Here is a 55,461-nt window from a genome sequence, read left to right on the forward strand (position 1 = left end):
TCGCCGTCGTTACGAGCAGCGAGTGGGAATGCTCGTTGTCGACGAGGTCGGAACTGACGCCATAGGCGAGGCCGCGTTTCTCACGCACCTCCGAGAAGAGCCGGGAGGTGAAGGTCGAGCCGCCAAGGATCTCGTTCATCAACACCGTGGCAAAGAAATCCGGATCGCTGCGTTTCACGCCCGGCCAGGCGAGCTGCAGCGAGGTCTGCGGCAAATCGTAGTTCACTTCGAGCTGTTGCCCGAGCTTGGGCGTGACATCCGCGACCGGGGCCAATGCCTGCTTTTCAGGCAAGCCTCCGAATACCTCGTCCAGCTTGTTGCTCAGCGTCGCGGCATCGATGTCGCCGACCACCGCCACACGCAGGCCGTTGCGGGCGAAATTGGCCTTGTGGAAGGCCTTGATGTCATCGGCGGTAATGGTAGTCAGGCTATCCTTCGTTCCCTGGTCGGAGCGCGAATAAGGATGCTCGCCATAGATGGCGCGCAGCCAGCGCTGCTGCGCCACCGTGTTCGGATCGCGCTCGTTGGCGAGGATGCCGGACAGCACCTGGGCCCGGATACGGTCGATCGGCGCCTGGTCGAAGCGCGGCTGGTCGACTGCAAGTTTCAGCAGGTCGAAAGCCTCGTTCTTCTCCTGTGACAGCATGCGCATCGTGCCATAGGTGCCGTCGCGCGCTGCCTGGAAACTCATCTCGGCGCCGGCATCGTCGAGCTTCTGCTGGAAGGCGTCGCTGTCGAGATTGCCGGCGCCTTCGTCGAACAGGCCGGTCATCAGGTTGACAAGCCCCTCCTTGCCGGCCGGATCCTGCGCGCTGCCGCCATCGAAGACGAAGCGGATGGCAATCAGCGGGATAGAATGGTCCTCCACCAGCCAGGCGGTGACGCCCTCCTTCGACTTCACCTCCTGGATGTTCATCTCGGCGCGGGCGGCGAGCGCCGGCAGCAGCAGGAAGAACAGGGCAAAACACAAGGTGGCGAAGGCGCGGTAGAGGCGCCCACCTTCCCCCACAAGGGGAGAAGGCAAGAACGAGCGGCGTAGGCGCACAAGTACCAAGCTCATCGATCAATTCCCCGCCTGTTGTTGCGGCAAGAGATAGCCGGTGGTCGAACGATCGAGCACCAGGTAGCGGGCAGCAACCGCCTTGACCTCATCGGCGGTGACCTTGCGGATCCGGTCCGGCCATTCCTCGACATCCTTGACATTGCCGCCGGTGGCAAGCGTGGAGCCAAACATATTGGCCATGTCGTCCTGCTTGTCGCGGGCAAAGATCATGGAGCGCACATAGCGGGTCTTGGCCCGCTCCAGCTCATCATCGCTCACGCCGTCCTTGACGATGCGGGCGATCTCGGCGTCGACCGCCGCCTCGACATCGGCGAGCTTGGCGTCGCCGCGCGGCGCGCCATAGACGGTGAAGTTGGTGTCGTCGAGCATGGTGCCCTGGAAGTAGGCTGCCGCGTCGGAGGCGATCCCCTGCTTCACGACGAGCTCCTGGTACAGCCGGCTGCGGTTGCCGCCGCCAAGGATCTCGGCCAGTAGGTCGAGCGCCTCCGCCTCGCCGGGCTTGGCCGTGTGATAGGACGGCACGACCCATTGCGTCGAAAAACTCGGCACCGAAACGCGCCCGTCGGTGAGCGTCACTGTCCGCTTGGTGTTCTGCTCCGGTTCGACCGGGCGGATGCGCGGCCGCAGGTCAGGGCCGCGCGCGACCTTGCCGTAGGTACGCTCGGCCATCGCCTTGACGGTATCCGGGTCGACATCGCCCGCGACCACCAGCACCGCGTTGTTCGGCCGGTAGTAATTGTCGTAGAAGGCTTTCGCATCCGGACGGTTCAGTTGCTCCATTTCCTGCATCCAGCCGATCACCGGAATGCGGTAGGGCTGGTTCTGCCAGAGCGTCGCATCGACCTCCTCATCCAGCACCGCCTGCGGATCGCTGTCGATGCGCGAGCGGCGCTCCTCCAGGATCACGTCGCGCTCGGTCTGGATGACATCGTCGGTCAGGATCAGGTTGCGCATGCGATCGGCCTCGAAACCCATCATCTGCTCGAGCGCCGAAGGCGGCACCGTCTCGTGGAAGGCGGTGTAGTCGTAGGAGGTGAAGGCGTTGTTCGAGCCGCCGATCTCGGACACGGCGCGGTCGAACTCACCGGCGGCATGGTTGGCCGTGGCCTTGAACATCAGATGCTCGAAGAAATGCGCAATACCGGATTTGCCGGGCGGCTCGTCGGCGCTGCCGATCTTGTACCAGACCATGTGGGTGACGATCGGCGCGCGGTGGTCCGGGATGACGACCACCTCCATGCCGTTGTCGAGCAGGAAATCCTTGACCTCGCCATCGTCGGCCGCACGGACCGGAGCCGCCGCGAGCGCCAGCGCGCCGACAAGAAGCGCCGTGCGCAGCCCAATCCTCGTTGGTGTCATCGAATTCTCCGGTCCCGGGTGCACGACGATAGGAAAGCTTTGCTGGCGAGGCAAAGCGAATTGTTCGTCATTTTCGAGGCGTGGCTAGAGCAATCTAGTCGGCCTCGATGAAACGGATGACCGTTTCGCCGTAATTGCGTTCGTCCCTTACGGAAAAGCCGGCGCCCGGTTCGAATGGCGCCGAGGCCGCCTCCTCGACGACGCAGAGCGCGCCAGGCACAAGCCAGCCGCCGGTTTTGGCCGAGCGCAGCGCGCGCTCGCCGAGCCCTTTGCCATAGGGCGGATCGGCAAAGATCAGATCAAACGGCGAGATCGTGCCGGCTTCACCGAGATGCGTGGCATCGCGGCGGAAGATCTTGGTGCGGCCGGTGAGCCCGTAGGCTTCGACATTCTCGCGGATCAGGCCGCGCCCTTCCGTCGATTCCTCGATGAAGACGCAGTAGGAGGCGCCGCGCGACAGCGCCTCCAGCCCGAGCGCGCCTGTGCCGGCGAAGAGGTCGAGCACGCGGCCGCCCTCGAGCTTTTCGGCATAGCGATGCGCCAGGACGTTGAACACCGCCTCACGGGTGCGGTCTGTGGTCGGGCGGATGGCATTGCTTTTCGGCGTCGCCAGCGGACGCCCGCGGAACTCACCGCCGACGATCCGCATCGCCGCCCCTCTTCGGACCGCGCGGCCTGTTGCCGCCATCGCCTTCGGGGCGCTCGCCGCGGGGCTTGCCGAAAGGCTTTGCGCCCGGCTTGCCCTTGCCGCCCGGCTTGTAGGATGCCTTGCGCGCCTTCGCCTCGGCGGCCTTGGCGGCGTCGGCTTCCGCCCTGCCCTTGCCGATCGGCCGCGCGCCCGGCGCCATCCAGACATTGGCCTTGCGCTGGCCCGGCGGCTCAATCGGCCGCTGCTCGCGCTCGGATTTCTTGCCGCCGAACCGGGGCTTGTCGCCAAACCCACCGCGCGGCTTGTCGCCGAAACCGCCGCGATCGGATTTCGGGCCGCGCTCGCCAAACGCCCTGTCCGGCCCAGACGCCCTGTCCGGCCCAAATGCCCTGTCCGGCCCAAATGCCCTGTCCGGCTTTGTCGAAAGCTTGCTCAGCGCCTCGTCGCGACTGCCTTCGCGGCGCTTGCGCGCCTTGATCAGCCCACCCTCGCCGATCGGCCGGCGGTCGCCGTCGCGCGTGAATTTCGGCCTGTCGGCCTCTTCTTCGCGGCGCGGACCGCTGCCGCGCACCGGCTTGTTGGAAAACGGCTTTTGAATCTCGGCATCGAAGTTGGCACCGGATTCCTCGATCAGCCGTTCGCCGAGCTGTTCGCGCAACACGCGGCCCTTGATCTCCAGCACATGGCCCTCGGGGAGATCCTCGAGCTGGAACGGCCCATAAGAGATGCGGATCAGCCGGGTCACATCGAGGCCAAGCGCGCCCAGGATGTTCTTGACCTCGCGGTTCTTGCCTTCGCGCAGCCCGATGGTCAGCCACGCATTGGTGCCCTGCTCGCGGTCCAGCGAGGCTTCGACCGAACCGTAGAAGACGCCGTCGACGGCAATGCCGTCCCGCAGGCCGGCAAGCGCGCTCTCCTCGACCTTGCCGTGGACGCGCACGCGGTAGCGCCGCAGCCAGCCGGTGGCCGGCAGCTCGAGCACGCGCGACAGCCCGCCGTCATTGGTCAGCAGAAGCAGGCCTTCCGTGTTGATGTCGAGCCGGCCGATCGTCATCAAACGCGGCAGATCGGACGGCAGCACGTCGAAGACGGTCTTGCGGCCTTCCGGATCGCGGTTGGTGGTGACGACGCCCGCCGGCTTGTGGAACAGGAAGAGACGCGTGCGCTCGATCGGCGGGATCTCGGTGCCGTCGAGATGGATGACGTCGGAGGCGCTGACGTTGAAGGCCGGCGAGTCCAGCACCTTGCCGTTGACCTTGACGCGGCCGGCCGCGATCAGTTCCTCGGCATCGCGGCGTGAGGCGATGCCGGCGCGCGCCAGCCGCTTGGCTATGCGCTCGCCGCTCTCTGGTTCTGCTTCGCCGGGACGCGGACGGGGCTTGAAGCCGCCCTCCGGCTTTCTTGGGGCGCTGTCGCGCGGCGGTCGATCGCTGAAATCACGCTTCGGCCGGTCGGCGAAGTCGCGTGCCGGGCGGTCGCCGAACTCGCGCTTGGGGCGGTCGAACCGTCGTTCGCCCCGCTCTTCGGCGGCCGCCGGCCGGTCGCCACGCGGTGTGTAAGGCTTGCGGCCCTCACGCTTTTCGAAGGGCTTGCCGTCGCGCGGCGGACCTTTGCGGAACGGCCTGTCACCACGCTCCCCGCCTTCACCCATTTCACGCGGCTTGTAGCCACGCTTGAAGTCGCCGCCCTTGCCGTCGACATCGCGGGCCGGGCGCTCGCCTTCGGCGGCCACCGGCCGGTCTCCGCGCGGTGCGTAAGGCTTGCGACCTTCACGCTTCTCGGAGGGCTTGCCGGCTGGGCGCGGACCTTTACGGAACGGCTTTTCGGCGCGCGCCGCACCCTCGCCCGCCTCGCGTGGCTTGTAGCTGCGCTTGAAGTCGCGGCGTCCGCCGTCGACATCGCGGCGTCCGCCGTCGACATCGCGGCGCTCGCCTTCGGCCGCCTTCGGTCGCTCACGCTTGGCGAACGGCTTCTTGGCGCCGTAGGCTGGCTTGCGGTCACGCTGGCCCGCCGGTTTCGAGCCGCCCTTGCGCGGTCCGCGTGAAGATTTCTTGTCGTCGTCCATTACTTTGCTCGTCTTCACCTGCTACAGCGCCGCGCGCCCTTTCGGACGCCTAGCGCAGGCAGTGTCATCTTGATTTTGCGCATCCAGCGGCGCGGCAAAAACCGATTCCGGTTTTCAGGGTCTCGCGCTAGATAACAGGATCACTCTCGGGTGGCGAGGAGTAATCGGAATGGAAACCGCTTGAAACGACCGGATTTCATGGCCTTGGCGCTGCAAGAGGCCGAGGCGGCCGCCAGCCGCGGCGAAGTGCCGGTCGGCGCGGTGATCGCCAATGGCAACACGGTGATCGCGAAAGCCGGCAATCGCACCCGCGAGCTTGCCGATCCGACGGCGCATGCCGAGATGCTGGCAATCCGCGAGGCCTGCCGGGAACTCGCCAGCGAGCGGCTGACCGGCCACGACCTCTATGTCACGTTGGAGCCCTGCGCGATGTGTGCCGGCGCGATCTCCTTCGCCAGGCTGCGCCGGCTCTATTTCGGCGCAGCCGACGAGAAAGGCGGCGCGGTGGTCAACGGCGCGCGCTTCTTCGCTTCGCCCACCTGTCACCACGCGCCCGACATCTATCCGGGGATCGGCGAGAGCGACGCCGCCCTCATCCTCAAGGATTTCTTTCGCGAGAGACGGGAACCGTAGGCCTGCGCGGCCAGTTCCGGCCTACAGGCCGAGCCAGTCGAACCAGCCGCCCTTCTTGCCTTCCGCCTGCGCCTTGAGGCGGCGCTCCTTCTTGAACTCGTCCTCGCCGAGTTCGTTCTGCGGCGCGGCGGCGGAGGCCTGGCGGTAGGCAAGCGGCGGCTCGCTCAGATATTTGCGAACTGTCGGATCGCCCTGCTTCTGTTCGGCAAGCCGGCGCTGAATCTCGGCTTTGCGGGTAGTGTTGGAATCATCCGGCGACCAGCGCGGCGGGTGGCTGGAACCCGAATCGGCCATCGCTTTCTTCACGGACGCGGGGTCGGTCTGCACGTCCTCGACCGCCTCCGGCTGATAATTCGGATCGTTCTGGTGCGTAGTGGCGTCGGCGCGGATGCGGGCGCGGCGCGCCTCGGGCGATTCGGGCCAATCGGTGCTCGCCGTCTGGATGCTCTGCTGTGGCGGCGGCAGGTTTTCCTTCTGGCCCGGCGCAGGCTTCACCAGATCGGGGCGCGGCTTATAGTCGATTGGATCGCGGCGCTTCGGCGTGATGGCGGCGGCGCCGGAAACGTCGTCGAACAGCTGCGCGGCGGCGGTCTTGTCGGTTCCGTAGGTGGGCGAACTCATGCAGCCGGACAAAGCCATGGCCGATACCACAAGCGGTGCCAGCAGCGCGGCACGCGCAAACATTCTGTCGGTCATGCCAATAAGTCCCACTCTAACAGCCTTTCGGTCGCCACCGGCCAAGGGCACGGTCCCCTTCTTCCCCGCATTTGCGATGGAAATCCGGCGACAATTTGTCTGCCGGAGTGTCGCGTGTTTACCTCAACCACTTATTAAGGGCAACGCACGGGCGGATATGGGCCGCCCGGCGTGGCATTTCTGCACTTATTTGATGGGTGCATGTCTTTATCCCGAAACCGGTTCCCACTTTCGGGAGACATGCACTTATTTGACCGGTGCATGTCGTTAGCCCAAAACCGCTGCGCACTTTTGGGCGACATGCAGTTATTTGAGCGGTGCATGTCGTTAGCCCAAACCGCTGCGCACTTTTGGGCAACATGCGCCTAGAAACGCCCAAGTGCTTTCAGCTCATGCAGCACCGCCGCATCGCGGGCCGAGACATCCGGGAACTCCGGATCCTGGCCGACATCGGCGGTGTAGCGCCAGGAGCGCGCGCATTTGACCAGACCGCGATCCTCGGCCTTTTCCACAACCACCGCCACGCCCTTGACGTCGTCGAGCGTGAAGGCGCCTTCCGGCGCTTTGCCATGCGCGATGACGAGGTCGCTGGTGATCGCCATCTCGGCCATGTCGATATCGGCGATCGCCGCCTCCAGCGCCGCGTCGTCGATGGTGACCACCGGAACGGCTTCCAGCGAAGAGCCGATCAGCTTCTCGGCGCGCGCGATCTCCAGCGCGCCGGTGACGACGCGGCGCACCTGCCTCACCTTGCGCCATTTCTCGGCCAGCGCCTCGTTGCGCCAGTTTTGCGGGATTGCCGGGAACTGATCGAGATGCACCGACACGGCTTCCGGATGGCGGTCGAGCCAGGCTTCCTCGGTGGTGAAGGGCAGCATCGGCGCCAGCCATTTCACCAGGCATTCGAAGAGATGGCGCACCACCTGCACGGCCGCCCTGCGGCGCAGGCTCGACGGACCGTCGCAGTAAAGCGCGTCCTTGCGGATGTCGAAATAGAAGGCCGAGAGCTCGACCACCATGAAATCCAGCAGCGCGCGGGTGATGCGCTTGAACTCGAACGCGTCGTAGCCCTGGCGCACGACTTCGTCGAGCTCGGACAGCCGGTGCAGCATCAGCCGCTCCAGCTCCGGCATCGTCTCCACCGGCACATCCTTGCCATCGTCATGCGCGAGCGTGCCCAGCATCCAGCGGATGGTGTTCCTGAGCTTGCGATAGGCGTCGATATTGGTCTGCAGCACGTTCTTGCCGAGCCGCTGGTCTTCCCAATAATCAGTCGTCACCACCCAGAGCCGCAGGATATCGGCGCCGGACTGCTTGATGACGTCCTGCGGCACGACGGTGTTGCCGAGCGACTTCGACATCTTGCGGCCTTCTTCGTCCATGGTGAAGCCATGGGTGATGACCGCCTCGTAAGGCGCCCTGCCCCTGGTGCCGCAACTTTCGAGCAGCGAGGAATGGAACCAGCCGCGATGCTGGTCCGAGCCCTCGAGATAGACGTCGGCTGGCCATTTGAGGTCCGGACGGTCTTCAAGCGTGAAGACATGCGTGGAGCCGGAATCGAACCAGACGTCCAGGATATCCATCACCTGGTGCCATTTCGAAGCATCGTGATTGCCGAGGAAGCGCTCCTTGGCGCCGGGGGCGAACCAGGCATCGGCGCCCTCCTTCTCGAAGGCATCCATGATGCGCTGGTTGACCGCCTCGTCCTGCAGCACATTGCCGTCCTCGTCGGCGAAGACGGCGATCGGCACGCCCCAGGCGCGCTGGCGCGACAACACCCAGTCGGGGCGCTCCTCGATCATGGCGCGGATGCGGTTCTGGCCGGCAGCAGGCACGAAGCGGGTGTCGTCGATCGCCTTCAGCGCGCGGCTGCGCAAGGTCGTGCCGTCGCCGAGGTCCTTGTCCATATAGACGAACCACTGCGGCGTGTTGCGGAAGATGATCGGCTTCTTCGAGCGCCAGGAGTGCGGATAGCTGTGCTTCAGCCGGCCGCGCGCGAAGAGCGCGTTGCGCTTGATCAATTCCTCGATCACCGCCTGGTTGGCATTGCCCTTCTTGCCGTTGTCGTCGATGACGCGCGCCGGCCCACCCTCGCGGTCCGGACCAAAACCCGGCGCGTCCTTGGTGAAGAAGCCGGCATCGTCGACCGGGAAAGGGATTGCGGTGTCGACGCCACGCTTGAGCAGCTCGGCAACCGCGTCCGTCCAGGCGTCGAAGTCCTCGCGGCCGTGGCTGGGCGCTGTGTGGACGAAGCCGGTGCCGGCATCGTCGGTGACATGCTCGCCGGCGACCATCGGCACCGGGAACTCATAGCCGCCCGCGAGACCCTTGAAAGGATGCGAAAGCGTAAGGCTTGCAAGCTGTTCGGCCGAGACGCTGTGAAGCCTGTTCAACGTGACCTTGGCCTTGGCCGCGGACTCTTCCGCCAGCGCATCGGCAAAGATCAGCTTCTCGCCGGGCTGCGGGCCGAAAGCATTCTCGGCCGCCGTCACCTCATAGAGGCCATAGACGACGCGCGGCGAATAGCTGACGGCGCGGTTGCCGGGGATGGTCCAGGGCGTGGTGGTCCAGATGACGACATGCGCCTCGACCAGGTCGAGCGCTGTCCCATCCAGCGCCGGCGCGGCGTCGGCGACCGGCTGGGCGAGGCTCGCGACCGGAAACTTCACCCAGATCGTATCGCTCTCATAGTCCTGGTATTCGACCTCGGCCTCGGCGAGCGCGGTGCGCTCGACCACGCTCCACATCACCGGCTTCGAGCCGCGATAGAGCTGGCCTGACATGGCGAATTTCAACAGCTCGCCGGCGATGCGCGACTCGGCGTGGTATGCCATGGTCGTGTAGGGATTGTCGAAATCGCCGATGACGCCGAGGCGCTGGAACTCGTCGCCCTGAACCTTGATCCAGTGGGCCGCGAAGTCGCGGCATTCCTTGCGGAACTCGTTGACCGGCACCTCGTCCTTGTTCTTGCCCTTGGCGCGGTACTGCTCCTCGATCTTCCATTCGATCGGCAGGCCGTGGCAGTCCCAGCCCGGCACGTAATTGGCGTCGTAGCCGCGCATCTGAAAGGAGCGGTTGATGACGTCCTTGAGGATCTTGTTCAGCGCATGGCCGATATGGATGTTGCCGTTGGCATAGGGCGGGCCGTCATGCAGCACGAATTTCTCGCGGCCGGCGGCCTCCTCGCGCAGCTTCCTGTAGAGGTCCATGTCCTGCCAGCGCTTGACCAGGCCCGGCTCCTTCTCGGGCAGGCCGGCGCGCATCGGGAAATCCGTCTGGGGCAAATAAAGCGTTTTGGAATAGTCGATCGTCTCGGACGTAGCTGTATCGGTCATTGATCTGCCATCTCAGGGTGCCCGACGGCGAAAAGCCCGGGCGTTGAAGTCTTTGCTTTCACGCATATCGTTTTCCCGAAACCGGTGCCACTTTGGGCAATATGCGTTGATGTTCTGGAACAGGCGCGAGGGGCGCGCGCGAAAACTCCCGGCGGCTCCGGCGGCGCTCAGGCCGCCCGGAACACCGGGCCCGTAATTCGTATCGCGATCGAAAAAAGGCGCGAAAAGCTCGTCATGGCGTGGCTTTTAGCGGATGGCGCGGCAGGAATAAAGCACGGATTTCAAGGCGTGGGGCCGCTTTCGCGGCCTACATCGTGAAATTGAAGCGGTATGTGGTCGACACACCGAACATCCACTGGTCGCGATCGCCGCGTTCCTTGACCAGGCTGGAATCGGCAGCCGGCCCCATCAGGCGCGAATATTCGGTGAAGACGCTTGCCGTCATCGGCTCGGTCACCTTCCAGGTGATCGCGCCGCCGAGGCCCGTCGACTTCACACCGCCGCCCGGATGGTACTCGCTCAAGCCCGAAGCCGCCGCTTCCTTGGCATTGACGCCGTAATAGGCGTCGAAATAGTCGGACGAGGCGAAGGACACGCGCGGGCCACCGGAAATGCGCACCGTGGGCGTGATGTCATAGAAGGCGTCCGCGGCGATGTCGGCGACGAAACCGTTATGGGAGCGGATGCCGTGCCTGAGCTCGGCGCGCGCCCTGAGCCAATCCAGCGGATAGAATTCGAAGAAGCCGCCCGCCTCGCCGCCGAAGCGCACCGGGTCGAGGCCCTTCAGCTCATCCTTGCTTTCACGATGGAACAGGAACTTGCCGGTGAGGCCGGCGCGCACGGAACCGTCATCGATCAGCGCCAGCGAGATGTTGTCGTTGCGCGAGGTGAAGCGCGCCTCGGGGCCGACCTTGCCGAGCGAGATGATCGGCTGGGCGCTGAACATGTATTTCTTGCCGCCCTCGAAATTCGGCGCGACGAGGCCGGTGGCGCCGAGCGTCAGGTACCAGTCGCCGGATATCCAGCTGCCTTCGCCCGCCTGGGCGACAGGCGCGGTGCACAGACCTACGGCGACGGCCAGCGGAATCTTCCCGACAATACGCATCGTCACCCCTTACGCGAAACACGCCGGCAACTCCATCTGCCGCCACCCAAGCCATGCCGCGCGTTCGGTAAAATTTGACTTAAAGTCGTAACATCGGAACCGACAGGCGAACTAACCGACGCGCCGATTGCGGCGCGACCTCTCGATCAGATCGCAGGCAGTTTCCAGTCCACCGGTCAGCGGCGTTGACGAGCCATAGGCCAGGGCCGCCTGATGCCATTCGGCGCGGATCGCCGGGTTGCCGGCTTTCAGGACTGCCTGCCGCCAGATTTCGGGATCGTCGCGACTGGCCACAACCAGTCCCGCCCCGCTGGCTTCGACATATTTTGCATATCCGCAAGCGGCCGACGCAATGACCGGCAGGCCATTTGCGAGGGCCTCCAGGATCACCGTGCCCGTATTTTCCAGGCGAGCCGGATGCAGCATGAAATCGCTCGCAACCACAATCGCCGGGATGTCCTCCTGGATACCCAGGAGGATGACCCGTTCCGACATGCCGGACTTGGCAATCAGGGCGCGAAGTCGGGTTTCCTCCTCGCTGTTCTTTCGAAGACCGGCCACCAGCCAATGGATGTTCGAGAATGGCTGAAGAGCCTTTACCGCCCGGTCGAGACCCTTCACCTTCATTCTGTTGGCGATGGTCAAGGCAATGACGGCTTCGCGGGGAAGCCCGAAACGATCGCGGATTTCATTGCGATCGCCGGCCAGCAGCTCCGGTCTGCGGCGTTTCGGATCGAGCGTCGGTCCGACAACATGGATGCGCGATTCTTCCGTTCGCCAGAAATCGCGGTAAAGCGCCGCCTGGTGTTCGCTGAGCGCGATGATCTGCACGGCGTGGCCAGGAGCAAAGATCATCGATTCCAGCTTTTGCTGGCGAATGAAGCGGGGCGAAAACGGCCGCCACCATCCAAGCTTCGAGGCAAAATAAGGCGGGTCGCCGGCATAATAGATATCCAGGCCCGCCATCTTGTTGAAACCTACCACGCAGTCGAAGTCTCGCCTGGCCGTCAGCAGGGTCTTTCCCAGCGCATATTCGGTGCCCGGATTGGAGATAACGCGCGCCGGTTGGACTTTTATTGTCGCCGAGCTCTCGACATGACCGACCTGGCGTGTCGTCAGGATTGTGACGGAATGGCCGCGCCTGACCAGTCGGTCGCTGATATTGAGACAATCCCTTTGCAGACCTCCGTTCATAAAGAGGGCAGAGATCGCGCAGCAGATTCTCATCGCATTTTCCGGAGCGCCGCCTTACCCCCCAAGTCAGGTCGGACGGAGAGAGTTCCGGGTGCGCCCCAGACTTCCCAATCCAAACAAACACAGCCGGGCGCTCAAATGTTGGTCGTGTTGAAAAAAACGAATATGCTGTATATAGCCGGTTATCAAGAGACTTGAATGCTGTTGCATTCGAGTTCTTCGAAAAAGGCCAGCCGGAGCGCTCTGATGAAAATTCCACGGGTCGATGGCGGCTGCCGAGCCGGGCTGGACTGAAAGCCGCCCTACCCGTGCCAAAGGCCCTGCGCGAATACGACTGGCGGCAATGGCTGAGGCTGCAGCCGCCGATTCATGCCATCAAGACTGCCCGTTACCGCAAGATCGACCGGAGGTTCCTGGGCCAGCCGGTCAGGGATGGCGACATCCCGGATATCCGCGATGCCGCCCGGGGTCGCGATGTCCTGCTTACCGTTGCGTTCGGCGATGCCCAGTGCCTGGATCTGCAGTTGCGGCTGACCGGAGGCCTTGTTCGCCACGATCTCCACATCGTGGCCGACAACAGCGTCGGCGAAGCTTCCGCACGCGAGAACAGGCAGGCATGCGCGGCCCGAGGCGCCGCCTATGTCAGGCTGCCGGCCAATCCCTGGACCGTAAAAAACCCGAGCCGGTCCCACGGCGCGGCGCTCAACTGGATGTGGCACAATGTTCTGAAGCCCGCCGCGCCGGCCGCGTTCGGATTTCTGGACCAGGATCTCTTTCCGACGCAGCCATGCGATCCCTTCGAACCTCTTGAAGACGTGGCGTTTTACGGCGACCTCCGCCGGGCGGGTGCGCGCTGGTATTTGTGGGCGGGCTATTGTTTCTTTCGATTCGACGCCGTCGGCCGCAAGCCTCTCGATTTCGGGCTCGACTGGTTCGCCGGCCTCGATACCGGGGGAGCCAACTGGGAGGTGCTGTATCGGGATATGGACCCGAACGCGGTGCCGCAACGGCCGATTACCGCATTCGCGGCCTTGCCCGGAATTGGACTCAGGCAGGCCTATTGCGAATGGCGGGGAAGCTGGCTTCATGAGGTCGGCCTCGATGGCGACCTCTCGTTGAAGGCGAAAAAGCGCGAGGCGGTTCTACGCTTGCTCGAGCCCGCCCTTCAGGCCTCCCTCAAGTCGGTGCGACAATGAGATTGACAGTCGACACAATGATCGAACTCTGGGATGGAACTTTGGATCCAGGCCGCAACCGCCCCGTGCCCAAATCGGATTCAACGGTCGTTCGGTCACGCCCGATTATCGCAAGGAAGTTCTATTGCCGACAGTAAGTGTGATCATTCCGGTGAGAGACGGCGCGCAGTATATCGGCGAAGCCCTGCAAAGCATCCTGGACCAGGATCTGGCCGATATCGAAGTCATCGTCGTCGACGATGGCTCTTCGGACGATAGCGCCGCGATCGCGACGTCGCTCGGCGACCGCGATGGCCGCGTCAAAATTGTCGCCAATCGCGGCAAGGGGATCGTCGACGCGCTCAACTTGGGGATTTCCCTCGCGCGGGCCCCCCTCGTGGCGCGCATGGATTGCGACGATGTCTCGCTGCCCGACAGATTGCGCCTGCAGGTGGCGTGTTTCGACGCGGATGCCGACTTGCAGTTGCTCGGTACGGCGGGATTGCAGATCGACCGGGCCGGAAAGCCGTTGAGGCCGATGGACGTTCCCATCGGCAACGAACAGTTGCGAGATGCGCTTGCCAGATACAATCCCATGCTTCATCCGACAGTGATGTTCCGGACCGAGGCCGTCCGGCGCGTGGGAGGCTACCGTCGCGCATTCACCTATGCCGAGGACTATGATCTGTGGCTGCGGCTTTCCGAGACAGGAAAACTGGCCAACATGGATGCGCGACTGGTCAAATTGCGCTCGCACCCTGGGCAGGTATCGCGCATGAAGGAGGATCAGCAAAAGGCGGCCGCGGCACTGGCCAGACAGTCGGCGCTGTTGCGTCGCTCCTGCGCCGAGCCGTTCGACGCAAACGGCCAACCCGCGCAGGCCATCGGAGCCTTTCTGGCATGGCGCGCCGCCACCGGGGTCGCTGTCTCCGGCCTGGAAAGACGCGACATCGAATTGCTGTTGCGGACCGCGGGCATACCCTTGGCCATCACCTGCAAGCTGCTGTTGCTCGCGGCTGTCGGCGGCCCCTCCTTCAAGGCGCTGGCGCTCGGACCCCGACTGGCCTGGCGCAGGATGATCGCGCGCCCTGCAAAAATGCGGCCGAACTGATGCGGCGGCTTGTCGTCGATCTCACGAGCATGGCGCGCTGGCTCGGCCCTCCGGTCGGCCTGGTCCGCGTCCAGCGGCATTACGGCGCGGCGGCGGCCGCACTCAAGGCCTCCGAGGTGGCGTTCACGGTGTTCGACCCGACCGAGCGGATCCTCCGGCAGGTTTCACCGCAAATGGCGGCGGAATTCATCGCCGGCGACATTTCGTGCGACATGAGTTTTTATCCGGACCCGGCACGCATCAAGATGCGGTTTTACGATCGCGGGCCGAACTGGACGCGGCAGTCGCTGATGGCGGTCATAAAAGCGCGCCGGATCCTGATAACGGAAATCGGCGCGTTCGCCCGGCGCAATCCCGGCAGCAGTATTGTTCCCTTGCTTGAGCGGATCGAAAACCGGCTGATGAAGCCAAACGAGCGACGGCTGGTCGCTCGCGACGACGGTTCACGCGTTCGGATCGTGCCGCTGCGGACGGTGGCCGGCAACAAATACGACCTGGCGCCCGGCGACCATCTGCTTTTGATGAACAATGACTGGGCGCACACCGATATCGAGGTCATTTCGCGCGAGTGCCGCTCGGCCGGCGCAAAACTGATCGTGCTGCTGAACGACATCATCCCGATCCAGTTTCCCGATTGGTACAAGCCGCATGACGTCAGGAGATTCACGGACTATGTGAATTTGGCGATCAGACTGGCGGACCGCTTCATCCTGACGTCGAAGCGTGTCACCGCTGATGTCGAGGAGTATGCCGCCAGGCTCGGCATCCACCTGCCGGAGTTGAAACATGTCCCGCTCGGCTGCGACAGTGCCCGCAAATCGAAGGCGGACGGCCGTCTGCCGGACGGACTTGAGACGGGTCGCTATATCCTGTTCGTTTCCACCATCGAACCGCGCAAGAACCATTCGCTGCTTATGGACGTCTGGCGGCGCCTCGTCCTGGACGGAACGGTCGCGTATGGCGGCATGAAGCTGGTTTTCGTCGGACGCAGCGGCTGGATGGTCGACAACGTGCTGGCGAAGCTTCACAGCCATCCCGACTACGGCAAGAGCCTTATCCATCTCGACAATGTCGACGATGGGACGTTGTCCCTCCTCTACCGGAACAGCGCGTTCTGCGCGTACCCGTCGCTCTATGAGGGATATGGGCTGCCGCCCGTCGAGGCGCTGGCATATGGAAAGGCCCTGATCGCCTCGACCGGCGGAGCCATCGCCGAAGTGGTCGGTCCGTTCGGACTCTGCCTTGATCCACTCGACGTCGAAGGATGGGTAGACGCCATGCGACGGTGGATCGCCTCGCCCGAGGCCCGCGCGTCATATGAGGCGAAGGCCGGCGAATTCGTGGCGCGAAGCTGGGAGCAGGCTGGCCGGGAGACGCTGGAGGCGGCGCTTGCGCCATTCGCCGGCGAAGTCCAGCCGTCGGGAGAATGACCGCCTTCACAGTTGCCGGGACAAGCGGCTTGCCTACCCGGTATTCCGGATCCGGCTCAAGGTTTCGTTGACGACATAGCGCCCGATCTCACTCCGACGCTTGAAGGAAAGCGCTTGCTCTCGCGCCGCCCGCCCGATGGCTATCAAGTCGTCGCGATTCTCGAGCGCGGCCAGGACCGTCCGAGCCAGCGCGCCTTTTTCAGGTACGTAGTAGAGGCACTCGCTGCCATGCCGCATCGGCCTGTAGGGCCGGATGGAAGGCGCGTTGATGACCGGCACGGAGGCCATTGCCGCGGCTTCGTGGTGACGGAAACAGTCCCATCCGTAGCCCTCCGGCGACCAGACCAGATAGGCCGCGGCGCAACGCCGGAAAAACTCCTGACGGTCAATGCGTTGCTCGGGAATATCGACCTTGACGCCGGCAACCGCGAGTTCGCGCAGTTCGGCAAGTCCCCTTTCGCGTTCGGGCATGCCGTGGACGTTGCCTGCGAAGAACACATCGCTCGTCTTCTCGGGCCTCGCCATGCTTTGCGCGAATGCCTCCCCGTCTGGCGACATGCCGAGCGAGATCGGCAGGATCTTCTCCATCATCGCGCGCAGGGGCTTGTTCGAGCGTAGGCTTCGACCGGCAAAGCCGTCGCCGCCATTCAGAAGCTTCCACTCGTCCGACGGCAGCTCGCGCTTGAAGTACAGAGTGCACCTTGCAAGCAGATAGCGATCGGCCGCGGCGATGCGCGAATGATCCTCCATATCGACAACGGCGATAGGCACATCGAGGCGACGGCGAAACAATTGCTGGGCGAAGATCGAGGAGATGGACGGTCTCTCGGAGAAGATCCGTCGCGAAAAGAGAAGGCGTGAGAGCGCATCGAAGCGCCGCCGGACGTTAGGCTCGCAAACGATCAGATCGTATTTTTCATTTCCGATAGCCCTGAGCAACGCCAGCAATCCGGCGAATTCAGGCGCCGTGCTGTTTTGATATGGACCGGTATCGAACCTGTCCACTCCGACGCCGGAGAAATAGCCGCTCAGATATGGGGTACGCCCGACTTCGAGGATTCTCATGGTCTTCGCGACGATTGCTCGCCCGGCAGGCACCGGGTCATGGACCGCTACCACAGTGACGATCGCGGTGGAAGGTCGTGGACGCCAGCCCCCAGGGTTCGACCCTGTTGCTGGACGGACAATGCCATTCAGTTTAGCTTCCTTTCGCCGCGCAACCGGTGGTGAATTTCGAGGGAGATGAAACCATGACTTTGCCAAGCGACGCTCTCAAGGACGCGATTGGCCAGACGCGGGACAAATGGGGTTGGTTCGTGGCGCTCGGCGTGTTGCTGCTGATCTTCGGCGGCATCGCTTTCGGCAATCTGTTCATCGCCACCGTCGCTTCGGTCTATGTCGTCGGCTGGCTGATGCTGATGGCAGGCATCATCGAGATCATCCATGCCTTCGGGGTCAAGACCTGGGGACGGTTCTTCTACTGGCTGCTGAGCGGCCTGCTCTACGCCGTCGCCGGCTTTTTCGCCTTCGACAACCCGTTGCTGGCCTCGGCGGTGCTGACGCTGCTATTGGCCGTCGCGCTCGTCGCTTCAGGGCTTCTGCGGTCCTGGGTGGCCTTCCATCACCGGCCGCATCAAGGCTGGGGATGGCTGCTCGCGGCCGGCATCATCACCATTTTGCTCGGCCTGATGATCGCGATGGGCTGGCCGGTGAACAGCCTTTGGGTGCTGGGCATGTTTCTGGCGATCGACCTGGTGTTCCAAGGCTGGAGCTTCATCGCCATCGGGCTGGCGTTGAAGCGGTAGAAGCAACAGGACGATCTAAAGCGCGTCGCGCTGAACCGGACTCAGGCGACGCGCTTTAAGTCTTTGTTTTGATGCATGTCGTTGTCCCAGAACCGCTGCACACTTCTGGGCGACATGCATTAGAACGCGATTTCGGCGTCCAGCTGCGAGAGCGGGCGCACGCGCTTGAGCAGCGCCCTCGCCTCGGTCTCGTCCTTTTTCATCTGCGCCACCAGGGCGTCGAGGCCGTCGAATTTGAGCTCCGGGCGCAGGAAGCCGAAGAACGACACCTCGCAGGTCTCGCCATAGAGATCGCCGGAAAAATCGAAAACGTAAGTCTCGAGCAGCGGCGCGCCATTGGCGTCGACGGTCGGGCGGCGGCCGAAGCTGGCGACGCCATCGTGAAACGTGCCGTCGGCGCGGCGGAAGCGGACGGCATAGATCCCTTCCTTCAAGGCTGCTTCCGGCGAAAGCCGCATATTGGCGGTGGGGAAACCGAGCGTGCGCCCAAGCTGCTGGCCGCCGATCACTTCGGCCTCGATGGTGAAGCGGTAGCCGAGCAGGCCGGCGGCCTCCTGCACCTTGCCCTCGGCCAGCAGTCCCCGGATGCGGCTCGACGAGACCACCTCGGCGCCTTCATCTCGGAAGGCGTCGACCAGCGTCACGCCGAAGCCGTGCCGTTCACCCGCCGCCATCAGAAAAGCCGGACCGCCTTGACGGTCCTTGCCGAAATGAAAGTCGAAACCGGTGACGGTGTGGTGGATACCGAGATTCTTCTCCAGCACATCGGTCACGAAAGCCTCGGCGGAGAGCGAGGCGAAATCGCGCGTGAACGGTTGTTCGACCAGAGCGGCAAAGCCAAGCCCGGCGAGCAGCCGCGCCTTCATCGGCGGCGGCGTCAGCACGAAGAGCGGCACCTCCGGGCGGAACACCTTGCGCGGGTGCGGTTCGAAAGTGAGCACCAAGGCGGGCACGCCGTCGCGCCGGGCTTCAGCCAGCGCGCGCTCCAGCACGGACTGGTGGCCGCGATGGACGCCGTCAAAATTGCCGATCGCCACGACGCCGCCGCGCAGATGCGCGGGCAGCGGCGCGACCGCGGAAAGACGTTCGAAGGCTTGCGTCATGTCGAGGCGCCCGTCATGGTCAGACTACCAACCTATTGCAGACGCGGGATGACGGCGACCGGCCGGTAGCCGTGCTTTTCGAGAAAGCCCGCCAGCCGCGCGGGATCGTCGCCATGCTCACGCGCGTGGATGCCGCCCGAGACATAGAGCACGTCAAAGCCGTTGTCGGCCGCGCCCTTGACATCGGTCATCATGCCGTCGCCGATGGCGAGAACCTCTGAGCGCTCGACGGCGCGACCGAGCAATCCGGCGACCTCCTTCATGGCGACATCATAGATCGGCGCGAAAGGCTTGCCGGCAATCAGCGTGCGGCCGCCCAGTTGTGCGTAATCTCGCGCGAGCGCGCCGGCGCACCAGATGATGCGCTCGCCGCGCTCGACCAGGATATCCGGATTGGCACAGATGAACGGCAGGTTGCGCGCACGCAGCCGCCGCAGCAGCTCGGCATAGTAGGCGGGCTTCTCCACCTCGTCGTCATAGAGCCCCGTGCAGACGATGCCAGCGGCCTCGAATTCCTCGACGAGATCGACGTCGAGCCCGTCATAGAGTGTGAAATCGCGGTCGGGGCCGATATGGAAGATCTTCCTCGGGCCATCGGCGATCAGGTCGCGTGTCACGTCGCCGGAGGTAACGACCCGGTCACAGGCATCGGCGGGAACGCCGATGACCTTCATCTGGGCAACGACGTCGGCGCTGCGACGCGGCGAATTGGTGATCAGCACGACAGGCACATCGGACGCGCGCGCCCGGGCGAGAGCGGCGGCGGCGGCCGGAAAATGCCATTCGCCATTGTGCACGACGCCCCATACGTCGCACAGGATGGCGGCGTAGCGCCCCGCAAGATCGTCGAGCGAAGCGATGATGTCAGGCGAATCCGCCATGCCGTGTCCCTGATTTTGATCTCTGGCAAGGCCGCGGCAGCGGGTCCGCAACGGCCGGTCCCGCATAACCGAAGCCTTTCATCCTGTCACGAGCTTTCCCGATCCCCGCACCGAGCCGTGATATCGCCCACCCGGAAGCACAGGGTTAATGCGCCGTCAAAAACGCGGTGCGTTCTTGATTGTTTCGCGCAAGCTGAAATTTAACGATTTACGACCATCGTAGCAGGTGACTACGACCATCGTCGTATATCAACATGGGTCCTTGGCGGGGGTAAGTGCAATGATCCGCGATTTTTTTCACGATAGGCGGGGAAACTACGCCTTGATGACGGTCATCACGATGATACCGTTGATGGGCGCCGTGGCGCTGGCGGTCGACTATACCGAGCTGGTGCGGGAGCGGCAGCAGACGCTGAACGCACTGGATGCCGCCGGCATCGCGACGGCGCAGCAAATCGTCGCCGGCGCCAACGATACCGATGCCAAAGCCTATGCCAAGACATTCTTCGAGGCCAATCTCAGGCACGTTCTGCCTGCGAACACGACGCTGACCGTCACCTTGCCGAACAACAATGCGGGTGGCGGCGCGCTGGTTCTCGAGGCCGCTGTGACGTACCGGCCCTATTTCCTGCCGGCCGCGGTCGCGCTGCTTGGCGGAACCCCGGGCCAGACGAACATCGGCTTCTCGGCCAGATCTGAAGTCCGCCTCAAGAACACGTTGGAAGTGTCGCTGGTGCTCGATAATTCGGGCTCGATGACACAGCTCGGCAAAAACACAAGCAAGGTGAGATTCGACCTTCTGAAGAGCGCCGCCAAGCAGCTTGTCGACCAGTTGTCCGGCCAGGCGCAGCTGATGAAACAGATTTCCGAGCCGGTCCAGTTCAGCCTCGTGCCCTTCGCCGCCTCGGTCAATGTCGGCCCGTCCAACGCCGGTGCAAGCTGGATGGACACGACAGGCGTCTCGCCCCTCGACCAGGAGAACCTCGACTGGTCGACGCTCAACTCGGTCAACTCCCCTAACCAATATGCCGTGAAATCCGGCAACAACTATTACGCGAGAGGCTCGGCGTGGGATCCGGCTCAGTTGAATAACGGGCTTACGCGCTTCTCGATCTATAAGTGGATGAAGCGCATTGCGTCGTGCACCAAGGATTCGAATGACGTTTGTACGTCCAACATAGTCTACGGCCCGATCGCGCGTTGGGGAGGCTGCGTCGAATCGCGCCCCTATCCGTACAACATACAGGATACGGCGGCCTCGACGTCGACGCCGGCGACGCTGTTCGTGCCGATGTTCGCGCCTGACGAAACCGACAATATCGACAGCTATTCCCACTCGTCAAACAACAACTGGCACGCCGACATGACGCCAAACGGCGCCAGCAACCCGGAGCGTCAGAAATATATGCCGAAGTATTTCAATGCCGGCGTCGGCACTAAGGTGACGCCGGCCTACGGCATGAATGAGGGGCCAAACACAAGCTGCAGCACGACCGCGATCACGCCGCTGACCGATGTTTCGACCACGGCCGGCGCGACGGCGGTGAAAACGGCGATCGACGCGATGGTCGCCGTCGGCGCCACCAATGTACCGGAAGCCATGGCCTGGGGCTGGCGCACGCTTTCCAGCACCGCGCCCTTCACCGAGGGACGCCCGGAAACGCAAAAAGGCAACGACAAGGTGCTGATCGTGCTGACCGACGGCGCCAATACTTACTATACACCCGAGCGGGTCTGGGCCCAGCCTTATTCCAGCACCAATTATAAGGCCGGGGCCAATGACTTTGCCGGCAACAAGGCGACCTATTCTTCTCTGGGCTATCTGGCCTATGACACTCAGAAGATGCCGTTCAACAGCCCATACAGCTATGGCCGCCCGTTCCTCGGCACCAGCAGCAATGTCAGCAAGACGGACTATTCGAACGCCAACTACACCAAGGCGATGAACGAGCACTTCGCCACGCTGTGCAACAATGCCAAGGCCGCCAACGTCATCGTCATGACCATCGCGCTCGACCTCGATTCCAGCAACACCGCCGAGGCAGCGCAGATGGCAGCCTTGAAGACCTGCTCGTCGGACTCGCGTTTCCGCAAGGATCCGACCGACCCCAGCAAGCCCAAGAAACTGTTCTGGAACTCGACCGGCGACTCGCTATCTAAAGACTTCCAAGAGATCGGCAACGAACTGTCGAATCTGCGCATCGTCAGTTGATCCGAAAGAGGAGCCGCTTACCTGAGATGCGCAGATTCCGGCATCAATTCTGCCGTGACCGCCGCGGCAACTATGCCCTCGTGACGGCATCAGATAGCGATGCGCACTAGCCAATCCAGATCGAGTTGTGCTCGCAGGTGCGGCTGAAGAACACGCTGGAAGTGACGCTTTCGGACAATTTCAAGGAAAATCGCCAACGAGCTGTCGAACCTGCGGGTGGTGGGGTAGGCACATAGACGGATGCTGGCGCAACAAGAAGTGAAAAGGCAGGACTAGGGGGTGGTTTTCAGATAGTATCCTCTCTTCCCTATCGTGTGAGGATGCTGAGATGTTGGCCGACCTCGCGAAACTGATCGAGCAGGATCATTTAGCCGTTGATGCCTTCGTCAAGGGCGATCCCGAGCCTTTGAAAAGTCTCTATTCACAACGCGATGACGTCGTCATCGCCAATCCATTCGGCCCACCGGCCAAAGGATGGCGGAAAGCTGCCGAAACGATGGACCGTGCCGCTACCAATTACCGGGACGGCGAGGTTATCGGCTTTGAGCGCATTTCCGAGTACGCAACCATGGATTTGGGTTACATCATTGAGATCGAGCGGGTCCGATCCAAGGTCGGCGGCAGCGACAAACTGGTGCCGATAGCACTTCGAACCACGACTATATTTCGGCGGGAAGACGGCGCCTGGAAGATCGTCCTTCGTCATGCCGATCCTATCGTCTCGCCTCGTCCGGCGGCCTCGGTTGTCGGTGAATAGAAGGCTACGCCTGGAGACGACATCCTCCGTTTGCAGTTGCGCAGCGCAGCGACGTCCCTATGGACGTGGCCAAGGAAGCAGGCCGAGACCGCCCCACCACCTGCGGACATCCGCCCGCTCTGGCGCAAAGGCCGGCGCCGGCAAGCCCTTGCGCGCGTTCGCGGCACAAGGCACAAGTCGGATGCTCGCCGGCATCGGACCGTCCGTGCCGCAGGCGCTGGAGATCAAGCCGTGCCCGACGCCGCCAACCATCTGACCTTCGCGCTGATCTGCCTTGGCATGGTGCTTACACCCGGGCCGAACATGATCTACCTGATCTCGCGCTCGCTGTCGCAAGGGCCGAGGGCCGGGCTGATCTCGTTGGGCGGCGTGGCGCTGGGCTTCCTGTTCTATGTGGTGTCGGCAGCCTTCGGCATCACGGCGCTCATCTTCGCCGTGCCTTATGCCTACGATGCACTGCGCTTCGCCGGCGCGATCTATCTCTTGTGGCTGGCCTGGCAGGCGCTCAAGCCCGGCGGACGCTCGCCGTTCCAGGTGCGCGCGTTGCCACGGGACAGGCCGCGCAAGCTTTTCGTGATGGGGCTGATGACCAACCTGCTCAATCCGAAGGTAGCCGTGCTCTATCTCTCGCTGCTGCCGCAGTTCATCAATCCGGCCAAGGGCCATGTTCTGTCGCAGCTTCTGGTGCTCGGCGTGACGCAGATCTCGATCAGCCTCACCGTCAACGCCATCATCGCGGTGACCGCCGGCTCGATCGCCACCTTCCTCGCCGGACGGCCGTTCTGGCTGGTTGTCCAGCGCTGGATGATGGGCACTGTGCTGACGGCGCTGGCGCTGAAGATGGCGACCGAAGCGCAGCGCTAGGATGAATTGATGTTCAGGTCAGGCCGGCCTGACCTGAATCTCAACGCACCCTGGAGGCGAGCCCTTCACAGTTTTACTTACATCGGACGGCGTACGGGCCGGACCTGCTCAGGTTCGACCACCTTGCGATAAAGATGCCAGGTCGCGTGGCCGAGGATCGGCATGACGACGGCAAGCCCGGCAAACAGCGGGATCGAGCCGACCACCAGCAATACCGCGACGGTCAGGCCCCAGAGCGCCATCGTCAAAGGGTTGGCCATTACCGCGCGGGCCGAGGTTTCGATCGCCGAGACGGCGCCGACATCGCGGTCGAGCAGAAGCGGGAAGGCGACGACCGTGGTGGCCAAAACGACAACGGCGAAAACGAAGCCGACGGCGTTGCCGACGAGGATCAGCGTCCAGCCTTTGCCGGTCGTCAGCACGTCGCGCACAAAGGCGCCGACCGAAGCGGGCGGCTCGACGCCGAACAGGCTGGTGTAGAGCGACTGCGCGGTGAACAGCCAGAGCAGGAACAACGCGAAGAGCAGGATGCCGATGACCGCGATCGACGGCAGCGCCGGCGAATGGCGAACATCCAGCGCATGCCGCCAGTCGGTGTTCATGCCGAGCTCGCGCCGGCGGCTGATCTCATAGAGGCCGATGGCAGCGAACGGACCGATGAGCGCGAAACCGGACATCAGCGGATAGACGAGCTGTATGGCGTTCGAACCCGAGGTCCACCGCGTCAGGATCAGGCCGACGATCGGGTAGACCAGGCACAGGAACACATAATGCGAGGGCTTGGCCCAGAAATCCTCGGCGCCGAGCTTCAGCGCATCCCAAAGATCCGAGGTGGAGATACGGCGCACCGTGGGCTGTGTATGCATCCCGTGCGCGTCCGTCATGACATGAAAACCGGCCATAACCGTCCTCCGTTTGCCAGTGCATGAGCCCGAAAACCGAACGGTTCTCGCAAAGCAATCATGCGCCAGATCAAAACTGGTCGGTCACCGCCTGTGGATGGCCGCCCGTGGCTTCCACTTCAAGAACGAGCGCATCATAACCGATCTTCCGGGAAAAGTCGCCGCATCACGCGATTTTCATCGGCTGCCCGGCAAAAGCCATGATCGCCGGTATCAGGGGGCCGGATGAGTATCCACATCACAGCCCTCCCCGACCTGAACCGTCGCACGCTGCTCAAGGCCGCCGGCCTTGCAGCGCTTGCCGGCATCGCCGCTTGCAGCACCGTTACGGTGCCGGCCGGAGAAGGCGCCGGCGCTTCTTCATCCGCGACGGCGACGCTTGGCGGCATTCGCGCCTCGGCCGGGCTGCAGGCGCTGGCTCCCGACACGCAGCTCGAACAGGCGGCGCTGCAGCAGGCCGGCTATATGGCGTCGCGCGAGCGCATGAGCCACACTACCGGCTGGGGCAAGGATTTCGCCTCGCGCATGAAGGACAATGGCGTGCGCGGCGCTGCCGCCGAAAACATCGCCGAGGGCCGCTTCGACCTCGAGAAACTGTTCGACATCTGGATGCATTCGGCCGGCCACCGCCGCAACATGCTCGATCCGGATTTCAGCCGCTTCGGGCTGGCCTATATGCGCGACGGCCGCGATCCTGCCTTGCGCTACTGGGCGCTGGTGCTCGGCAGGTAATCACGACTTTCATCATGACCGACCGGCCGCTTCATCAATCCATATGAGCCGCCGGCGCGCCGCCCGCCGGCGCGGCCTTCGGTTTGCGCAGCAGGATCACGAACGGGATCGCGACCAGCGTCATCACCATCAGGATTTTGAAGTCGTTGATGTAGGAGATCATCATCGACTGGACGTTCACTGCGCGGTCGACCTGCGACAGCGCCGCGGGGTTTCCGCCAGCGGCCGCCCGAGACGCGGCCCACAGATTCGGGTTGTACGGGTTGATGAAGGCCGACAGCTCGGTGTGATTGATCTGGGTGTTGCGCACCATCAGCGCCGCAACCACCGACACGCCGATCGATGAGCCGAGATTGCGCACCAGGCTGAACAGCGAGGTGGCGTCGGTGCGGTAGCGCGCGTCGAGCGTGGCGAAGGCGACCGTCGACAGCGGCACGAACACCATGCCCATGCCGAGGCCCTGGACGACACCCGAGGAGATGATCAGCCAATTGTCCATCTGCGGCGTGAAGCTCGCCATTGTGTAGAGCGACTGCGCGGTGAGCAGGAAGCCGATGGCGACGAGGATCCGCGCATCGATCTTGTGCATGATGCGACCGACCACCAGCATCGAGATCATCGTGCCGATGCCGCGCGGCCCCAGCACGACGCCGATGGTGACGGTCGGATAGCCGAAGATGTTGGCCAGCATCGGCGGCAAGAGCGACATCGAGGCCAGGATCAGCACGCCCATGACGAAGATGAAACCCAGGCCTGTCACGAAATTGCGGTCGAGGAATATCTTTGGATCGATGAAGGGATGCTCGGCCGTCACCGTGTGGATGATGAACACCCAAAAGCCGGTGATCGACAAAGCGAGCTCGATCCAGATCTCGGCCGAGTTGAACCAGTCCACCTCGCCGCCGCGGTCGAGCAGAAGCTGCAGCGCGCCGACGCCGAGTGAGAGCATGGCGAAGCCGAAGAAGTCGAAGCCGCGCACGCGCTTGGCGATGACCGGCAGATAGGCGGCCATGCCGAGGAAGGCGAGGATGCCGACCGGCAGGTTGATGAAGAACACCCAGCGCCAGTTGAAGTTTTCCGTCAGCCAGCCGCCGAGCGTCGGCCCCAGGATCGGCCCGAGCATGATGCCGGCGCCCCAGATCGCCATTGCCTGGCCGTGGCGCTCCCTCGGGTTGATGTCGAGCAGGAAGGTCTGCGACAGCGGCACGATGGCCGCGCCGAACACCCCCTGCAGCAGGCGGAACAGCACTATCGTCTCGAGGCTCCAGGCGAGGCCGCAGAGCATGGAGAAGATGGTGAAACCCACGACCGAGGCGAGGAACAGTTCCTTGCGGCCGAGCCGGTCGGCGAGCCAGCCGGTGACCGGCGTCATGATCGCCGCGGCAACGATATACGACGTCAGCACCCAGTTGATGTTGTCGGGCGAAGCGCCCAGGTCGCCGGTCATGGTCGGCAGCGCGACATTGGCGATCGTGGTGTCGAGCGCCTGCATGATCGTCGCCAGCATTAGCGCGACCGTGATCAGTCCGCGATGCGGCACTTCCTTGAAGGGTTCGGGCGTGCTCATGATGCTGAACTTCCAGCAGGTAACAAAAACGTGCAGACTAGAGCATGATGCCGAAGAGTGTGACGCGGTTTTCGGACGACATCATGCTCTATCTCTTTGATCTAGAGGCGGATTCAGATTTCCGGTCGACCAGACCTGACATCATCCGGCTCTAGGTTTCCGGGCGGCAAGCCCTTCCGTTGAGAGACCTTCATCGCGGTGGGACGCGACTGTCGATGTGGGGGTTACATCGGCCGAAAGTCTCTGTTGGAGCGGATGCCTGCCGCCCGGAAATCTGAGGACCGAAGGGTCCGCGCCAAGGTTTCAGCTTTCGAACAAGCCGCCATGCGACCTGTCTTTGCTGATCCTCGCACTCCTCCCATCAGACCAATCGTTACTGCGTGTGCTCCCCCGCCGTGGCGTGGCCGAAGATCGACGGCAGGCCGCGGGCTACGCCGGTGTCGACGGTGACAGTGGCGCTCATGCCGGCGCGCAGCGCCATCTTGGCGTCGGGATCGGTCAGCTCGAGGCGCACGGGAATGCGCTGCGTGACCTTGACCCAGTTGCCGGTGGCGTTTTGCGCGGGCAGCAGCGAGAACTCCGCGCCCGTGCCGGCGCCGATAGCCTTGACGGTCGCCTCGAATGTGCGGCCCGGATAGGTGTCGACGACGATCTCGGCCTTCTGGCCCGGCTTCATGTTGGTGAGCTGGGTCTCCTTGAAATTGGCGTCGATCCAGGTGTCGCCGCTCTCGACCAGCGCGAACAGCGGCGTGCCGACGGAGACGTACTGGCCGACCTTGAAGGAGGCGGCCTGGTAGATGACGCCGTCAGCCGGCGCCTTGACCGTTGCCTGCGCCAGATCGTAGGCAGCCTTGTCGCGCGCGGCGAGCGCCGACATCACGGTCGGATGCCTATCGGTCTCGATGTCCGGGTTGCCGCCGAGCGCTGCCTTGGCGCTGACGATGCCCTGCTCGGCGACCGCAAGCTGCTGCTTGGCCTTGTCGAGGTCGTTGCGGGCTTGATCGAGCGATGACTTGGCGTTGATGCCTTTCTGCGCGAGATCGGCGGCGCGGCCATATTGCGACTGCGCATAATCGACTTCGCTGCCGGCGGACTTTTCCTGCGCCGTCGCCTGGCTGTAGGCGGCGCGCAGCTGCTCGACATTGAGGCGCGCCGCGGCGACCGCCGCATCGGCCTGGGCGAGCGCGATCTTGTAAGGCTCGGGATCTATGACGAAGAGAAGGTCGCCCTGCTTGACCAGCTGGTTGTCGGCGATGCCGACCTGGACGATACGGCCGGCACTATCGGAGGCGACCGAAATCCTGGCCTGCTGCAGGTTGGCATTCTCGGTTTCCTGATAGCGGCCACCGGTCACCCAGACATAGGAGCCGCCGGCAAGCAGGGCCAGCGGCAGCGCGACCATCAACAGGAAGCGGCCGAGGCGGCGCTTCTTCTTCGGCGCGGCCGGAGCGGGCCGCGGCTCGGGCGCCACCGCAACCGGAGCGGCCGCCGGCTGGGCCGGAGCTTCGGCGACCGGCTGCGCCGACGCATTCAGCTTGGTGACGTTGTCGTCTTCTCGCTTGGCTGCCGCGCTCATGCTGCTGCCCCTTCTGTATTCTTGATCTTTTCCATCGACGACGTCTCGCCGTCCGTCAGATTCTGCACGATGGTGTCGAGCACCCGGATCAGGACGCGGCGTTCTTCCGCCGACACGCCGGCCAGCGATTCCTCATAGACCTCGCCAGCCAGGCTCTTGACCTCGGCATAGGCCGCGTTTGCCTTCTCGGTCGGGAAGATCATGCGCACCCGCCGGTCGGTCGCGTCCGGACGGCGTTCGATCCAGCCGCCCTCCTCCATGCGGTCGACAAGGCGCGAAACGCTGATCGGCTCGATTTCGAGGAGTTCGGCAAGCCGCGCCTGCGCGACGCCGGCTTCCTTGGCGACGCGGACGAGCAGCCGCCATTGCGCCGAGGAAAGACCCAATCCACTAGCGCGCGCCTCGAAGCGCTTGCGCATCAGGCGCTGCACGTCGTGGATCAAAAATCCCAATCTGTCGGTGCCATCCGAAACCATGAGCGATACATATAATAAGCGTGCTTATTATTCAAGTGGATGCTTGGCGCCAGAAGCCGGCAAATCGACATATCAGGCAATCCGATGCATTCATGGTTAGCAGCCGGTGAAGACGCGGCCGTGTCGAACGGGGATTTGTACCCGATGCGCAATTTCGATCAAACTGGCTGTCGGTGCGGTGGCTAGTGTCGCCCCGCCAAATGCGAGGAGCCATGAACCCGACCGAGAAAGCGCTGTGGTTTGTCGAAAGCCATCTGCCGGACGCCATCAGCCTCGACGATGTCGCGGCAAGCAGCGGCGTCTCACGCTTCCATGTGACGCGTGCCTTCGGTGCGGCCACGGGGCGTTCGGTCATGGGCTATATGCGGGCGCGCCGCTTGAGCGAGGCAGCGCGCAAGCTGGCCGGCGGCGCACGCGACATTCTCGCGGTCGCGCTCGATGCCGGCTATGGCTCGCATGAGGCTTTCACGCGGGCTTTTCGCGATGAGTTCGGCACCACGCCGGAGCTGGTGCGCGCGCAGGGCTCGACCCAGACCCTCGATCTCGTGGAGCCTATTCTGATGGACAGTTCACTTCTCACCACGCTCGAGCCGCCGCGCTTCGAGACCAGCCGGGCCTTCCTCATCGCCGGTTTTGGCGAGCGCTATAGCTGCGAGTCCAGCGCCGGCATCCCGATGCAGTGGCAGCGCTTCGCCCCCTATATCGGCAACATTCCCGGCGAGGTGCCCGGCGTGTTTTACGGCGTCTGCCTCAATGGCGACGATGCCGGCAATTTCGACTATGTCGTCGGCGTCGAGGTGACGGATTTCTCCGACCTGCCCAGGGATTTCTACCGGGTGCGGGTGCCGGCGCAGAAATATGCGGTGTTCTCGCACCGCGATCATATCTCGACCATCCGCCGCACCATCAACACGATCTGGAACAGCTGGCTGCCTACTTCCGGCCACGAGATCGCCGACGCGCCGGAATTCGAGCGCTACGGACCCGAATTCGATGCGCGTACCGGCTATGGCGGGCTGGAGATCTGGCTGCCGGTGAAGGGGTGAGACGGCTCTTCCTTCTGTCCCCGTGTGGGAGAAGGAAGAGCCGAAGGCGACGGATGAGGGGGGTTCCAGGGAACGCCGGCGTCTCACTCCGCTGGAACACCCCTCATCCGTCTCGGCGCTGCGCGCCGATCCACCTTCTCCCACAGGGGGAGAAGGAAAAAAGTTAAAGCTCCAGGTTCCAGGTCTGGCCGACCAAGTCCTTGCCGAAGGAATGATGGCGTTCCTCGTCGACCAGCCTGAAGCCCGCGGCCTGGTAGATGCGGCGGGCCGAGCCCAGTATGTCGTTGGTCCAAAGCGTCAGCGTTCGGTAACCCTTGGCACGCGCGAAGGTGATGCATTCGTCGACCAGCCGCCGGCCGATGCCCAGGCCACGCGCCGAGGGCTCGACATAGAGGAGCCTGAGCTTGGCCACCTTGGGCGACTTGCGCACGACGAAGACCGAGCCGACCACCTCGCCTTCGCGTTCGGCGATCCAGCTGCGCTCCCATTGCGGGACGAAATTCTTGACGAACTCGCCGAGGATCTCGGCGACCAGCGCCTCGTAGGTTTCGTCCCAACCATAGTCCTGGGCATAGAGCATGCCCTGGCGGCGCGTGACCCAACCGATGTCGCCAACCTGCAGCGGCCGCAGGATGTAGGGCATCTTGGGCTCGGGCCTGTCGCCGAGCAGGTCCTGCACGGTGCGCATGGCCTTGACCAACCGCTCCTGATCGACGGGCGCCAGACGATCGAGCAGCGCGCGCACCTGGTCGTGCGAATCCTGGTTGAGCGGTGCGAAGGCTTCCCTGCCCGCCGACGTGAGCGCGATCGAGGCGCGGCGCGCGTCCGCCTCGGTGGCTTCGCGCTCGACAAGGCCGCGCTCCTCGAATTTCTTCAAGAGACGGCTGACATAGCCGGGGTCGAGACCGAGGTCGCGCACCAGATCGCTGGCGACGAGCCCGTCGCGATGGGCAAGCTCGTACAGCACCCGCGCCTCGGTCAGCGAAAAGGTGCTTTTCAGCCAGCCTTCGTCGAGCACGCCGATCTGGCGGGTGTAGAAGCGGTTGAAGGCACGCACCGTGTCGATGCGCTCCTTGCCGGGATGGTCGTGGATGGTCATGGGAAGTCCTCCTGTCTTAGACAGGATCAATTATTTAGTTGACTGAGTCAATAAACTGTTCGGGGCATGCCCTCACGATCTCGCGAGCCGGCCTCTCGACAGTTGCGCCGGGCATGGCAAGATAGCCGTGGAGACGTGCGATGGAAAACATTCGACCCATTAATAGCGACGCCGAGTACGACTGGGCGATTGCTGAGATTGCCCGCTATTTCGATCATGAACCAGTTGCTGGCAGCTCTGAGGCCAACCGCTTTGACGTTCTAGCCACCCTGATCGAGGCCTACGAAACCAAGCATTATCCGATTGGGGCTGAGTAGCCTCACCCCATCGGCAGAGCCGGCCAGAATTCTGCGATGCGACCGGCCGAAAAAACCGCAATCGAGCCGAAATGCTGCAACACGGCCTCACTCTGGGTCGGCCGCAGGAAAGCGTAGTCTCCCGGCGCCACTTCCGCCCCGGCCGGCAGTCCCATGAATTGCTGGTTGGACGACAGGCCGATCAGGCCGTTCGGCTTCATGCCTTCGGGAAACACCGGCTCGGCCATCCACTTGCCGCCATAGAGGTAGCAGCCCTTGCGCGGGAAGAGGCCGAGCGCCTGTAGCATGCGGGAAACCGCCGATGGACCGGGCAGCGCGGGATCGAGCGCCTTGAGGATCGGCGTGGCGATGAAGGCCGCCGGCTGGAAGCCGTTTAGGCCGGGTGTTTCGAAATCCTTGGGCAGCATGAAGGCCGAGCCGATCGACACTTCGTTGGCCACCCCGCCACCATGCAGCAGCGCCGTCTTCGAGCCGCCGATGTTCAAGGTGCGGCGCTGGTCCGGGTCGAGGGCAGCGACAAACTCCGTGGCCTTGGCCGAGGCGTGCTTCAGTGCTTTTTCCGCGCCGCCGAACAGGCCCGGTATCTCCGGCGCATGCGCCTCATAGGCCATGATGCCTTCGCAGTGCAGGCGCTCCGGTATCGTCAGCGCCTTGATCTCCCCAGGACTGGAAAAACCGCCGCGATGCAAGCCGACATCGACCTCGAAAGCGAAGCGCAATTCGGTGTCGAGCGCGGCAGCGAGCCCGCCATATTCGGCCAGCCGTTCCGGCGTGTCGATCAGCCAGCAGACGCGCGACCACCAGCCTGCGCCGCCCCTGGTCAGCGCGGCCTTGGCTGCGCCAACAGGCATCGGTTTGCCGTAGAGAAGGTTGCCTTCGGGAAAAGCGTCAAGCACGGCCTGCGTCACCGGCGGGTGGAAGGTCATGAAGCGGCTGGTGCCAAGCCCCTTGGCGATGTGCGAAAGCAGCGGCACGCAAGGCAGCGACTTGTCGACCAGCCGCACGGCGAGGCCCGGCGCGAGCCTGTCCTTGACCAGCGTAATGTTGCCGTCCAGCCGGTCGCGGTCGAGCACAAGGCAGGGCCGGAAAATGTCGGCGGCTTTCAGCGCCTGCGACAGCGCGGCGAAATAGGCGCTCATTGTTCGATGCCGAACAGGCCGGCCATGTAGGGCGACACGAAACGGTTTTGCGGATCGATGTCGCGGCGCACCGCCATCGCGTCGTCCCAGCGCGGATAGAGCTTTTTGAAATCCGCCGCTTTCAGGCTGTGCATCTTGCCCCAATGCGGCCGGCCGCCGTATTTGCGGAAGATCGGCTCGGCGGCGCGCATGAAGGGCAGCGGATCATTCGCCGCATCGTGGTGGATGGCGATCGAGCAGGTCAGCCTTTTGTGGAAGGGCGAAAGCCAGAATTCGTCAGGCGCCACCGAGCGCACCTCCATCGGGAAATAAACTTCCGGAAAGTGCTTTTCCGTCAGCGCGATGATCTCGGCCAAGGCGTTGGGACCTTCCTCGTAAGGCAGGTGGTATTCCATCTCGTTGAATTTGGTGCGACGGTCGCTGGCGTAGACATTGAGCCAGTCCTGAACATAATCCTCGGACGGCACCTTCTTCACCGCGCCCCTGATCAGCGCGCGGCGCAACGACGGCAGCCAGCGCAAGACAGTGCGCAGCTTGCGCAGCGTCGCCAGCCCCTCCTCGTCGTCATCCGTAGGCCGCGGCGTGGGTGCCGCGTCGCTGAAGTCGCTGGCGATGAACTGGGCGTAGCCGGAGAACGGGATGTAATAGAACTCGGCCGAGCGGTGCGCGGCCATCATCGTCTCGAAGTTTTGCAGCATGTCGGCGATTGGCAGCACCCATTTGCGACGGCGCAGCCGGTAGGTCGCGATGTTGTTCATCGTCACTTCGGTGAGCATGCCGAAGCTGCCCAGCGCGACACCGGTGGCATGGATCATGTCCAGGTCGCCCGCCCGGCTGAACTCGCGCAGCTTTCCCCTCCCGTCGACGATCTGCAGCGCCTCGAGCTGCGTGTGATAGGCGCCGAGAGTCGGGCCGGAGCCGTGCGTTGCGGTGCCCAGCGCACCGCCGATCGCCTGACGGTCGATGTCGCCCATATTGGGCAGGCCCTGGCCGATGTCCTGCAGGATGTGCATGAGGGCGCCCAGCCGCGTGCCTGCCCTCACCCGCGCCCGGTTAGTCGCTGCGTCATGCGAGACCAGCCCCTCGATCTTTTCCAGCGAGACGATGGTGCCGTCGGACTGCACCAGCGGCGTGAAGGAATGGCCGGCACCTGCGACGCGAAGCGGACCGGGCGCCGAGCGCACCAATTCGGCCAGTTCGCCGGCGTCGGCGGGTGTCGCGATCAATTTCGGGGAAGCCGTGACGAAGCCCGACCAGTTGCTCCAGGCGTTTGCCATCCTAATCCTCCCGCTCAGGCCTTGCCGCGGCGGCGGGCGACCAGCACGAAGACGCCGAGCAAAAGCACGCTGGCCAAGGCGGTCGCGGCGGCAAATTCGGGCACGGGCCGGAAGTTCGCCCCGTCGATCAAAAGCGATGCGGCAATCGGGCCGATTGCGAGGCCGAAGAGTTGGGCGGCCGGCACCAGCAATACGGCCGTGCGCGTCTCGTCGGCGGTGATGGCGAGGCGGATCTGGTAAGGCACGATGAAGAGCAGGATGAAGCCCATCACCAGCGCGACTGCCCAGAACACCGAAAGACCCGGGCCGGAGGCAAGCAGGACCGAGCTGATCGCCGCGATGATGCCGATGATTGTGATGGCAAAACGATAGTCGATGCGCGCCTCGAAGACGGTCGCGGTCATGGCGCCGATCACCTGCGCGGCAAGGCTTGCCGAAACCATCAGGCCGACCGTGCGGCCGTCAATGCCGAACTGCGCCCCGATGGGCTCGAGAAAAGCCCAGACGGCGCCGAAGAACATGAAATAGCAGAAGATCGACAGCAGCGCGGTGATCGCCGGCACGGTCGCCACATTGGCAAACTGCTCTTCCTTGGGCAGGTCGGCATAGTCGTCCGGCACGGTCCAGGCGACGACCAGCGAAAGCAGGCAGACGATACCGAGCGCGATGAAGCCGCCGGCCGAGCCGGCCGCAGGCACCGCATAGAGCGCGAGGATCAGCGCCAGCGCGCATTGCGCCAAGGTCTGCAGCGTGACGAAATAGCCGCCAATGCGCTCGGCCCGGCGCGAGCGGGCGATCAATTCGGTGGCGACGGCGACCAGCCCGCCCTCAGCAAGGCCGGCCAGTGTGCGGGCGCCGATCAGCGTGTTGGCGGTGCCGGCATAAGCGGTCCAGAAATTGGCGAGCGCGAGCAGGACGAGCAGCGCCGTGCTTTTCCAGCGCATCTTCCTGGCAGGGAGCAGCATCGCCACTACGCCCGAGCCGATCGCAATGGCGATCATCTCGGCGGTGGCGACCAGCGCGAGTTCGTCGCCGGTGACATGGCCCTCCGTGTAGAGCGCGCCGAGCAGCACAGGCTGCAAGCCGAGGATGAGCAGTCCGACCGAGCCGATCCACAGTGCCGAGGCCAGTTGCAGGCCGGTCGGATTGCCGACAAGCCAATCGCCATTGTCCGCTTGCGCGGCATGCGTTGCAGTCACGAGGTGCTCTCCCTTGCAGCTCGATCGAAAAACTGACAGGTTGTCAGCATTTCACGAAACTGATACTTGATCATGTTTCTTGTCAACCGCGAATTCGTAAGCTCCACGAGATTTGGCGCATGACGCAGACTAGGCGAAGGGCGACGGAACCGCGGCGCAGGCCGAAGCAGGAGCGCAGCCGCGAGCGCATCGACGCGATCCTCGCCACGACCATGCGCCTGATCGGCGAAAAGGGCATCGACGCGGTGACGATGAAGGAAGTGGGCGCGCTGGCCGGCGGGCCGATCGCCACCGTCTATCATTACTTCCCGAGCAAGTCGGCGATTTTGGCGATGCTCTACGAGCGGTTTTCCGAGGAAAGCCGGACGCGCTTCGGCGCGATCATCGCCGAGATTCACGGGCTGGGCGACGTGACCGCGGCCGCCGATCGCCTGCTCGACGACTATTATGCCCGCGTCGCGGCGGACCCGGCCATCCAGGACCTGCAAAATGCCATCCAGGCCGACAAGGCGCTGCAGCATCTCGACATCGCCGAGACGAGGCATCAGGCCAAGATGTTATGCGACCACGTCGCGCCGATGCTAAAGCTTGAGCAGCGCGAGGCGTTCGGGCGCGTCGTGTTCCTGATCTTCCAGCTTGCCGGCGGCGTAGTGCGGCTGGCGCTGACGCAGGACAAGGAAGAAGGCCGGCGCACAATCGAGGACTATCGCTCGATCATCCACACGCAGTTGCGGTTGTTTTTGTAGGTTTCGGTGACGCCGCCTAGACCGCGAAAGTCGCGTTCCTTCACACCCCCCTCTGCCCTGCCGGGCATCTCCCCCGCAACGGGGGAGATCAGATGTCGCGCCGGCTTTCGCTAATCCCTACGCCGCAGAATTGGCTAGCAGTCGTAGCTGCCAATCTCCCCCCTTGCGGGGGAGATGCCCGGCAGGACAGAGAGGGGTGCTGTCCCGCCAGCGAAGATAACTTAGGACAGATCCAGCTTCGGCCCCAGAATCTTCACCAGCCAGTCGACGAACACCCTCACCCTTGGCGACAATTGTCGGCTGGGCGGATAGAGCACCGAGATCGGCGTCGGTGTCGGCGGATTGTCGGGAAGCACCTCGACCAGCCGGCCCGCTTCAATATCGACGGCGAAGCGGCGGCGCGGTGCCTGGTAGAGGCCGAAACCCTGGCGCACCAGCGTGGCGGCGGTGTCGGAATTGGAAACCGTGACACGCGACGAAAGCACGATCTCGCGGATCTTGCCGTCGACGGTGAATTCCAGCGGCATCACCTGCCCGGTGCGCGACGAGACGAAGCCGATCATCATGTGCCCGGCAAGTTCGTCCAGCGAGCGCGGCAGGCCATGGCGCTCGATATAATCCGAACTTGCCAGCGTCGCCTCGCGCGCCATGCCGATACGGCGCGCGATCATATCGCTGTCGGGGAGCGTTCCGGCGCGCACCACGCAATCGACGCCCTCGCGCACCAGATCGACGAAGCGGTCGCCCTCGCCGATATGCAAGCTGAGCGCGGGATAGCGGGCGAGCAGCGCCGGCAGTTCCGGGATGACGAAGGTGCGGGCCATGTTGCCATTGATGTCGATGCTCAGCCGACCGCGCACCTCATGCGCCCCGAACCCGCCCTCGGCGTCCTCGATGTCGGCAAGAATGGCAATGCAGCGCTGGTAATAGGCTTCGCCGTCAAGCGTCGTGGTGACGTGGCGCGTGGTGCGGCGAAGCAGTTGCACGCCGAGCCGCTCCTCCAGTTGCTTGATCGCGGCGGTGGCGCTGGAGCGCGGCAGACCGAGATCGGCGGCGGCCGCGGTGAAGCTGCGTCGTTCCACGACGCGGGTGAAGAGCCGCATGCTGTCAAATCGGTCCATCATTTATTGTTCGCACAGGCTGAATAGTCTTGGCAATCCGTGGCCGATTATATCGCGCACACAGGCGAGTATATGCATCTCCATCTACACAGAAGGAGATTTCGCCATGACCACCCGTCCCATCGCCCTCATCACCGGCGGCAGCCGCGGCCTCGGTCGCAACACCGCGCTCCACCTCGCCCGCCGGGGTGTCGACGTCATCGTCACCTATCGTTCGCGCGCCGATGAAGCGAAGTCGGCGATTGCCGAGATCGAGGCCGCCGGCGGCCGCGCCGCAGCACTTGAACTCGACACCGGCGCCGTCGCCACCTTCCCGGCCTTCGTCGCGGCGCTGAAGAAGACGCTCAACGAGACCTGGCAGCGCGACCGCTTCGACTATCTCGTCAACAATGCCGGCACCGGCCTGCGCAAGATGATCGGCGAGACGACGGAAGAGGAATTCGACACGCTGATGAACACCCATCTCAAGGGCGTGTTCTTCCTCACCCAGGCGCTGCTGCCGCTGATCAACGACGGCGGCCGCATCGTCAACATCTCGAGCGGCCTCGCCCGCTTTGCCGCGCCCGGATCGTCGGCCTATGCGATGATGAAGGGCGGCATCGAAGTGTTCACGCGCTACCTCGCCAAGGAGCTCGGGGCGCGCGGCATCACCGCCAACACCGTGGCGCCGGGCGCCATCGCCACCGACTTCAACGGCGGCCATGTGCGCGACGATGCCGAGATAAACCGCATGGTGGCCGGCGTCACCGCGCTCGGCCGCGCCGGCGTCGCCGACGATATCGGCCCGATGATCGCCTCGCTGCTCTCCGACGACAATCGCTGGGTCAACGCCCAGCGCATCGAAGTGTCGGGCGGCATGAACATCTGAGCGGGTGTGATCCCGCTTAGGTCACCTGGCGGATCAGCCCTTCGAAGCCGTCGGCAAGATTGGCGTTGCCGGCGGCGAGGAAGGCAGACAGGTTGCGGACGCGGCCGGGCGTCTTGTTGGCGTCAAGCAACACGGCCCTGCCTTCATGCATGACGAAATCAAATTTGCCGTAGTCGAAGCCAAGCTCGCGCCGCAGCGCTCGGAGCTCGTCGGGAACCGGAACCGGCTCTCGGCGGATCGTATCTTCGCCTTTGACCAGGTTTTGCGGCGAGACATGCCGGGTACAACGCTCGCGTTCTCCACAGAACAGCCAGAAGCGGGCGCCAAAGCCATCCGGCTCGGGCTCGGGAACGAACTTTTCCACCACGAGATCCTTGCGGTCGAACACCGCCGCGGGAACATCCGCAAGCGAGCTATGGATGCGGTAACGATCGAGCAGCTTGGCATCGGGAAATGGCTCCGGCCTGCCGGCGCGCCGCGATCGCCGGTTGAGCGTCTGCTCTCGCGTTCCCAGATTGTTGAGGCTGCTCTTGACGATGACAGGGCCTTGCCAGCCGTGGTCCCTGTCGATCACCGCGCCGCTCACGCGTCGCTTCGAGATGTCGGCGGCGCCGATGTTGAGGCAGAAGGGATAGGTGCGCGCGTATTCGACATATTCAGGGGGCGTCACGGTCGCGTCGACATGCAGTACCGCGACATCCGCCTCCGGCTTGGCCGAAGTGCCCGCAAGAATGCGCACGGAATGTCCCCGGCGTTTCAACTCCTCCAGGAGATCGAAGAGCATGTAGGGGCTGTCGAGGCGCAGCAACGGCCCGCGACGGCGTTCAAACCCGTCAAACTCATGCGTGATAACCGCGATACGTGCCATCCGCCCCCCGCTTGGTTTCTTAAGCGTCCTCGATTATGCGTTCGAATACAATTTCGTACGGGCGGAGCTGTGGATGACGGAACACTGGAATGCAATTCGCAAGCACTGGCAGTTGCTCGGCTCGCCGCTGCGGCCGCCGGCGGAGGTGGTCGAGACCTACGAAAATGAGCTCGACCTATCGCAATCGCGCGTCGTTCTGCTCGGCGTGACACCGGAACTCGCCGGGCTTGGCGCCACGATGACGGCGGTAGACGAGTCCGCCGACATGATTGCCGGCATCTGGCCGGGCGACACCGATACGCGCAAGGCGGTTCGGGGCGACTGGTTCGACCTGCCGTTTCCTGGCGCGAGTGTCGATGCGCTGATAGGCGATGGATGTCTCTCGGTCATCGGCGGAGCCGATGCAAGACGAGCGCTTTTTTCGGCGATCGCGCGCGTCCTCACTGCCGACGGCCGCGCCGGCATCAGGCTTTACGCCTCTCCCGAAACACGCGACGACCCGAAGGATGTCCGCGCCCTGGCATTGAGCGGCGGCGTCTCGACCTTCCACGAGCTCAAATGGCGCGTCGCCATGACCGCAACCGGCGGCGCGCCCGACTACATCATACCGGTAACGGGAATCCTCGAGCAATTCGATGCGCTGTTCCCCGACCGCGATGAGCTTTCGGCACGTACCGGATGGGAAACGCCGGTCATCGGCACCATCGATGTCTACCGCAACTCGTCGGCCATCTACAGCTTCGCGCCGGCGGCGGCTATCGTCGAAGAGGCCGAAGCGTATTTCGGCGATGTCGGCATTGTCTCGACCGGTATGTACGGGCTCGCCGAGCGCTGCCCTCTGCTGACGCTGCGGTCGCCGAGGCGCCGGGACTAACGGGCAAGATTGCTCGACCGTGCCTGGCGCCAGCCAGCGTATTTCCGCCTGCCGTCCCGCACGAGTAAAATTTCGCGCGATTGCCCCTTCCCGCGCGCCTTGACTCTCGCAAGTCACCGGCCTATCTCAGCGCCACGTTAGCACTCGCCATTGGTGAGTGCTAACCATGTCCGGCATCGCCGGATGGAGGAACAGTTCTCACCGTTCTCATTCGAGGAAGAAAAAATGGCAAAGTCGAAGTTCCGCCCGCTTCATGACCGCGTGGTCGTTCGCCGGGTTGAATCCGAATCCAAGACCGCCGGCGGGATCATCATCCCCGATACGGCGAAGGAGAAGCCGCAGGAAGGCGAGATCATCGCCGTCGGCTCCGGCGCTCGCGACGAAAACGGCAAGCTCGTCCCGCTGGACGTCAAGGCCGGCGACCGCATCCTGTTCGGCAAGTGGTCGGGCACTGAAGTCAAGCTCAATGGCGAAGACCTTCTGATCATGAAGGAATCCGACATCATGGGCATCATCGGCTGAATTTCGGCCTCTCCATCAACTGAATTTTCGGGCTCTTCCCGAGCCCCTGTCAGGAGCTAACAATGGCTGCAAAAGACGTAAAATTCTCCCGCGATGCCCGTGAGCGCATGCTGCGCGGCGTCAACATCCTCGCCGACGCGGTGAAGGTCACCCTCGGCCCCAAGGGCCGCAACGTCGTCATCGACAAGTCGTTCGGCGCCCCGCGCATCACCAAGGACGGCGTCACCGTCGCCAAGGAGATCGAGCTTGAAGACAAGTTCGAGAACATGGGCGCGCAGATGGTCCGCGAAGTCGCTTCGAAGACCAACGACATCGCCGGCGACGGCACCACGACTGCTACAGTTCTCGCGCAGGCGATCGTGCAGGAAGGCAACAAGGCTGTTGCCGCCGGCATGAACCCGATGGACCTCAAGCGCGGCATCGACCTCGCCGTCAGCGAAGTCGTCGCCGCTCTCGGCAAGGCCGCCAAGAAGATCAAGACCTCCGAGGAAGTCGCCCAGGTCGGCACCATCTCGGCCAATGGCGACGAGTCGGTCGGCAAGATGATCGCGGAAGCGATGCAGAAGGTCGGCAACGAAGGCGTCATCACCGTCGAGGAAGCCAAGACCGCCGAGACCGAGCTGGAAGTCGTCGAAGGCATGCAGTTCGACCGCGGCTACCTCTCGCCCTACTTCGTCACCAACGCCGACAAGATGGTCGCCGATCTGGAAGACGCCTACATCCTGCTGCACGAGAAGAAGCTCTCCAACCTGCAGGCCATGCTGCCGGTCCTGGAAGCCGTCGTTCAGACCTCGAAGCCGCTGCTCATCATCTCGGAAGACGTCGAAGGCGAGGCTCTGGCCACGCTGGTCGTCAACAAGCTGCGCGGTGGCCTGAAGATCGCCGCTGTCAAGGCTCCGGGCTTCGGTGACCGCCGCAAGGCCATGCTGGAAGACATCGCCATCCTGACCGGTGGCCAGGTCATCTCGGAAGACCTCGGCATCAAGCTCGAGAATGTCGGCCTCAACATGCTCGGCCGCGCCAAGAAGGTGTCGATCTCGAAGGAGAACACCACCATCGTCGACGGCGCCGGCAAGAAGGCCGAGATCCAGGGCCGCGTCGCCCAGATCAAGCAGCAGATCGAGGAGACCACCTCGGACTACGACAAGGAGAAGCTGCAGGAACGTCTGGCGAAGCTCGCCGGCGGCGTTGCGGTGATCCGCGTCGGCGGTGCGACCGAAGTGGAAGTGAAGGAAAAGAAGGACCGCGTTGACGACGCTCTGAACGCGACCCGCGCGGCCGTGGAAGAAGGCATCGTCGCCGGCGGTGGCGTTGCGCTCCTGCGCGCTTCGGCCAACGTCAAGGCCACCGGCGTCAACTCCGACCAGGCTGCCGGCATCAACATCGTGCGTCGCGCGCTGCAGTCTCCGGCTCGCCAGATCGCGGCCAACGCCGGTGCCGAAGCCTCGATCGTCGCAGGCAAGATCCTTGAGAACAAGGGCGCTACCTTCGGCTTCAACGCCCAGACCGGCGAGTATGGCGACATGATCGCCATGGGCATCGTCGATCCGGTCAAGGTCGTGCGCACGGCTCTCCAGGACGCGGCCTCGGTCGCCGGCCTGCTGGTCACCACCGAAGCCATGATCGCTGAGGCTCCCAAGAAGGAGTCGGCTGGCGGCATGCCGGGCGGTATGCCCGGTGGCGGCATGGGTGGCATGGGCGGCATGGATTTCTGATCCAAGCTATCCAGCTAACGCATACGGAAAGGGCGGCAGAGATGCCGCCCTTTTTCATTGGCATTGGCTGATCTTGAGGGTTCTCTCGAGGGGGACGTGCCCGGCAGGGCAGAGGGGGTCGTCTCACGTAGATTGCCAACGCCGTCTTTCGTCGCGGAAGGCGCCGGCGCTTCACGCGCGGCGCCCCCTCTGTCGCATTCTGCGGCAACAGCAACATCGCGACTATCGCGGCGGACATCGGCTACGAGTCCGAGGCGGCGTTCAGCCGTGCCTTCAAAAAGATGATCGGCGTCCCGCCTTCGGCCTAGCGTCTTGGCGTTAGAGGCGCGCCCGGCTCCGGAAGCGATGAGGCTTCCGAAAAAGAAGGCAGCCCGGGCATCGCACCGAACCAGTGATGAAAACCTAACGCTTGGTACCCACAGGGAATGGCCGGAAACGACCCATTTCGGCCATCTGGGCTTACCCATCCGCTTAACTCTGATGCAATCAATGCTTGCTAGCTGTGGCACGTGCAAGTGCCCCATACGCGGATCTCGATATGACCGATCATCAGCGGCCATGGCGCTATAAAGCGCTCATTGCTGCCAACTTCGCTATTGGCATGACGGGCATTCTGTTGCGGCCCATTTATCCGAAGAGCATCTATATCGCGATGTTTGTTATGGCCGCAGCTATTGCGGTCTTGTCAGCTTGGATGGTGTGGCTGGCGTGGAAGGAGCCATCGTCGTCGAGGCGCGAAAAACACATCGGCCTTGTCGTTGCCCTCATGGGTCTCGGCGCAAGCACGTATGGAATTTATCTAACGCTGCATTCGATATTGAGATGAGGGAGCAGCGGAAGGCCGCTTTCGGCCATCGGGGTCGACGTCGTCGGGTATCAAGCGTTAGATTTTCACCACTAGCGATCCGCCAGCGCCAATTTCGCGCCGAGCATGACGAAGGCGCCGGCGAAGGCGCGGCGCATCCAGGTCAGCACCTTCGGCCGCGACACGATGTGGCTGCGCACCGAAGCCGCGAACACGCCATAGATCGCGAACACGACGAAGGTCATCAGCATGAAGACGCCGGAGAGCTCCAGCATCCTGGCGAGCGCATGCGGCTCGTTGGTGCTGACGAATTGCGGCAGGAAGGCGAAGAAGAAGATCGACAGCTTTGGATTGAGGATGTTGATCAGGACGCCTGAGGTGATGGTCCTGGCGGTCGAGCGCGGCGCTACATTCCCGTCGATGTTCAGGCCGCCCTTCTCCTTCAGCGTGTTCCAGGCCATGTAGAGCAGATAGGCGACGCCGAGATATTTCAGCGTCTCGAAGGCGACAGCGCTTGTGTGCAGCACCGCGGCGAGGCCGGTGATGGCGGCCGCCATATGCGGGATGATGCCCAGCGTGCAGGCGAAGGCGGCCACGATTGCGGCGCGCGCGCCGCGCGAGAGTCCGGCGCTCAGCGTGTAGAGAACGCCGGTGCCTGGCGAAGCCACGATAATCAGCGACGTCAGCAGAAATTCGATGCTCATGGGTTTCCTCCGCTGCCCTGCCCGGCGGGAAGGTACCGGGAGGTGCGGGTGTCGGCAAGCGGGGCGCTGTTCCTCGCCCCCATGAAAATGGGGGAGAGGTGGCTCGGCGAAGCCGAGACGGAGAGGGGAAAATGGCGCCGCCCTTGAAAGCAATTAGAGGAAACCCGCCAGCGTCGCAGCCCCTCTCCGGCCGCTGCGCGGCCACCTCTCCCCCGCCTTTGGCGGGGGCGAGGAAGCTAGCTCACCGCCAGCCCGTGCGCCGCCCTCGCCATCAGGCAGTCGTCGCCACCGGGCATGCAGGCGCGGCAGACATCGGGGCGCAGGTCGTAGATGCCGCAGGCCGTATGTTTGCCCACCTCGCCCGACAGCGCCGAGCAGCGAACGCCTTCGCAACGCATGCCGGACAGATCGACCGACACAAATTTCTCCGGGATGCGGTCGAGCTGTTCGTCGTCCTCGGTCGAAAAGCGCGGCCAGTCGGCCGAATAGGAACAGCACGCGCCGCAGCTCTGGCAGTCGAACACGGCCGTGCCATCGCCTGCCGGCCAGTCCGGATCGACCGCCGCGCCGGACGGCCAAGGCAAGCGGCTCTGATCGGCCTCGCGGGGCAATATTTTATTTCTTCCTGGTCTTGCCGGGCGGCTTTTGCGCAGGCTGCTCGAACAGATCGACCGCGAGCGGTTTGTCGGCTTTGGGCGTGGCGGCCGGCTTGGCCGGCTTCGCGGTGGCGGCCGAAGCCGGCGCCTGGTCCTTGGTGGAAAACTTGATGGCCATTTCAGTCCTCGTTGGAAACCCGCGATGACGGCGCGCGCGGATTGCGCAGGCGACCGATGAGCGCCGAAACCGCCGTGATGTTCATCTCCTCAGGCGACCAGTTCGCGGCTGCCTCGATGTGGTGCGGCGCCAATTCACGATGCGTGCTGCCGCTGTAGGCGGCATCCTGATGCGTCGTCCGCTCGCGGGTCTTGGCATCTTCCCGCACATATTCGATCAGATAATTCGGCGCTTCGGCCCGACCTCGTACGCCGACCCGCACCTGGGCATCGCCATGGGCGCGCTTGCAGCGTTCCAGCTTTTCCAGCACGCGCCGGACATATTCAACCGGCTTGTCCAGGGTTTCGATCATATCGGCGATGGTCGCATCGGCGGCGATCGGCGTAGGCGGCACGCGCTTGGTGGCCATCAGCGTTTGCCCGTATGCTTGGGCGCAACAGCGGCGGCCGCCCGCTCTTCGGCTTCCTTTTCCAGGCGCAGTTCGCGAAGCCGCGCGGTCTTGGCCTCGCGGGCCTGGTTGACCGCATCCCGTTCGGAGATGATGCGGTCAAGCGACATCGACTGCGTCCGGGCCCTGCTGAAAAGCGATTCAGCCTGACCGTCTTGTGGCTTCAAGGCGGCTTGTGGCTTCAAGTCGGCCTGTGTCTTCGAAGTGAGGGGCAAAATATTCACCTGTTCCGGAGCATTCAATTTGCTGGCCGAGGTGCTTAGCACATCCCAATCGGCCTGCGGCGCACAATTCACCTGCCGGAAACGAAAAAGATCAGGCAACTGCCTGATCCTCGTCTCGCCATCTATCGGCGCCGGTACATGCGTGCCCACCGGCAAGGCTGAGTTCTAGAGTGCCCGGTTCCAAAAAAATTGCAAACGGGTGGGAACCATTCCGGCAACCGTGCATTTGGATATGGTCAGCAGTTCAGAGAGCAATCTCGGAAGGTTGACAAAAAGAACGCCTCCCGCGCGGTAAAAGGTGCGAGAGGCGTTCTTCTGTTTGAGCGCATCGGTCACATGATCACGCTGATCATCGGCAGGATCTCATAGCGGAAGCCACGGCCCGAGCGCGCCACCGGGTCGTCATCGGTGACCGCCCTCGCCTCGGCTTCGCTGCCAGCACGCAGGATCAGCAGCCCCCAGGGGCCGGCCGGATCGGCGACCGGCCCGGCCATGATCATGATGCCTTCGCGTTGCTTCTGGCGCAGATAGTCGGCATGCCGGCCCATCAGCGCCCTTTCCTCCTCCGTCATGGTGAAGGCGAAATCCGGCCTGGGCGGGATCAGCCGGCAATGGAAGATTTTTGACGTCGTGGCTTCAGATGGTGCTTCGCTGCTGGCCATGGGTCCGTTCTCCGAAAGCTTATTGCCGCCAGCCGATCCGGGACAGATCCGTCGATCGACTGCCGCGCAAACTCCGGGAAGACGCTACACCTTCTTCCTGAATTGCTCTATTCGTCCGGCCCTGGCTCAGGCCACGGCTCCTTGGCCGCTTCCGCATACCAGTCACGCATCGCGGGCATCGCCAGTACCGCATCGACATAGGCGCGGGTGACGGGCGCCAGCTCGCCGCCATATGTGTCGAAGCGCGTGACCACCGGCGCATACATGGCATCAGCCGCGGTGAAATGGCCGAACAGGAACGGGCCGCCCTCACCATGTTGCTCGCGACACTGGCGCCAGATCGCTTCGATCCTCGCCCGCTGCGCCTCGCCCTCGGCATCGAGCGGCTTGTGCGATTTCGGCCGGCGCAGATTCATCGGCCAGCCGTAGCGGACTTCCCGGAAGCCGGAATGCATCTCGGTCGCCACCGAGCGCGCCAGCGCGCGGGCGCCAAGATCCACCGGCCAGAGCGTTTTCTCCGGGTAGAGGTCGGCCAGATATTCAAGGATGGCAAGGGTTTCCCAGACGATCTTACCATTATGATCCAACACCGGCACCGCGCCGGTCGGCGAGACCTTGGCGAGGTTTGCTGCAGTCTCCGGCGTGCGCAGGCGCACGAAGCCCTCCTCGAAGGGGATTTCCAGATGGCGCATCGCCACCCACGGCCGCAGCGACCATGAGGAAAAGCATTTGTTGCCGATATGGAGGGTGAACTCTGCCAAGACTGTCTCCTGATAATGTCAATGCGCTTCGGCTGTCGTGATCGTCGCCGGCCTGACGCCGGCGCGGGCCTGGAAAGCGGCGACCGCCGCTTTTATGTCGGAGTTCGAGCGGCTTGCGGCCGGCCCCGATCGTGAGGTCGACCTGGTCGACCGGCAACCGCAACCTGGTCGGGATCTCGTTCAGCTTCGCCTGCCCGCTGCCGTCACCGGCAGCCGCGGCGAACCCTACCCGGATTGCGTTGCCCGATGCAACCGCGCCCGCAAAGGCATTGCCGCGGCCGGAACCCGGACTACTCCCGTGCGTTGTGAGACCTGGATGCCGTTCCCGCATCCAGCTCCCATTGAGACCCAGGAGATGCGCGGATGGTGAACAGGGATCAGGTCGCCGGTATTGCCAAGCAGGTGAAGGGTTCGGTCAAGCAGGCGGCGGGCAAGGCCACCGGCAACCGGCGGACCCAGGTCGAAGGCGCTGCCGACAAGATCGCCGGCAAGGTGCAGAAGGCGTATGGCGACGTGAAGGACAAGGTCAAGAAGGCGTTCTAGGGGTCTGTTGAAGTTCAGGTGAGGCCGGCCTGCAAACGGCGGCTTATCGGACCTCCCGCCGTCGCAACACCCTGCGGCGTCGCTTCCCTATCGTTCCGACCGGCGGTGGCGATGGCTGGAGGCCTTCCAGCCCCCTCAAGCACTCCCGCAACACCCCCGCATCCTGCGATGTCTTGGCCATCGACATGGCGCCGGAATAAGCGGCGATGGCAAGCGCGGCGAAGCGGTCGGGATCGGTGCTGCCGCCGTCCATCTGGTCGGCCCGCATCTTGTCGGCGATCGCCTGGCGCCAGCCGGCGAAGATCCGGGCCAGCGCCACGCGGAACTCGTCGTCGGCCAGCGACAGTTCATGCGCCAGGTTGTTGAGCGGGCAGCCGCGCACATAGCCCTGCTGCTCGAGCTCCGCAGCCACCGCCTCGAACACGGCCCGGACGCCTTCGCGGGCCGAGGGCGCCGCCAGCACCGGGTCGATCCAGGTCGCCTGGACCGCGGCTGCCACCCGTTCCTCGATCACCGCCAGCGCCAGCGCCTTCTTGGTCGGGAAATGGTGGTGCAGCGCGCCGCCGGTGACGCCGGCCGCCGCCATCAGATCGCCGAGGCTCGAGGCGTGGTAGCCGCGCGCCTGGAAGGAGCCTTCCGCCACGTCGAGCACGCGGCGGCGCATGCCTTCCGGGTCGTTGATGCGCTTTTTGGGCATCGCCACCTCCTCCTTCTCCCCTTGTGGGAGAAGGTGCCTGAACGAAGTGAAGGCGAATGAGGGGCGCTCCAGCTTGACAAGGACGGCACTCCGTCCAGCACCCCTCATCCGTCTTGGCGCTGCGCGCCAATCCACCTTCTCCCACAAGGGGAGAAGGGGAAAACGAAGATATCAGATTGACAAAACAGGACAACCGGTCTGTTTTATGAAAACAGGATGATCACCCTGTTTTTGGAGCCGACCATGAACGCTGCCGGAAATACCCATCGCCTTGCGACGGTCCTCGAGCTTCGGCAATACACGCTGAAGCCCGGGCAGCGCGAAACGCTGATCGCGCTGTTCGACCGCGAATTCGTCGAAACGCAGGAAGCGACAGGCATGTCCGTCATCGGCCAGTTCCGCGATCTCCACCGCCCCGACATGTTCGTCTGGCTGCGCGGCTTCCAGGACATGGAGACGAGAAAGGACGCGCTGGCCGCCTTCTATGGCGGGCCGGTCTGGGCTAAGCATAGCGACGCCGCGAATGCGACGATGATCGATTCCGACGACGTGCTTTTGCTGAAGCCGGCATGGCCAAACGCCGGCTTCGACCTGTCGGGATTGCAACGGCCGCGTGCGTTGGAACCCGGAAAACCAAGCTCAGATAGTCATTTAGCCCGTATAGTTGAGATTTCGATTCATCATTTGCGACCAGGCACGGAGGGCGGCTTCGCCGAGCGCTTCCTGGCGGAGGCGGTTCCGCAGATCGCGGCAGAAGGCGCGCGGCTGCTCGGCGCCTTCATCAGCGAGCATGCCGAAAACACATTCCCGCGCCTGCCGGTAAGAGCGGATGAAAACGCCTTTATCGTCGCCATCGGTTTCGACGGCGAAGCGGCGCGCGCGCGATACCAAGCTGCCCTCGCCGCTTCGCCGGCATGGCGGGCGTTCCGGAAAGCCATGGAGCCAAGCCTGGCAAAGCGAACCCAGGAACTTTTGCTTTCGCCGACATCGCGATCGCTGGTCGGCCGGTGATCCTGCCGGGAGGCAGCCCCCGGCAGATGCGGAATATCGGCCGCTTCGACGCCGGTTCGGCTCTACGGCTTGACGGTGAACTCCGTCCACATGCCCGTCGCGAAGTGACCGGGGACATTGCAGATGAGCACGTATCTGCCGGGTTTCAGGTCTAGGGCAAGCGTGCCGGAAGCGCCCGGGTCGAGCTCCGAAACCTCTCCCTTGTCGCCGGCCTTGTCCTCATCGACCCGGTTCTCGGCATCAATATAGGGAAGCGGGTCCTTGGGATCCGCGCGATACATCACGATCATTTCGTGGATAGTATCCTTGGAACTGTTCTTCACCTTGAAGGTGATCTTGCCGGCCTTCACCGCCGCGGGCGTAGCCGTTATTCCCATGGTTGCCTTCGACATGTCGAGATTTGGCGTTCCATAGGCGAAACCGGTGGTCATGGGCGTATTCGCCCCTTTGTCCCACAACGAAACCTGAACAGTGCTCGCAGCCTGAGCGGCACCGACCATCGTAACAACCGCGGCAAGCCCCAGTGCCGCATTCCCTACCATCGTTTTCATAGCGAAATTCCTCTCGGCAGACACCAGTGGAACCGACACCGGCAATCGACCGCTCAGGGGCCCAACGAACAGCCCAACGGTGGCTGCATGGTTGCACCTCCTGCCATCCGCAGCCTTGCGTTGGATCAAACCATCCGGGTCTTAATGGACAGCGCGATCGGCGGAAAGTCAGCGGGTCTCCGAGATCTCTTCCTTACCCAGCAGCATCTGAGCGCCGGCGCCCCGGTGAGAAGGTGGCCTCGCGAAGCGAGGTCGGATGAGGGTACTCCACGGAACGCCAACGTCTCACTTTGCTGGAACACCCCTCAACCGTCTCGGCGCTGCGCGCCGATCCACCTTCTCCCACAACAAGGGGAGAAGGAAAGAGCCATCCTTCAACCGATTTGCACCATGCCAACCCGCAATCTCCGCTTGATGCCTTTTGTGCGACGCGATACGCCCTTGCGCAAATCGACAGACCGGAGATTTCCAGTGAGCGCTCAAAAGACCAGAACCGAAACCGATACTTTCGGTCCCATCGAGGTCGCCGCCGACCGCTATTGGGGCGCGCAGGCGCAACGTTCGCTGGGCAATTTCAAGATCGGTTGGGAGAAGCAGCCGGCTTCGATCGTCCGCGCGCTCGGCATCGTCAAGCGCGCCGCGGCCGAAGTGAACATGGAGATGAAGCGGCTCGATCCCGCCATCGGCGAGGCGATCGTAAACGCCGCGCAGGAAGTCATCGACGGCAAGCTCGACGAGCACTTTCCGCTGGTGGTGTGGCAGACAGGCTCGGGCACGCAGTCCAACATGAACGCCAATGAAGTGATCTCCAACCGGGCGATCGAGATGCTCGGCGGGGTGATGGGCTCGAAGAAGCCGGTGCATCCCAACGACCACGTCAATATGAGCCAGTCGTCGAACGACACCTACCCGACGGCCATGCATATCGCCTGCGCCGAGCGGGTCGCGCACCATTTGATCCCGGCGCTGCACCATCTGCACAAGGCGCTCGACGCCAAGGCGCGCGCCTTCAACCACATCATCAAGATCGGCCGCACGCATACGCAGGACGCCACGCCGCTGACGCTCGGCCAGGAATTTTCCGGTTATGCCGCGCAGGTAGCCTCGTCGATCAAGCGCATCGAGCAGACGCTGCCGGGCCTGCAGGAGCTGGCGCAAGGCGGCACCGCCGTCGGCACCGGCCTCAACGCGCCGGTCGGCTTCGCGGAGAAAGTCGCGGACCGCATCGCGTCGATCACCAGCATCGCCTTCGTGACCGCGCCGAACAAGTTCGAGGCGCTCGCGGCACACGATTCCATGGTGTTCTCGCATGGCGCGATCAACGCGGCGGCGGCGGCACTCTTCAAGATCGCCAACGACATCCGCTTCCTCGGCTCCGGCCCGCGCTCGGGCCTTGGCGAGCTGTCTCTGCCGGAGAACGAGCCGGGCTCCTCGATCATGCCGGGCAAGGTCAACCCGACCCAGTGCGAAGCGCTGACGCAGGTCTGCGTGCAGGTGTTCGGCAACAATGCCGCGCTGTCTTTCGCCGGCAGCCAGGGCCATTTCGAGCTCAATGTCTACAACCCGCTGATGGCCTATAATTTCCTGCAGTCGGTGCAGCTGCTCGCCGACGCTTCCGTTTCCTTCACCGACAATTGCGTGGTCGGCATCGAGGCGCGGGAAGACAACATACGTGAAGCATTGAACCGCTCGTTGATGCTGGTGACGGCGCTGGCGCCAACCATCGGCTACGACAACGCCGCCAAGATCGCCAAGACCGCGCACAAGAACGGCACGACCTTGCGTAAGGAGGCCTTGGCCACCGGGCTTGTCAGCGAAGCCGATTACGACCGGCTGGTGCGCCCTGAGGACATGACGCATCCGGGGTGAAGTGCGGCTTAACCGGGCTAGTTCGATAGCTGCAGGGTGCGGCGGGTCACCTGACTTCGTCATTCCAGGGTGAAGCAGGAGCGAAGCTCCGTCGCGAGACCCTGGAATCCATGCCGTTACTTCAACCGAAGGGCGCAGCGGTGCAGAACTTTCGCCGCTGCGGCTGCTTTGACGTCTCGGCATGGATCCTCGGGTCTGCGCCGCGTCGCTTCGCTCCTTGCTTCGCCCGTGGATGACGAAGTCGCGGGCGTTTCGGCCAATCTCCAAGTCCCAGTCGTTCTGCGTTTCGGAACCAGCGCATTTTTCTGGGGGCGAATTTGCTCCCGCGGCCGGATCTGGCGATACGAATTTCGCGCCGATCTCGCCTTCACTGAAACATAGATTCTGTGAACAATGTGTCGCCACATAGGTGACTTTTGGTGAACAGTCCCCATCGTCTATCTGACAGATCATTCAACCCCGTTCGGAGAACCACCATGTCCATCAACTCTTCCGTCGCCGGCAACGGCACCCAGTCCAACAGCTCCACCACGATCCTGCTCGGCCGCATCCTGCTTGCCGTCATCTTCCTGCTTTCCGGCTTCGGCAAGCTCACCGCCATTTCCGGCACCGCTGCATATTTCGGCGGCCTCGGCCTGCCGCTGCCGACGGTCACCGCCGTTGTCGTCGGCCTGATCGAACTGCTCGGCGGCGTTGCCATCCTCGTCGGCTTCCAGACGCGGATCGCCGCCTGGGTGCTCGCCATCTTCACGATCGCCACCGGGCTCGTCGCCCACACCGGCTGGGCCGACCAGATGCAGATGATCCAGTTCCTCAAGAACCTCGCCATCACCGGCGGCTTCATCCTGCTCGCCTCTTCCGGCGCCGGCGCCTACTCGATCGACGCCAAGCGCGGCTGAAGTTTTTGTCGACGCAATTCCGGACGAAAGGTTACGGCGGAGTCGCCGAACCTAAACGCCTCACACTTTTCCTGGAATTGCCTGTTCCTCCCAGACTGCCAACGGAAGCGGCGCGGAATTTTCCGCGCCGCTTTTTCGTTTTTCCAGTTGCAGGCGTAGACTGCATCGGCAGACGGCAAGGGAGGTGGCCATGGCCCGCAACGCACTGCTTCTTGTCTCGCGGCTCCTGCTAGCCGCGCTGTTCGTGCCCTCGGGATTTCAGGCCCTCACCAACATCGCCGGCACGACCAGCTATTTCGCCGGCCTCGGCCTGCCGCTGCCGACCTTGGCCGCCTGGGGCACCGGCTTGTTCGAGCTGATCGCCGGATTGCTGGTCCTAATCGGCTTGCAGACGCGGATCGTGGCGCTGCTGCTTGCCGCCTTCTCGATCGCCGCCGGTTTCATCGGCCATTACGGCCAGGGCGCGGACGACGCCATGCTTGCCTTCCTGCACCAGCAGATGCTGATGAAGGACATCGCCATTGCCGGTGGGTTCCTGGCGCTCGCCATGGCCGGTGCCGGCGCCTGGTCGGCCGATGGGCACGGTTTCGGCATCGGCGCCGAGATTACCTGATCCGTTACTTCACCGACACGCTCGGCCCGCCTTCGACCGCCAGCACGAGGCGGCGGCTGGTGATCCTTGCCAATTGCGCCAACCGGCCGGCCGGGCGCTCGCCATAGAGGTCGGAAAGCGACGCCGGCAGCACCAGCGCCAGCGCGCCGTTGCCACGGCTTTCCCATTTCAGGCGTGGCATCACGCCCGGCATTGCCGCAGTGAGCAGATAGACGACGCGCATCATGGCCGCGAGCGTGCGGGCGCGTTCCAGAAGGCGCGGCGGCGCCAGCGCCTTGATCTCGGGCGCGATGCCATCGTTGAAGATACCGTCATGGCGGTAGGCGCTGGCCAGGGCCAGATAGGCGCGACCCGGATGGTCGACGCCGATGAAGGAGGCATGCGCGATGATGTTGAGCGATTGCCTGCCGCGATATTCCGGATGCGCGCGCCAGCCGATATCGGCAAGCAGACAAGCGGCATGGCGGTAGCGCGCCTCGTCTTCCGTCTCGTCGATGCCGAAGGCCTTGAAGGCCTTGCCGGTCCATTCGACCAGGTCATGCGCGTGGTGCACCGAGCGCGAGCGCAGCAGCGCCAATTCCTCGGCCGCGGAGATCAGCGGGTCGGCCTTCTGCTCCTCCGCGTCGAGCAGCGAATAGAGAAAGCCTTCGCGCACGCCCTGCGCCGAAACGACGATCTTCGACGGCTGCATCGCCGACATGATCTCCTGCAGCACGACGGCGCCGTAGGGCAGCAGCGAGCGGCGGTTCTTGGAGACGCCCTCGATGCCCCTCACCTTCTCGACCTCGCCCCTGGCCACCTGCTTCAGGAAGGCTTGCGCACTGTCGGCCGATATCTCGTAGTGATGCATGACGCCGAGCGGGTAGTTGGTCATCTCCATATGCAGCCTGGCAAGGTTTCGCCAGGTGCCGCCGACGGCGTAGAAGACCCTGCCCTGCCCGCCCTTGAGCAGCTTTGCCCGCGCCAGTTCCTGGCGCGCGATCTTCTGCGCCTGGACAAGCGAGTTCTTGGCCATGTCCTGCAGGCGCAGGCCGCCGAGCGGCAGCGTGATGCCTTCGCCGATCGACTCGCGGCTGATGTCGACCAGCTCAAGGCTGCCGCCGCCAAGGTCGCCGGCGATGCCGTTGGCCGGATGGAAGCCGGAAATGACGCCGAGCGCCGAATAATAAGCCTCCTGGCGGCCGGTGAGCACGCGGATCTCGGTCTTCAGCACGTCCTCGGCGCGGTGGATGAAATCGGGACCGTTGCCCGCCTCCCGCGCGGCGGCGGTGGCCAGCACATACATGTGCTCGGCGCCCGCCTGGTCCGACAGCGCACGGAACCGCCGGAATTCCTCCATCGAGCGCGTCACCGCTTCGGGGTCGAGCTTGCCCGTCGAAACGATGCCGCGGCCGAGGCCGGCCAGCATCTTTTCGTTGAACAGAAGCGTGGGCGAGCGCGCCAGGCCCTCATAGACGACAAGGCGGATCGAGTTCGATCCGATGTCGATGATCGACAGCGGCCGCCGGTCCTGAAGCCGGCCCTGGGAGACTGAAATCACGCGGCGCCGTTCTTCTTGCGGCGCTTGAACTGGGCGATGCGCCTGGGCGCATGCGATTTCAGCGCGTCGCCCCGTCCCGACAGGCTCGGATTGGTCATGAAATATTCCTGCGCGTTGAACGGTTCCTCACCCTCTTCCAGCACAACGCGCCGGGAGGTGCCGTCAGCCAATACGTCGAAACTTTGCTGATTGTCCATGATGTTGCCCAGCATGATCTGGCCAAGCACCTGTTCATGCACAGTTGGATTGGTGATCGGCACCAGGGTCTCGACGCGGCGGTCGAGATTGCGCGGCATCATGTCGGCGGACGAGATATAGATGATCGCCTCGTCCGACGGCAGGCCGTGGCCGTTGCCGAAGCAGAAGATGCGGCTGTGCTCGAGGAATCGGCCGACGATCGATTTCACCCGGATGTTTTCCGACAGGCCGGGCACCTGTGGCCGCAGGCAGCAGATGCCGCGCACGACGAGGTCGATCTCGACGCCGACGCGGCTGGCGTCATAGAGCGCGTCGATGATGATCGGGTCGACCAGCGCGTTCATCTTCATCCAGATACGGGCCGGCCGGCCCTCGCGGGCATGGACGATCTCCTCGGCGATGTGCTTCAGGATGCGCTTGCGCAGCGTGAACGGCGATACGGCAAGGCGCATCTCCTCGGCCGGCTCGGCATAGCCGGTGATGAAGTTGAAAAGCTGCGCGACATCGCGCGCGATCGTCGGATCAGTGGTGAAGAAGGACAGGTCGGTATAGATGCGCGCGGTGACCGGATGATAGTTGCCGGTGCCGAGATGCACGTAGTTGCGCAGCTTGCCGTCCTCGCGGCGCACCACCAGCGACATCTTGGCGTGGGTCTTCAGCTCGAGGAAGCCGAACACCACCTGCACGCCGGCGCGTTCGAGATCGCGCGCCCAGCGGATGTTGGCTTCCTCGTCGAAGCGCGCCTTGAGCTCGACCAGCGCGGTCACCGACTTGCCGGCCTCGGCCGCGTCGATCAGCGCGCGCACGATCGGGCTGTCGTTCGAGGTGCGGTAGAGTGTCTGCTTGATGGCCACCACTTCGGAATCGGCCGCCGCCTGGCGCAGGAACTGCACCACCACGTCGAAGGATTCGTAAGGGTGATGGACGACGATGTCCTTCTCGCGAATGGCGGCCAGGCAATCGCCGCCGTGCTCGCGGATACGCTCGGGGAAGCGCGGATTGTAAGGCGTGAACTTCAGGTCGTCGCGCGGAATGGCGACGATCTCGGAGATCTGGTTGAGCGCCAGCGGGCCGGTGAGCACGCTGATGCGGCTCGACGAGACACCGAGCTCGCCGGCAACGAAGTCGCGCAGTTGAGCCGGCATCAGCGTGTCGAATTCGATGCGGATGACCGAGCCGCGGCGGCGCCGCTTCAGCGCCGTCTCGAACAGGCGCACCAGGTCTTCCGACTCTTCCTCCACCTCGATATCGCTGTCGCGGATGATGCGGAACGTGCCGGAGCCCTTGACCTCGTAGCCCGGAAAGAGCTTGCCGATATAGATGCCCACCACCTCCTCCAGCGGGATGAAGCGGACATGGTTCTTGCGGTCGGGCAGGCGGATGAAGCGTCTGAGCGCCACCGGCAGACGCAGCAGCGCGCTCATCTCCTCGCCATTCTTGCGATGGCGCAATTGCAGCGCGATCGAAAAGCCGAGATTGGGGATGAACGGGAACGGATGCGCCGGGTCGATCGACAGCGGGGTCAGCACCGGGAAAACTTGTTCCTGGAAATGGTCTTCCAGCCAGGTCTTCTCATCCTTGGTGAGCGCGTCGCGGGTGATGCTCTCGATGCCTTCCCGGTTGAGCAACGCCATCAGCGCCGACAGGCTCTTCTGCTGGTCCTCCTGCAGGCGCTCGACTT

55 protein-coding genes (2 of these 55 running past the window's edge) are annotated in these 55,461 nt (G+C 63.7%); 23 read left to right on the forward strand and 32 right to left on the reverse strand.

Annotated features, from left to right (window positions below; all coding sequences use genetic code 11):
• The 4 genes from RFM98_RS08190 to RFM98_RS08205 all read right to left on the reverse strand — a co-directional run.
• A protein-coding gene (locus tag RFM98_RS08190; protein ID WP_320308392.1) for a M16 family metallopeptidase crosses the window boundary here: on the reverse strand, nucleotides 1-1,060 show its 5' portion. The gene continues 335 nt to the left of window position 1, outside the view; 1,060 of the gene's 1,395 nt are visible here — the first part of the coding sequence; it begins with the start codon at nucleotides 1,058-1,060; the stop codon falls past the left edge of the window.
• A gap of 3 nt (nucleotides 1,061-1,063) precedes the next feature.
• Nucleotides 1,064-2,422 (reverse strand): M16 family metallopeptidase, encoded by a 1,359-nt coding sequence (locus RFM98_RS08195; protein ID WP_320308393.1) that lies wholly within the window; start codon nucleotides 2,420-2,422, stop codon nucleotides 1,064-1,066.
• 94 nt (nucleotides 2,423-2,516) lie between these two features.
• On the reverse strand, nucleotides 2,517-3,071 hold the full coding sequence (gene rsmD, locus RFM98_RS08200) for a 16S rRNA (guanine(966)-N(2))-methyltransferase RsmD (protein WP_320212073.1): 555 nt from the start codon (nucleotides 3,069-3,071) through the stop codon (nucleotides 2,517-2,519).
• Complete coding sequence (locus tag RFM98_RS08205; protein WP_320308394.1) at nucleotides 3,052-5,136, reverse strand: pseudouridine synthase; 2,085 nt, start codon at nucleotides 5,134-5,136, stop codon at nucleotides 3,052-3,054. Before RFM98_RS08205 ends, rsmD begins: the two co-directional genes overlap by 20 nt.
• A gap of 180 nt (nucleotides 5,137-5,316) precedes the next feature.
• Here RFM98_RS08205 and RFM98_RS08210 point away from each other — a divergent pair, with 180 nt between their 5' ends.
• Nucleotides 5,317-5,769, forward strand: a complete 453-nt coding sequence (locus RFM98_RS08210; protein ID WP_320308395.1) for a nucleoside deaminase — start codon at nucleotides 5,317-5,319, stop codon at nucleotides 5,767-5,769.
• 21 nt (nucleotides 5,770-5,790) lie between these two features.
• Here the strand turns inward: RFM98_RS08210 and RFM98_RS08215 are convergent, their stop codons facing one another.
• The 4 genes from RFM98_RS08215 to RFM98_RS08230 all read right to left on the reverse strand — a co-directional run bounded on the left by RFM98_RS08215 (nucleotide 5,791) and on the right by RFM98_RS08230 (nucleotide 12,132).
• Complete coding sequence (locus RFM98_RS08215; RefSeq protein WP_320308396.1) at nucleotides 5,791-6,465, reverse strand: hypothetical protein; 675 nt, start codon at nucleotides 6,463-6,465, stop codon at nucleotides 5,791-5,793.
• A gap of 365 nt (nucleotides 6,466-6,830) precedes the next feature.
• Entirely contained in the window at nucleotides 6,831-9,800 is a 2,970-nt protein-coding gene (gene ileS, locus RFM98_RS08220) for an isoleucine--tRNA ligase (protein WP_320308397.1), read from the reverse strand.
• 307 nt (nucleotides 9,801-10,107) lie between these two features.
• Nucleotides 10,108-10,905 (reverse strand): MipA/OmpV family protein, encoded by a 798-nt coding sequence (locus RFM98_RS08225; RefSeq protein ID WP_320308398.1) that lies wholly within the window; start codon nucleotides 10,903-10,905, stop codon nucleotides 10,108-10,110.
• Nucleotides 10,906-11,016: 111 nt separating this feature from the next.
• The gene (locus RFM98_RS08230; RefSeq protein ID WP_320308399.1) at nucleotides 11,017-12,132 is read right to left on the reverse strand and encodes a glycosyltransferase family 4 protein; all 1,116 of its coding nucleotides are present in this window, start codon (nucleotides 12,130-12,132) and stop codon (nucleotides 11,017-11,019) included.
• Nucleotides 12,133-12,293: 161 nt separating this feature from the next.
• On the opposite strand from RFM98_RS08230, the gene RFM98_RS08235 reads away from it, so the two are divergent.
• The 3 genes from RFM98_RS08235 to RFM98_RS08245 all read left to right on the forward strand — a co-directional run bounded on the left by RFM98_RS08235 (nucleotide 12,294) and on the right by RFM98_RS08245 (nucleotide 15,815).
• The gene (locus tag RFM98_RS08235) at nucleotides 12,294-13,295 is read left to right on the forward strand and encodes a hypothetical protein (protein WP_320308400.1); all 1,002 of its coding nucleotides are present in this window, start codon (nucleotides 12,294-12,296) and stop codon (nucleotides 13,293-13,295) included.
• Between the two features lie 139 nt (nucleotides 13,296-13,434).
• Nucleotides 13,435-14,385 (forward strand): glycosyltransferase, encoded by a 951-nt coding sequence (locus tag RFM98_RS08240; protein WP_320308401.1) that lies wholly within the window; start codon nucleotides 13,435-13,437, stop codon nucleotides 14,383-14,385.
• Nucleotides 14,385-15,815, forward strand: a complete 1,431-nt coding sequence (locus tag RFM98_RS08245) for a glycosyltransferase family 4 protein (RefSeq protein ID WP_320308402.1) — start codon at nucleotides 14,385-14,387, stop codon at nucleotides 15,813-15,815. The genes RFM98_RS08240 and RFM98_RS08245 overlap by 1 nt, the downstream gene beginning before the upstream one ends.
• A 33-nt stretch (nucleotides 15,816-15,848) precedes the next feature.
• Here RFM98_RS08245 and RFM98_RS08250 read toward each other — a convergent pair whose 3' ends face one another.
• Nucleotides 15,849-16,913 carry a hypothetical protein gene (locus tag RFM98_RS08250; protein ID WP_320308403.1) on the reverse strand — a complete coding sequence of 355 codons (1,065 nt, stop codon included), beginning with the start codon at nucleotides 16,911-16,913 and terminating at the stop codon, nucleotides 15,849-15,851.
• A gap of 152 nt (nucleotides 16,914-17,065) precedes the next feature.
• Here RFM98_RS08250 and RFM98_RS08255 point away from each other — a divergent pair, with 152 nt between their 5' ends.
• A complete protein-coding gene (locus tag RFM98_RS08255) occupies nucleotides 17,066-17,620 on the forward strand; it encodes an HdeD family acid-resistance protein (protein ID WP_320308404.1) in 555 nt (184 codons plus the stop codon).
• Nucleotides 17,621-17,739: 119 nt separating this feature from the next.
• Here the strand turns inward: RFM98_RS08255 and RFM98_RS08260 are convergent, their stop codons facing one another.
• Nucleotides 17,740-18,723, reverse strand: coding sequence for a bifunctional riboflavin kinase/FAD synthetase (locus tag RFM98_RS08260; protein WP_320308405.1), 984 nt, complete (start codon nucleotides 18,721-18,723; stop codon nucleotides 17,740-17,742).
• Between the two features lie 32 nt (nucleotides 18,724-18,755).
• Entirely contained in the window at nucleotides 18,756-19,604 is an 849-nt protein-coding gene (locus RFM98_RS08265; protein ID WP_320308406.1) for a TIGR01459 family HAD-type hydrolase, read from the reverse strand.
• A 280-nt stretch (nucleotides 19,605-19,884) separates the two neighbouring features.
• Between RFM98_RS08265 and RFM98_RS08270 the strand changes: the two genes are divergently transcribed.
• From RFM98_RS08270 to RFM98_RS08280, 3 genes are all read left to right on the forward strand, one after another.
• Nucleotides 19,885-21,816 carry a pilus assembly protein TadG-related protein gene (locus RFM98_RS08270; protein ID WP_320308407.1) on the forward strand — a complete coding sequence of 644 codons (1,932 nt, stop codon included), beginning with the start codon at nucleotides 19,885-19,887 and terminating at the stop codon, nucleotides 21,814-21,816.
• Between the two features lie 328 nt (nucleotides 21,817-22,144).
• On the forward strand, nucleotides 22,145-22,573 hold the full coding sequence (locus RFM98_RS08275) for a YybH family protein (protein ID WP_320308408.1): 429 nt from the start codon (nucleotides 22,145-22,147) through the stop codon (nucleotides 22,571-22,573).
• 231 nt (nucleotides 22,574-22,804) lie between these two features.
• On the forward strand, nucleotides 22,805-23,437 hold the full coding sequence (locus RFM98_RS08280) for a LysE family translocator (RefSeq protein ID WP_320308409.1): 633 nt from the start codon (nucleotides 22,805-22,807) through the stop codon (nucleotides 23,435-23,437).
• Nucleotides 23,438-23,514: 77 nt separating this feature from the next.
• On the opposite strand, the gene RFM98_RS08285 is transcribed toward RFM98_RS08280, so the two are convergent.
• Nucleotides 23,515-24,339 (reverse strand): DUF2189 domain-containing protein, encoded by an 825-nt coding sequence (locus tag RFM98_RS08285; protein ID WP_320308410.1) that lies wholly within the window; start codon nucleotides 24,337-24,339, stop codon nucleotides 23,515-23,517.
• A 225-nt stretch (nucleotides 24,340-24,564) separates the two neighbouring features.
• Here RFM98_RS08285 and RFM98_RS08290 point away from each other — a divergent pair, with 225 nt between their 5' ends.
• Nucleotides 24,565-25,071 (forward strand): CAP domain-containing protein, encoded by a 507-nt coding sequence (locus RFM98_RS08290; protein ID WP_320308411.1) that lies wholly within the window; start codon nucleotides 24,565-24,567, stop codon nucleotides 25,069-25,071.
• A gap of 34 nt (nucleotides 25,072-25,105) precedes the next feature.
• Here the strand turns inward: RFM98_RS08290 and RFM98_RS08295 are convergent, their stop codons facing one another.
• The 3 genes from RFM98_RS08295 to RFM98_RS08305 all read right to left on the reverse strand — a co-directional run bounded on the left by RFM98_RS08295 (nucleotide 25,106) and on the right by RFM98_RS08305 (nucleotide 28,690).
• Nucleotides 25,106-26,638, reverse strand: a complete 1,533-nt coding sequence (locus RFM98_RS08295) for a DHA2 family efflux MFS transporter permease subunit (RefSeq protein WP_320308412.1) — start codon at nucleotides 26,636-26,638, stop codon at nucleotides 25,106-25,108.
• Between the two features lie 373 nt (nucleotides 26,639-27,011).
• Complete coding sequence (locus RFM98_RS08300) at nucleotides 27,012-28,214, reverse strand: HlyD family secretion protein (RefSeq protein WP_320308413.1); 1,203 nt, start codon at nucleotides 28,212-28,214, stop codon at nucleotides 27,012-27,014.
• Nucleotides 28,211-28,690 carry a MarR family winged helix-turn-helix transcriptional regulator gene (locus RFM98_RS08305; protein ID WP_320308414.1) on the reverse strand — a complete coding sequence of 160 codons (480 nt, stop codon included), beginning with the start codon at nucleotides 28,688-28,690 and terminating at the stop codon, nucleotides 28,211-28,213. The genes RFM98_RS08300 and RFM98_RS08305 overlap by 4 nt, the downstream gene beginning before the upstream one ends.
• A gap of 212 nt (nucleotides 28,691-28,902) precedes the next feature.
• Between RFM98_RS08305 and RFM98_RS08310 the strand changes: the two genes are divergently transcribed.
• Nucleotides 28,903-29,736 (forward strand): AraC family transcriptional regulator, encoded by an 834-nt coding sequence (locus RFM98_RS08310; protein WP_320308415.1) that lies wholly within the window; start codon nucleotides 28,903-28,905, stop codon nucleotides 29,734-29,736.
• 163 nt (nucleotides 29,737-29,899) lie between these two features.
• Here the strand turns inward: RFM98_RS08310 and RFM98_RS08315 are convergent, their stop codons facing one another.
• Nucleotides 29,900-30,835: a bifunctional helix-turn-helix transcriptional regulator/GNAT family N-acetyltransferase gene (locus RFM98_RS08315; protein WP_320308416.1), complete on the reverse strand. Its 936-nt coding sequence runs from the start codon at nucleotides 30,833-30,835 to the stop codon at nucleotides 29,900-29,902.
• 140 nt (nucleotides 30,836-30,975) lie between these two features.
• On the opposite strand from RFM98_RS08315, the gene RFM98_RS08320 reads away from it, so the two are divergent.
• Nucleotides 30,976-31,152, forward strand: a complete 177-nt coding sequence (locus RFM98_RS08320) for a transcriptional regulator (RefSeq protein WP_320308417.1) — start codon at nucleotides 30,976-30,978, stop codon at nucleotides 31,150-31,152.
• Nucleotides 31,153-31,154: 2 nt separating this feature from the next.
• Here RFM98_RS08320 and RFM98_RS08325 read toward each other — a convergent pair whose 3' ends face one another.
• Genes RFM98_RS08325 through RFM98_RS08335 form a run of 3 tightly spaced genes read right to left on the reverse strand, consistent with a single transcriptional unit; the run spans nucleotide 31,155 to nucleotide 34,767 of the window.
• Complete coding sequence (locus RFM98_RS08325) at nucleotides 31,155-32,291, reverse strand: alanine racemase (RefSeq protein WP_320308418.1); 1,137 nt, start codon at nucleotides 32,289-32,291, stop codon at nucleotides 31,155-31,157.
• Entirely contained in the window at nucleotides 32,288-33,568 is a 1,281-nt protein-coding gene (locus tag RFM98_RS08330) for a D-arabinono-1,4-lactone oxidase (RefSeq protein WP_320308419.1), read from the reverse strand. Before RFM98_RS08330 ends, RFM98_RS08325 begins: the two co-directional genes overlap by 4 nt.
• 14 nt (nucleotides 33,569-33,582) lie before the next feature.
• The gene (locus RFM98_RS08335) at nucleotides 33,583-34,767 is read right to left on the reverse strand and encodes an MFS transporter (RefSeq protein ID WP_320308420.1); all 1,185 of its coding nucleotides are present in this window, start codon (nucleotides 34,765-34,767) and stop codon (nucleotides 33,583-33,585) included.
• Between the two features lie 119 nt (nucleotides 34,768-34,886).
• On the opposite strand from RFM98_RS08335, the gene RFM98_RS08340 reads away from it, so the two are divergent.
• Nucleotides 34,887-35,513 carry a TetR/AcrR family transcriptional regulator gene (locus tag RFM98_RS08340; RefSeq protein WP_320308421.1) on the forward strand — a complete coding sequence of 209 codons (627 nt, stop codon included), beginning with the start codon at nucleotides 34,887-34,889 and terminating at the stop codon, nucleotides 35,511-35,513.
• A gap of 221 nt (nucleotides 35,514-35,734) precedes the next feature.
• Here the strand turns inward: RFM98_RS08340 and RFM98_RS08345 are convergent, their stop codons facing one another.
• A complete protein-coding gene (locus tag RFM98_RS08345; RefSeq protein ID WP_320308582.1) occupies nucleotides 35,735-36,634 on the reverse strand; it encodes a LysR family transcriptional regulator in 900 nt (299 codons plus the stop codon).
• A gap of 106 nt (nucleotides 36,635-36,740) precedes the next feature.
• Between RFM98_RS08345 and RFM98_RS08350 the strand changes: the two genes are divergently transcribed.
• On the forward strand, nucleotides 36,741-37,502 hold the full coding sequence (locus RFM98_RS08350; protein ID WP_320308422.1) for an SDR family NAD(P)-dependent oxidoreductase: 762 nt from the start codon (nucleotides 36,741-36,743) through the stop codon (nucleotides 37,500-37,502).
• Between the two features lie 16 nt (nucleotides 37,503-37,518).
• Here the strand turns inward: RFM98_RS08350 and RFM98_RS08355 are convergent, their stop codons facing one another.
• Nucleotides 37,519-38,370: a hypothetical protein gene (locus tag RFM98_RS08355; RefSeq protein ID WP_320308423.1), complete on the reverse strand. Its 852-nt coding sequence runs from the start codon at nucleotides 38,368-38,370 to the stop codon at nucleotides 37,519-37,521.
• 73 nt (nucleotides 38,371-38,443) lie between these two features.
• Between RFM98_RS08355 and RFM98_RS08360 the strand changes: the two genes are divergently transcribed.
• The 5 genes from RFM98_RS08360 (at nucleotide 38,444) to RFM98_RS08375 (ending at nucleotide 42,307) form a co-directional block, all read left to right on the forward strand.
• Entirely contained in the window at nucleotides 38,444-39,244 is an 801-nt protein-coding gene (locus RFM98_RS08360) for a class I SAM-dependent methyltransferase (protein WP_320308424.1), read from the forward strand.
• Between the two features lie 225 nt (nucleotides 39,245-39,469).
• Nucleotides 39,470-39,766: a co-chaperone GroES gene (gene groES, locus RFM98_RS08365; protein WP_073987612.1), complete on the forward strand. Its 297-nt coding sequence runs from the start codon at nucleotides 39,470-39,472 to the stop codon at nucleotides 39,764-39,766.
• 62 nt (nucleotides 39,767-39,828) lie between these two features.
• Nucleotides 39,829-41,481 carry a chaperonin GroEL gene (gene groL / locus RFM98_RS08370; protein WP_320308425.1) on the forward strand — a complete coding sequence of 551 codons (1,653 nt, stop codon included), beginning with the start codon at nucleotides 39,829-39,831 and terminating at the stop codon, nucleotides 41,479-41,481.
• A 131-nt stretch (nucleotides 41,482-41,612) separates the two neighbouring features.
• Nucleotides 41,613-41,789 carry a helix-turn-helix domain-containing protein gene (locus tag RFM98_RS31255; RefSeq protein WP_347349890.1) on the forward strand — a complete coding sequence of 59 codons (177 nt, stop codon included), beginning with the start codon at nucleotides 41,613-41,615 and terminating at the stop codon, nucleotides 41,787-41,789.
• Nucleotides 41,790-42,019: 230 nt separating this feature from the next.
• Nucleotides 42,020-42,307 (forward strand): hypothetical protein, encoded by a 288-nt coding sequence (locus tag RFM98_RS08375; protein WP_320308426.1) that lies wholly within the window; start codon nucleotides 42,020-42,022, stop codon nucleotides 42,305-42,307.
• 71 nt (nucleotides 42,308-42,378) lie between these two features.
• On the opposite strand, the gene RFM98_RS08380 is transcribed toward RFM98_RS08375, so the two are convergent.
• The 7 genes from RFM98_RS08380 to RFM98_RS08410 all read right to left on the reverse strand — a co-directional run bounded on the left by RFM98_RS08380 (nucleotide 42,379) and on the right by RFM98_RS08410 (nucleotide 45,859).
• Nucleotides 42,379-42,990 carry a LysE family translocator gene (locus tag RFM98_RS08380; protein WP_320308427.1) on the reverse strand — a complete coding sequence of 204 codons (612 nt, stop codon included), beginning with the start codon at nucleotides 42,988-42,990 and terminating at the stop codon, nucleotides 42,379-42,381.
• A gap of 236 nt (nucleotides 42,991-43,226) precedes the next feature.
• The gene (locus tag RFM98_RS08385; RefSeq protein ID WP_320308583.1) at nucleotides 43,227-43,514 is read right to left on the reverse strand and encodes a YkgJ family cysteine cluster protein; all 288 of its coding nucleotides are present in this window, start codon (nucleotides 43,512-43,514) and stop codon (nucleotides 43,227-43,229) included.
• A gap of 91 nt (nucleotides 43,515-43,605) precedes the next feature.
• Nucleotides 43,606-43,764, reverse strand: a complete 159-nt coding sequence (locus RFM98_RS08390) for a hypothetical protein (protein WP_320217247.1) — start codon at nucleotides 43,762-43,764, stop codon at nucleotides 43,606-43,608.
• Nucleotide 43,765: 1 nt separating this feature from the next.
• A complete protein-coding gene (locus RFM98_RS08395; RefSeq protein WP_320308428.1) occupies nucleotides 43,766-44,173 on the reverse strand; it encodes a hypothetical protein in 408 nt (135 codons plus the stop codon).
• Complete coding sequence (locus RFM98_RS08400) at nucleotides 44,173-44,397, reverse strand: hypothetical protein (protein ID WP_430682282.1); 225 nt, start codon at nucleotides 44,395-44,397, stop codon at nucleotides 44,173-44,175. The genes RFM98_RS08395 and RFM98_RS08400 overlap by 1 nt, the downstream gene beginning before the upstream one ends.
• Before the next feature lie 371 nt (nucleotides 44,398-44,768).
• Nucleotides 44,769-45,098: a YciI family protein gene (locus RFM98_RS08405; protein WP_320308429.1), complete on the reverse strand. Its 330-nt coding sequence runs from the start codon at nucleotides 45,096-45,098 to the stop codon at nucleotides 44,769-44,771.
• Nucleotides 45,099-45,205: 107 nt separating this feature from the next.
• On the reverse strand, nucleotides 45,206-45,859 hold the full coding sequence (locus tag RFM98_RS08410) for a glutathione S-transferase family protein (RefSeq protein WP_320308430.1): 654 nt from the start codon (nucleotides 45,857-45,859) through the stop codon (nucleotides 45,206-45,208).
• Between the two features lie 363 nt (nucleotides 45,860-46,222).
• Between RFM98_RS08410 and RFM98_RS08415 the strand changes: the two genes are divergently transcribed.
• A complete protein-coding gene (locus tag RFM98_RS08415) occupies nucleotides 46,223-46,402 on the forward strand; it encodes a CsbD family protein (protein ID WP_320308431.1) in 180 nt (59 codons plus the stop codon).
• A gap of 43 nt (nucleotides 46,403-46,445) precedes the next feature.
• Here the strand turns inward: RFM98_RS08415 and RFM98_RS08420 are convergent, their stop codons facing one another.
• Entirely contained in the window at nucleotides 46,446-47,099 is a 654-nt protein-coding gene (locus tag RFM98_RS08420; RefSeq protein ID WP_320308432.1) for a TetR/AcrR family transcriptional regulator, read from the reverse strand.
• A 243-nt stretch (nucleotides 47,100-47,342) separates the two neighbouring features.
• Between RFM98_RS08420 and RFM98_RS08425 the strand changes: the two genes are divergently transcribed.
• On the forward strand, nucleotides 47,343-48,110 hold the full coding sequence (locus RFM98_RS08425; RefSeq protein WP_320308433.1) for an NIPSNAP family protein: 768 nt from the start codon (nucleotides 47,343-47,345) through the stop codon (nucleotides 48,108-48,110).
• A gap of 62 nt (nucleotides 48,111-48,172) precedes the next feature.
• Here RFM98_RS08425 and RFM98_RS08430 read toward each other — a convergent pair whose 3' ends face one another.
• The gene (locus tag RFM98_RS08430) at nucleotides 48,173-48,541 is read right to left on the reverse strand and encodes a sulfocyanin-like copper-binding protein (RefSeq protein ID WP_320308434.1); all 369 of its coding nucleotides are present in this window, start codon (nucleotides 48,539-48,541) and stop codon (nucleotides 48,173-48,175) included.
• A 591-nt stretch (nucleotides 48,542-49,132) separates the two neighbouring features.
• Here RFM98_RS08430 and fumC point away from each other — a divergent pair.
• From fumC to RFM98_RS08445, 3 genes are all read left to right on the forward strand, one after another.
• Nucleotides 49,133-50,530, forward strand: coding sequence for a class II fumarate hydratase (gene fumC, locus RFM98_RS08435; protein ID WP_320308435.1), 1,398 nt, complete (start codon nucleotides 49,133-49,135; stop codon nucleotides 50,528-50,530).
• 476 nt (nucleotides 50,531-51,006) lie between these two features.
• Nucleotides 51,007-51,429, forward strand: a complete 423-nt coding sequence (locus RFM98_RS08440; RefSeq protein ID WP_320217259.1) for a DoxX family protein — start codon at nucleotides 51,007-51,009, stop codon at nucleotides 51,427-51,429.
• 190 nt (nucleotides 51,430-51,619) lie between these two features.
• Nucleotides 51,620-52,042: a DoxX family protein gene (locus RFM98_RS08445; protein WP_320308436.1), complete on the forward strand. Its 423-nt coding sequence runs from the start codon at nucleotides 51,620-51,622 to the stop codon at nucleotides 52,040-52,042.
• Nucleotides 52,043-52,046: 4 nt separating this feature from the next.
• On the opposite strand, the gene ppx is transcribed toward RFM98_RS08445, so the two are convergent.
• The gene (gene ppx, locus RFM98_RS08450; RefSeq protein WP_320308437.1) at nucleotides 52,047-53,582 is read right to left on the reverse strand and encodes an exopolyphosphatase; all 1,536 of its coding nucleotides are present in this window, start codon (nucleotides 53,580-53,582) and stop codon (nucleotides 52,047-52,049) included.
• A protein-coding gene (locus tag RFM98_RS08455; protein WP_320308438.1) for an RNA degradosome polyphosphate kinase crosses the window boundary here: on the reverse strand, nucleotides 53,579-55,461 show its 3' portion. Its footprint extends 313 nt past the window's final position; only the last 1,883 of its 2,196 coding nucleotides appear in the window; the start codon falls outside the window, past its right edge; the stop codon is at nucleotides 53,579-53,581. Before RFM98_RS08455 ends, ppx begins: the two co-directional genes overlap by 4 nt.

Origin of the sequence: Mesorhizobium australafricanum, assembly GCF_033977265.1 — a bacterium.
Lineage (GTDB): Bacteria > Pseudomonadota > Alphaproteobacteria > Rhizobiales > Rhizobiaceae > Mesorhizobium > Mesorhizobium australafricanum.

Bases quoted from the DNA above. Each gene is read 5' to 3' on its own strand.
- RFM98_RS08195 (WP_320308393.1), bottom strand. From the start codon at position 2,422: ATGACACCAACGAGGATTGGGCTGCGCACGGCGCTTCTTGTCGGCGCG.
- rsmD (WP_320212073.1), bottom strand. From the start codon at position 3,071: ATGCGGATCGTCGGCGGTGAGTTCCGCGGGCGTCCGCTGGCGACGCCG.
- RFM98_RS08205 (WP_320308394.1), bottom strand. From the start codon at position 5,136: ATGGACGACGACAAGAAATCTTCACGCGGACCGCGCAAGGGCGGCTCG.
- RFM98_RS08215 (WP_320308396.1), bottom strand. From the start codon at position 6,465: ATGACCGACAGAATGTTTGCGCGTGCCGCGCTGCTGGCACCGCTTGTG.
- ileS (WP_320308397.1), bottom strand. From the start codon at position 9,800: ATGACCGATACAGCTACGTCCGAGACGATCGACTATTCCAAAACGCTT.
- RFM98_RS08225 (WP_320308398.1), bottom strand. From the start codon at position 10,905: ATGCGTATTGTCGGGAAGATTCCGCTGGCCGTCGCCGTAGGTCTGTGC.
- RFM98_RS08230 (WP_320308399.1), bottom strand. From the start codon at position 12,132: ATGAGAATCTGCTGCGCGATCTCTGCCCTCTTTATGAACGGAGGTCTG.
- RFM98_RS08245 (WP_320308402.1), top strand. From the start codon at position 14,385: ATGCGGCGGCTTGTCGTCGATCTCACGAGCATGGCGCGCTGGCTCGGC.
- RFM98_RS08255 (WP_320308404.1), top strand. From the start codon at position 17,066: ATGACTTTGCCAAGCGACGCTCTCAAGGACGCGATTGGCCAGACGCGG.
- RFM98_RS08260 (WP_320308405.1), bottom strand. From the start codon at position 18,723: ATGACGCAAGCCTTCGAACGTCTTTCCGCGGTCGCGCCGCTGCCCGCG.
- RFM98_RS08265 (WP_320308406.1), bottom strand. From the start codon at position 19,604: ATGGCGGATTCGCCTGACATCATCGCTTCGCTCGACGATCTTGCGGGG.
- RFM98_RS08270 (WP_320308407.1), top strand. From the start codon at position 19,885: ATGATCCGCGATTTTTTTCACGATAGGCGGGGAAACTACGCCTTGATG.
- RFM98_RS08275 (WP_320308408.1), top strand. From the start codon at position 22,145: ATGTTGGCCGACCTCGCGAAACTGATCGAGCAGGATCATTTAGCCGTT.
- RFM98_RS08285 (WP_320308410.1), bottom strand. From the start codon at position 24,339: ATGGCCGGTTTTCATGTCATGACGGACGCGCACGGGATGCATACACAG.
- RFM98_RS08290 (WP_320308411.1), top strand. From the start codon at position 24,565: ATGAGTATCCACATCACAGCCCTCCCCGACCTGAACCGTCGCACGCTG.
- RFM98_RS08295 (WP_320308412.1), bottom strand. From the start codon at position 26,638: ATGAGCACGCCCGAACCCTTCAAGGAAGTGCCGCATCGCGGACTGATC.
- RFM98_RS08300 (WP_320308413.1), bottom strand. From the start codon at position 28,214: ATGAGCGCGGCAGCCAAGCGAGAAGACGACAACGTCACCAAGCTGAAT.
- RFM98_RS08305 (WP_320308414.1), bottom strand. From the start codon at position 28,690: ATGGTTTCGGATGGCACCGACAGATTGGGATTTTTGATCCACGACGTG.
- RFM98_RS08310 (WP_320308415.1), top strand. From the start codon at position 28,903: ATGAACCCGACCGAGAAAGCGCTGTGGTTTGTCGAAAGCCATCTGCCG.
- RFM98_RS08315 (WP_320308416.1), bottom strand. From the start codon at position 30,835: ATGACCATCCACGACCATCCCGGCAAGGAGCGCATCGACACGGTGCGT.
- RFM98_RS08320 (WP_320308417.1), top strand. From the start codon at position 30,976: ATGGAAAACATTCGACCCATTAATAGCGACGCCGAGTACGACTGGGCG.
- RFM98_RS08325 (WP_320308418.1), bottom strand. From the start codon at position 32,291: ATGAGCGCCTATTTCGCCGCGCTGTCGCAGGCGCTGAAAGCCGCCGAC.
- RFM98_RS08330 (WP_320308419.1), bottom strand. From the start codon at position 33,568: ATGGCAAACGCCTGGAGCAACTGGTCGGGCTTCGTCACGGCTTCCCCG.
- RFM98_RS08340 (WP_320308421.1), top strand. From the start codon at position 34,887: ATGACGCAGACTAGGCGAAGGGCGACGGAACCGCGGCGCAGGCCGAAG.
- RFM98_RS08345 (WP_320308582.1), bottom strand. From the start codon at position 36,634: ATGGACCGATTTGACAGCATGCGGCTCTTCACCCGCGTCGTGGAACGA.
- RFM98_RS08350 (WP_320308422.1), top strand. From the start codon at position 36,741: ATGACCACCCGTCCCATCGCCCTCATCACCGGCGGCAGCCGCGGCCTC.
- RFM98_RS08355 (WP_320308423.1), bottom strand. From the start codon at position 38,370: ATGGCACGTATCGCGGTTATCACGCATGAGTTTGACGGGTTTGAACGC.
- RFM98_RS08360 (WP_320308424.1), top strand. From the start codon at position 38,444: ATGACGGAACACTGGAATGCAATTCGCAAGCACTGGCAGTTGCTCGGC.
- groES (WP_073987612.1), top strand. From the start codon at position 39,470: ATGGCAAAGTCGAAGTTCCGCCCGCTTCATGACCGCGTGGTCGTTCGC.
- groL (WP_320308425.1), top strand. From the start codon at position 39,829: ATGGCTGCAAAAGACGTAAAATTCTCCCGCGATGCCCGTGAGCGCATG.
- RFM98_RS08375 (WP_320308426.1), top strand. From the start codon at position 42,020: ATGACCGATCATCAGCGGCCATGGCGCTATAAAGCGCTCATTGCTGCC.
- RFM98_RS08380 (WP_320308427.1), bottom strand. From the start codon at position 42,990: ATGAGCATCGAATTTCTGCTGACGTCGCTGATTATCGTGGCTTCGCCA.
- RFM98_RS08390 (WP_320217247.1), bottom strand. From the start codon at position 43,764: ATGGCCATCAAGTTTTCCACCAAGGACCAGGCGCCGGCTTCGGCCGCC.
- RFM98_RS08395 (WP_320308428.1), bottom strand. From the start codon at position 44,173: ATGGCCACCAAGCGCGTGCCGCCTACGCCGATCGCCGCCGATGCGACC.
- RFM98_RS08405 (WP_320308429.1), bottom strand. From the start codon at position 45,098: ATGGCCAGCAGCGAAGCACCATCTGAAGCCACGACGTCAAAAATCTTC.
- RFM98_RS08415 (WP_320308431.1), top strand. From the start codon at position 46,223: ATGGTGAACAGGGATCAGGTCGCCGGTATTGCCAAGCAGGTGAAGGGT.
- RFM98_RS08420 (WP_320308432.1), bottom strand. From the start codon at position 47,099: ATGCCCAAAAAGCGCATCAACGACCCGGAAGGCATGCGCCGCCGCGTG.
- RFM98_RS08425 (WP_320308433.1), top strand. From the start codon at position 47,343: ATGAACGCTGCCGGAAATACCCATCGCCTTGCGACGGTCCTCGAGCTT.
- RFM98_RS08430 (WP_320308434.1), bottom strand. From the start codon at position 48,541: ATGACCACCGGTTTCGCCTATGGAACGCCAAATCTCGACATGTCGAAG.
- RFM98_RS08440 (WP_320217259.1), top strand. From the start codon at position 51,007: ATGTCCATCAACTCTTCCGTCGCCGGCAACGGCACCCAGTCCAACAGC.
- RFM98_RS08445 (WP_320308436.1), top strand. From the start codon at position 51,620: ATGGCCCGCAACGCACTGCTTCTTGTCTCGCGGCTCCTGCTAGCCGCG.